General features: G+C 65.2%; 51 protein-coding genes, 1 pseudogene and 1 riboswitch (1 of these 53 cut by a window edge). Of the genes and pseudogenes, 22 read left to right on the forward strand and 30 right to left on the reverse strand.

Features of this window, described 5'->3' with window-relative positions:
- Positions 1-21: 21 nt before the first annotated feature.
- The 5 genes from ACQ4N9_RS15135 to ACQ4N9_RS15155 form a co-directional block, all read right to left on the reverse strand.
- Positions 22-339 carry a DUF2388 domain-containing protein gene (locus ACQ4N9_RS15135; RefSeq protein ID WP_125464391.1) on the reverse strand — a complete coding sequence of 106 codons (318 nt, stop codon included), beginning with the start codon at positions 337-339 and terminating at the stop codon, positions 22-24.
- A 78-nt stretch (positions 340-417) separates the two neighbouring features.
- Positions 418-1,392 carry a PDR/VanB family oxidoreductase gene (locus ACQ4N9_RS15140; protein ID WP_390969855.1) on the reverse strand — a complete coding sequence of 325 codons (975 nt, stop codon included), beginning with the start codon at positions 1,390-1,392 and terminating at the stop codon, positions 418-420.
- Between the two features lie 67 nt (positions 1,393-1,459).
- A complete protein-coding gene (locus ACQ4N9_RS15145) occupies positions 1,460-2,581 on the reverse strand; it encodes an aromatic ring-hydroxylating oxygenase subunit alpha (protein ID WP_390969857.1) in 1,122 nt (373 codons plus the stop codon).
- A gap of 194 nt (positions 2,582-2,775) precedes the next feature.
- Positions 2,776-4,374, reverse strand: coding sequence for a BCCT family transporter (locus tag ACQ4N9_RS15150; protein WP_258704496.1), 1,599 nt, complete (start codon positions 4,372-4,374; stop codon positions 2,776-2,778).
- 260 nt (positions 4,375-4,634) lie between these two features.
- Positions 4,635-5,726 carry a tartrate dehydrogenase gene (locus ACQ4N9_RS15155; protein WP_125464387.1) on the reverse strand — a complete coding sequence of 364 codons (1,092 nt, stop codon included), beginning with the start codon at positions 5,724-5,726 and terminating at the stop codon, positions 4,635-4,637.
- Positions 5,727-5,821: 95 nt separating this feature from the next.
- Here ACQ4N9_RS15155 and ACQ4N9_RS15160 point away from each other — a divergent pair, with 95 nt between their 5' ends.
- The 4 genes from ACQ4N9_RS15160 (at position 5,822) to ACQ4N9_RS15175 (ending at position 10,792) form a co-directional block, all read left to right on the forward strand.
- Positions 5,822-6,733, forward strand: a complete 912-nt coding sequence (locus ACQ4N9_RS15160; RefSeq protein ID WP_125464386.1) for a LysR substrate-binding domain-containing protein — start codon at positions 5,822-5,824, stop codon at positions 6,731-6,733.
- 127 nt (positions 6,734-6,860) lie between these two features.
- Complete coding sequence (locus tag ACQ4N9_RS15165) at positions 6,861-8,351, forward strand: aldehyde dehydrogenase (protein ID WP_110992885.1); 1,491 nt, start codon at positions 6,861-6,863, stop codon at positions 8,349-8,351.
- A gap of 442 nt (positions 8,352-8,793) precedes the next feature.
- The gene (locus ACQ4N9_RS15170) at positions 8,794-9,834 is read left to right on the forward strand and encodes an ABC transporter substrate-binding protein (protein ID WP_390969860.1); all 1,041 of its coding nucleotides are present in this window, start codon (positions 8,794-8,796) and stop codon (positions 9,832-9,834) included.
- Between the two features lie 106 nt (positions 9,835-9,940).
- Positions 9,941-10,792 carry a helix-turn-helix transcriptional regulator gene (locus ACQ4N9_RS15175; RefSeq protein WP_110992827.1) on the forward strand — a complete coding sequence of 284 codons (852 nt, stop codon included), beginning with the start codon at positions 9,941-9,943 and terminating at the stop codon, positions 10,790-10,792.
- Between the two features lie 365 nt (positions 10,793-11,157).
- On the opposite strand, the gene ACQ4N9_RS15180 is transcribed toward ACQ4N9_RS15175, so the two are convergent.
- The 6 genes from ACQ4N9_RS15180 to ACQ4N9_RS15205 form a co-directional block, all read right to left on the reverse strand.
- On the reverse strand, positions 11,158-12,495 hold the full coding sequence (locus tag ACQ4N9_RS15180) for an OprD family porin (RefSeq protein ID WP_390969862.1): 1,338 nt from the start codon (positions 12,493-12,495) through the stop codon (positions 11,158-11,160).
- The gene (locus ACQ4N9_RS15185; protein ID WP_390969864.1) at positions 12,492-12,926 is read right to left on the reverse strand and encodes a pseudoazurin; all 435 of its coding nucleotides are present in this window, start codon (positions 12,924-12,926) and stop codon (positions 12,492-12,494) included. Before ACQ4N9_RS15185 ends, ACQ4N9_RS15180 begins: the two co-directional genes overlap by 4 nt.
- 17 nt (positions 12,927-12,943) lie before the next feature.
- Positions 12,944-13,732 (reverse strand): ABC transporter ATP-binding protein, encoded by a 789-nt coding sequence (locus ACQ4N9_RS15190; RefSeq protein WP_390969866.1) that lies wholly within the window; start codon positions 13,730-13,732, stop codon positions 12,944-12,946.
- Positions 13,729-14,745, reverse strand: coding sequence for a FecCD family ABC transporter permease (locus tag ACQ4N9_RS15195; RefSeq protein WP_390969868.1), 1,017 nt, complete (start codon positions 14,743-14,745; stop codon positions 13,729-13,731). Before ACQ4N9_RS15195 ends, ACQ4N9_RS15190 begins: the two co-directional genes overlap by 4 nt.
- Complete coding sequence (locus ACQ4N9_RS15200; protein ID WP_390969870.1) at positions 14,742-15,755, reverse strand: ABC transporter substrate-binding protein; 1,014 nt, start codon at positions 15,753-15,755, stop codon at positions 14,742-14,744. Before ACQ4N9_RS15200 ends, ACQ4N9_RS15195 begins: the two co-directional genes overlap by 4 nt.
- Before the next feature lie 113 nt (positions 15,756-15,868).
- A riboswitch (cobalamin riboswitch) is annotated at positions 15,869-16,066 on the reverse strand.
- 26 nt (positions 16,067-16,092) lie between these two features.
- Positions 16,093-17,259, reverse strand: coding sequence for a DUF1624 domain-containing protein (locus tag ACQ4N9_RS15205; RefSeq protein WP_390969872.1), 1,167 nt, complete (start codon positions 17,257-17,259; stop codon positions 16,093-16,095).
- Between the two features lie 222 nt (positions 17,260-17,481).
- Here ACQ4N9_RS15205 and ACQ4N9_RS15210 point away from each other — a divergent pair, with 222 nt between their 5' ends.
- Positions 17,482-17,934, forward strand: a complete 453-nt coding sequence (locus ACQ4N9_RS15210; RefSeq protein WP_390969874.1) for a hypothetical protein — start codon at positions 17,482-17,484, stop codon at positions 17,932-17,934.
- A 341-nt stretch (positions 17,935-18,275) separates the two neighbouring features.
- Here the strand turns inward: ACQ4N9_RS15210 and ACQ4N9_RS15215 are convergent, their stop codons facing one another.
- The 6 genes from ACQ4N9_RS15215 to ACQ4N9_RS15240 all read right to left on the reverse strand — a co-directional run bounded on the left by ACQ4N9_RS15215 (position 18,276) and on the right by ACQ4N9_RS15240 (position 22,852).
- Complete coding sequence (locus tag ACQ4N9_RS15215) at positions 18,276-19,052, reverse strand: ParA family protein (RefSeq protein WP_390969876.1); 777 nt, start codon at positions 19,050-19,052, stop codon at positions 18,276-18,278.
- A 126-nt stretch (positions 19,053-19,178) separates the two neighbouring features.
- Entirely contained in the window at positions 19,179-19,658 is a 480-nt protein-coding gene (locus ACQ4N9_RS15220) for a hypothetical protein (protein WP_347151042.1), read from the reverse strand.
- Between the two features lie 84 nt (positions 19,659-19,742).
- A complete protein-coding gene (locus ACQ4N9_RS15225; protein ID WP_390969878.1) occupies positions 19,743-20,327 on the reverse strand; it encodes a LysE family translocator in 585 nt (194 codons plus the stop codon).
- Positions 20,328-20,376: 49 nt separating this feature from the next.
- Positions 20,377-21,207 (reverse strand): AraC family transcriptional regulator, encoded by an 831-nt coding sequence (locus tag ACQ4N9_RS15230; protein WP_390969880.1) that lies wholly within the window; start codon positions 21,205-21,207, stop codon positions 20,377-20,379.
- Positions 21,208-21,282: 75 nt separating this feature from the next.
- Positions 21,283-21,897, reverse strand: coding sequence for a LysE family translocator (locus tag ACQ4N9_RS15235; RefSeq protein ID WP_390969882.1), 615 nt, complete (start codon positions 21,895-21,897; stop codon positions 21,283-21,285).
- A gap of 34 nt (positions 21,898-21,931) precedes the next feature.
- A complete protein-coding gene (locus ACQ4N9_RS15240; RefSeq protein WP_390969884.1) occupies positions 21,932-22,852 on the reverse strand; it encodes a LysR family transcriptional regulator in 921 nt (306 codons plus the stop codon).
- A gap of 103 nt (positions 22,853-22,955) precedes the next feature.
- Here ACQ4N9_RS15240 and nfsB point away from each other — a divergent pair, with 103 nt between their 5' ends.
- Both nfsB and ACQ4N9_RS15250 read left to right on the forward strand, forming a co-directional pair.
- A complete protein-coding gene (gene nfsB / locus ACQ4N9_RS15245; protein WP_390969886.1) occupies positions 22,956-23,609 on the forward strand; it encodes an oxygen-insensitive NAD(P)H nitroreductase in 654 nt (217 codons plus the stop codon).
- A gap of 438 nt (positions 23,610-24,047) precedes the next feature.
- Entirely contained in the window at positions 24,048-24,443 is a 396-nt protein-coding gene (locus ACQ4N9_RS15250) for a DUF1801 domain-containing protein (protein WP_390969888.1), read from the forward strand.
- Between the two features lie 4 nt (positions 24,444-24,447).
- On the opposite strand, the gene ACQ4N9_RS15255 is transcribed toward ACQ4N9_RS15250, so the two are convergent.
- From ACQ4N9_RS15255 to ACQ4N9_RS15275, 5 genes are all read right to left on the reverse strand, one after another.
- Positions 24,448-24,684, reverse strand: a complete 237-nt coding sequence (locus tag ACQ4N9_RS15255; RefSeq protein ID WP_390969890.1) for a hypothetical protein — start codon at positions 24,682-24,684, stop codon at positions 24,448-24,450.
- Positions 24,685-24,687: 3 nt separating this feature from the next.
- Positions 24,688-25,842 carry a cysteine desulfurase family protein gene (locus ACQ4N9_RS15260; protein ID WP_390969891.1) on the reverse strand — a complete coding sequence of 385 codons (1,155 nt, stop codon included), beginning with the start codon at positions 25,840-25,842 and terminating at the stop codon, positions 24,688-24,690.
- Positions 25,843-26,015: 173 nt separating this feature from the next.
- Positions 26,016-26,495, reverse strand: coding sequence for a DUF2269 family protein (locus ACQ4N9_RS15265; protein ID WP_125858924.1), 480 nt, complete (start codon positions 26,493-26,495; stop codon positions 26,016-26,018).
- Position 26,496: 1 nt separating this feature from the next.
- A complete protein-coding gene (locus tag ACQ4N9_RS15270; protein WP_390969893.1) occupies positions 26,497-27,624 on the reverse strand; it encodes a saccharopine dehydrogenase family protein in 1,128 nt (375 codons plus the stop codon).
- A 105-nt stretch (positions 27,625-27,729) separates the two neighbouring features.
- Positions 27,730-28,656 carry a LysR family transcriptional regulator gene (locus ACQ4N9_RS15275; protein WP_125464364.1) on the reverse strand — a complete coding sequence of 309 codons (927 nt, stop codon included), beginning with the start codon at positions 28,654-28,656 and terminating at the stop codon, positions 27,730-27,732.
- Positions 28,657-28,794: 138 nt separating this feature from the next.
- Between ACQ4N9_RS15275 and ACQ4N9_RS15280 the strand changes: the two genes are divergently transcribed.
- On the forward strand, positions 28,795-30,024 hold the full coding sequence (locus tag ACQ4N9_RS15280; RefSeq protein WP_390969895.1) for an acyl-CoA dehydrogenase: 1,230 nt from the start codon (positions 28,795-28,797) through the stop codon (positions 30,022-30,024).
- 255 nt (positions 30,025-30,279) lie between these two features.
- Here ACQ4N9_RS15280 and ACQ4N9_RS15285 read toward each other — a convergent pair whose 3' ends face one another.
- Both ACQ4N9_RS15285 and ACQ4N9_RS15290 read right to left on the reverse strand, forming a co-directional pair.
- Positions 30,280-31,692 carry a purine-cytosine permease family protein gene (locus tag ACQ4N9_RS15285; protein ID WP_390969897.1) on the reverse strand — a complete coding sequence of 471 codons (1,413 nt, stop codon included), beginning with the start codon at positions 31,690-31,692 and terminating at the stop codon, positions 30,280-30,282.
- A 422-nt stretch (positions 31,693-32,114) separates the two neighbouring features.
- The gene (locus ACQ4N9_RS15290; protein ID WP_110992853.1) at positions 32,115-32,567 is read right to left on the reverse strand and encodes an Lrp/AsnC family transcriptional regulator; all 453 of its coding nucleotides are present in this window, start codon (positions 32,565-32,567) and stop codon (positions 32,115-32,117) included.
- Positions 32,568-32,680: 113 nt separating this feature from the next.
- Here ACQ4N9_RS15290 and ACQ4N9_RS15295 point away from each other — a divergent pair, with 113 nt between their 5' ends.
- Positions 32,681-33,295: a LysE family translocator gene (locus ACQ4N9_RS15295; protein ID WP_258704478.1), complete on the forward strand. Its 615-nt coding sequence runs from the start codon at positions 32,681-32,683 to the stop codon at positions 33,293-33,295.
- A gap of 93 nt (positions 33,296-33,388) precedes the next feature.
- Here ACQ4N9_RS15295 and alr read toward each other — a convergent pair whose 3' ends face one another.
- Both alr and ctlX read right to left on the reverse strand, forming a co-directional pair.
- Complete coding sequence (gene alr, locus ACQ4N9_RS15300; protein ID WP_430933187.1) at positions 33,389-34,627, reverse strand: alanine racemase; 1,239 nt, start codon at positions 34,625-34,627, stop codon at positions 33,389-33,391.
- 166 nt (positions 34,628-34,793) lie between these two features.
- Positions 34,794-35,732, reverse strand: coding sequence for a citrulline utilization hydrolase CtlX (gene ctlX, locus ACQ4N9_RS15305; RefSeq protein ID WP_430933189.1), 939 nt, complete (start codon positions 35,730-35,732; stop codon positions 34,794-34,796).
- Positions 35,733-36,015: 283 nt separating this feature from the next.
- Between ctlX and ACQ4N9_RS15310 the strand changes: the two genes are divergently transcribed.
- From ACQ4N9_RS15310 to ACQ4N9_RS15325, 4 genes and pseudogenes are all read left to right on the forward strand, one after another.
- The gene (locus ACQ4N9_RS15310; protein WP_110992856.1) at positions 36,016-36,438 is read left to right on the forward strand and encodes an Lrp/AsnC family transcriptional regulator; all 423 of its coding nucleotides are present in this window, start codon (positions 36,016-36,018) and stop codon (positions 36,436-36,438) included.
- A gap of 326 nt (positions 36,439-36,764) precedes the next feature.
- Positions 36,765-38,177, forward strand: coding sequence for an amino acid permease (locus ACQ4N9_RS15315; protein ID WP_322360505.1), 1,413 nt, complete (start codon positions 36,765-36,767; stop codon positions 38,175-38,177).
- Between the two features lie 202 nt (positions 38,178-38,379).
- Positions 38,380-39,309: pseudogene (locus ACQ4N9_RS15320) on the forward strand (cache domain-containing sensor histidine kinase); the annotation flags it as partial.
- Positions 39,310-39,438: 129 nt separating this feature from the next.
- Positions 39,439-40,167 (forward strand): methyl-accepting chemotaxis protein, encoded by a 729-nt coding sequence (locus ACQ4N9_RS15325; protein WP_390969980.1) that lies wholly within the window; start codon positions 39,439-39,441, stop codon positions 40,165-40,167.
- A 36-nt stretch (positions 40,168-40,203) separates the two neighbouring features.
- Here the strand turns inward: ACQ4N9_RS15325 and ACQ4N9_RS15330 are convergent, their stop codons facing one another.
- The 4 genes from ACQ4N9_RS15330 to ACQ4N9_RS15345 all read right to left on the reverse strand — a co-directional run bounded on the left by ACQ4N9_RS15330 (position 40,204) and on the right by ACQ4N9_RS15345 (position 45,798).
- On the reverse strand, positions 40,204-42,057 hold the full coding sequence (locus tag ACQ4N9_RS15330) for an ABC transporter ATP-binding protein (RefSeq protein WP_390969903.1): 1,854 nt from the start codon (positions 42,055-42,057) through the stop codon (positions 40,204-40,206).
- 357 nt (positions 42,058-42,414) lie between these two features.
- The gene (locus ACQ4N9_RS15335) at positions 42,415-43,161 is read right to left on the reverse strand and encodes an enoyl-CoA hydratase-related protein (RefSeq protein WP_258642000.1); all 747 of its coding nucleotides are present in this window, start codon (positions 43,159-43,161) and stop codon (positions 42,415-42,417) included.
- A 33-nt stretch (positions 43,162-43,194) separates the two neighbouring features.
- Positions 43,195-43,800 carry a cupin domain-containing protein gene (locus ACQ4N9_RS15340; RefSeq protein WP_110992860.1) on the reverse strand — a complete coding sequence of 202 codons (606 nt, stop codon included), beginning with the start codon at positions 43,798-43,800 and terminating at the stop codon, positions 43,195-43,197.
- 45 nt (positions 43,801-43,845) lie between these two features.
- Positions 43,846-45,798 (reverse strand): FAD-dependent oxidoreductase, encoded by a 1,953-nt coding sequence (locus ACQ4N9_RS15345; RefSeq protein ID WP_390969905.1) that lies wholly within the window; start codon positions 45,796-45,798, stop codon positions 43,846-43,848.
- 154 nt (positions 45,799-45,952) lie between these two features.
- Here ACQ4N9_RS15345 and ACQ4N9_RS15350 point away from each other — a divergent pair, with 154 nt between their 5' ends.
- The 9 genes from ACQ4N9_RS15350 to ACQ4N9_RS15390 form a co-directional block, all read left to right on the forward strand.
- Positions 45,953-46,999, forward strand: a complete 1,047-nt coding sequence (locus ACQ4N9_RS15350; RefSeq protein ID WP_390969907.1) for an ABC transporter substrate-binding protein — start codon at positions 45,953-45,955, stop codon at positions 46,997-46,999.
- Between the two features lie 63 nt (positions 47,000-47,062).
- Positions 47,063-47,815: a class II aldolase/adducin family protein gene (locus ACQ4N9_RS15355; protein ID WP_390969909.1), complete on the forward strand. Its 753-nt coding sequence runs from the start codon at positions 47,063-47,065 to the stop codon at positions 47,813-47,815.
- A gap of 229 nt (positions 47,816-48,044) precedes the next feature.
- Positions 48,045-48,692, forward strand: a complete 648-nt coding sequence (locus ACQ4N9_RS15360) for a TetR family transcriptional regulator C-terminal domain-containing protein (protein ID WP_390969911.1) — start codon at positions 48,045-48,047, stop codon at positions 48,690-48,692.
- 76 nt (positions 48,693-48,768) lie between these two features.
- Positions 48,769-49,485, forward strand: coding sequence for a response regulator (locus tag ACQ4N9_RS15365; protein ID WP_232884501.1), 717 nt, complete (start codon positions 48,769-48,771; stop codon positions 49,483-49,485).
- Complete coding sequence (locus tag ACQ4N9_RS15370) at positions 49,485-50,246, forward strand: substrate-binding periplasmic protein (RefSeq protein WP_390969981.1); 762 nt, start codon at positions 49,485-49,487, stop codon at positions 50,244-50,246. The genes ACQ4N9_RS15365 and ACQ4N9_RS15370 overlap by 1 nt, the downstream gene beginning before the upstream one ends.
- On the forward strand, positions 50,243-52,495 hold the full coding sequence (locus tag ACQ4N9_RS15375; RefSeq protein ID WP_390969913.1) for an ATP-binding protein: 2,253 nt from the start codon (positions 50,243-50,245) through the stop codon (positions 52,493-52,495). Before ACQ4N9_RS15370 ends, ACQ4N9_RS15375 begins: the two co-directional genes overlap by 4 nt.
- A gap of 125 nt (positions 52,496-52,620) precedes the next feature.
- Positions 52,621-54,027: an amino acid permease gene (locus tag ACQ4N9_RS15380; RefSeq protein WP_390969914.1), complete on the forward strand. Its 1,407-nt coding sequence runs from the start codon at positions 52,621-52,623 to the stop codon at positions 54,025-54,027.
- A gap of 521 nt (positions 54,028-54,548) precedes the next feature.
- Positions 54,549-55,340 (forward strand): enoyl-CoA hydratase/isomerase family protein, encoded by a 792-nt coding sequence (locus tag ACQ4N9_RS15385; RefSeq protein ID WP_390969916.1) that lies wholly within the window; start codon positions 54,549-54,551, stop codon positions 55,338-55,340.
- Positions 55,341-55,377: 37 nt separating this feature from the next.
- A protein-coding gene (locus tag ACQ4N9_RS15390) for an acyl-CoA dehydrogenase family protein (protein WP_390969917.1) crosses the window boundary here: on the forward strand, positions 55,378-56,029 show its 5' portion. The gene runs 509 nt beyond the window's last position; the window shows 652 of its 1,161 coding nt (coding positions 1-652); its start codon is at positions 55,378-55,380; its stop codon lies beyond the right edge, outside the window.

The raw sequence follows: 56,029 nt of genomic DNA on the forward strand, positions 1-56,029 counted from the left end.
CGACCCCTTTGCAGGTGCAGGTCAGTGATGCGCGACCGGGTCATCCTGCGACAGCAGCGCCCTGGCCAGTTCCTCGTCGCTGGCCTGCAGGCCAGGGTTGGCCTGGCGTGCTTGCGCCAACGCCGACTCCAGGTAGGCGCCACGGATGGCACCGCCGCTGGCGATGAAGGCGGTCAGTTCGTCCTGGGCGGGGATGATCCGTTTGTCGTCCTTGAAGGTCGAGTAGAGCGACGCGGAGATCCCCGCGGAGGTGGCGACATCACCGGCATCGACCTTGGCCAGGGCGGCACCGGCAGGCAGCAGAAGCAGCAGCGAGGGAACAAGCAGTAAGTGGCGCATGGTGAATCCTCCGCGAAGGTAAAGCCCAGGGGTATTACTGCATGATGTTAAGAGCGCCAAGGGTGGGAGGAGTTCCGTTCACAGATCCAGCACGATGCGCGCCGATTTCGCCCGCGACACACAGAGCATCATGCTCTGCTGCGCGGCCTTTTCCTCATCGCTCAGGTACTGGTCGAAGTGCTCGGCCTCGCCTTCGAGAATCGCCGTTTCACAGGTGCCGCACACGCCTTCGCGGCACAGGCACTCGACCTTGGCGGCCTTGGTTTTTTCGATGGCCTGGAGGATGGTCATGCCTTCCTCGACGTGCAGCTCGGTCCCGGAGCGGGCCAGCACCACGGTGAAGGCGGCGCCTGCGGCCGGTGCAGCTGCGGCAAACTGCTCCCAGTGCACCCGTGACTCGGCGATGCCGGCGGCGGCGGCGGTGGCGATCACTGCGTCGATCAGCGGCTTGGGCCCGCATACGTAAAGGTGGGCATCGTCGGCAAGGCCGGCGCACAGGGCGGCCAGGTCGAGCTTGCGGTCGAGGCTGTCGATGTAGAACCGCGTGTTGTCGGCATGCGGGCCGCTTTGCAGGTCAGCCTGGAAGGCGCCGTGCTCGGGCGCGCGGAAGGCATAGTGCAGCTCGTAGGGCGTACTGCTGCCTTCGAGCTCATGCAACTGCGCCAGGAACGGCGTGATGCCGATGCCGCCGGCGATCAGCACATGGCGGCCGGCGCCGGGGTCGAGGGCGAACAGGTTGTTGGGGGTGGAGATGGTCAGCTCGCTGCCCACCTCGACCTGCTGGTGCATGAACGCCGAGCCGCCCTTGGACTGCTCTTCCAGGCGCACGCCAATCTGGTAGCTGGACAGTGCGCGCGGGTCGCTCATCAGCGAATAGGCATTGCTGAACTGGCCGCCGCAGGCCGACTGCATCTGCACGATCACGTGGCTGCCGCCGGTGAAAGCGGGCAGGGCGGCACCGTCGCTGCGGGCCAGGGTGAAGCGCTTGATCTGCGGCGTGGCCTGTTCCACCTCGGTCACGCGCACCTTGAACATCTCGTATTGTTTGGCCATGGCATACCTCGACAACGAAGCCCCGCGCCAGGCCCTGGCGCGGGGCGGGACAGCTAACGGGGGTGGTTCAGTCGTCCAGGTGGGCGACGGCGATCAGGTTGTGGAAGTGGGCAATGCCGTGCTCGCTGACGCCGCTGCGCTGGGCATCGACCATGATCCGGCCCTGGCCACGGTAGCCGCGGGATTTCAGGCCCTTCTGCACGCTCTCGACCAGGCGCAGGTCTTCCGGGCGGAACACTTCGCGGTACCAGTCGATCAGCTTCTGCTGCTCTTCAGTGATGTCCTTGTTGAGGAAGTAGACGTCGTAGTGCTGCAGGGTGGTTTCGGCATCGACCGGGAACTCGTAGATCACGGTCATGAAGTTGGCCCCTGGCGGCACGTTGAACATGGTGCACGGCCAGGCCCAGAAGCCGGCGAAGGAGGGGTCTTTGACCGATTCATCGAACTTGAACGACTGCTCCGAAGGCTTGGCCAGGCCGTACTGCAGGGTCCAGTTGCCGTGCAGGCTGTGGCTGTACTGGCCAACGTCCACCGAGTCGGAGAAACCAGGGTGGGCCGGGGCGCAGTGGTAGCACTCCAGGTAGTTGTCGACGATCGACTTCCAGTTGGCCGGGGTGTCGCTGACGAAGCGTGCGGCCAGGTGCAGGTCGTCGATCACCGCGCAGGCTTCGCGCATGCGCGTTTGCAGGCCTGGCAGCTGGTCTTCGACGGGGGCTGCGTCGTTGTCCATGTTGATGAACAGGAAGCCTGCGTACTCTTCGACACGCAGCTGCACCAGGCTGGAGTTGTCCTTGTCGAAGCTGGCGACGTTCTCGCAGTTGCGGGCGTGGGCCAGCTCGCCGTCGAGCTTGAAGGCCCAGGCGTGGTACGGGCAGGTGATGACGTTCTTGGCCTTGCCGCTGCCTTCGAGCAGTTGGTGGCCGCGGTGCGGGCAGACGTTGTAGAACGCGCGCAGCACGTCGTCGCGGCCACGCACGATGATGATGCTTTCGCCGATCACCTGGCGGGTGATGTAGGCGTTCTTCTCGGCGACTTCGCTGCGGTGGCCGACGCAGATCCAGCTGCGGGCGAAGATCGCTTCCTTCTCGTGCTCGAACACCGCGGCCTGGGTGTAGAACTTGGCCGGCAAGGTGAAGGCCACTTCGGGGTTGGCACAGAAATCGGCGGGCAGGCGTTTGAAATCGTTCATGGCTCTATCTCGGTTCTTATTGGTTAACGCGTATCTATTGGTTAACAAGCTGGGCAAAAAAATTTGAATGGAGCTGAATTCAAGGTTGCTGATTGTGGCCCTATCGCCGGCAAGCCGGCTCCCACAGGGTCATGTAGCGCTGCGGACATTGTGGGAGCCGGCTTGCCGGCGATAGGGCGACACAGGTTTTCGTTTCAGTGCACCGCCGCTGCGCTGCGTGGCGCTTGCTGTTGCGGCTCCTCACCCGCCAGGCGGGTGGCTTCTTCCTCGATGCGGTACGCCGGCACCTGGCCGTAGTCGGCCGCGAGCCACTTGAAGAAGCCGTAGATCTTCACCAGCAGGATCACCATGAACGGGATCGCGGTGAGCACCACGGCGGTCTTCATGGTCGACAGCGACGCCTTGGCGAACAGCATGGCCAACGGCACCAGGGTCAGCACCACGCACCAGAACAGGCGCAGGGTGGGGCTCGGGTCCTCGCCTTCACGCAGGTTGCGGGTGCTGGTGGCGGCCACGGCGTAGGCGGCGGCGTCCATGTGCGAGGCGCAGAACACCGCCATGATGAACAGGTACGCCGCCAGGAACAGCGTGCCCCACGGCAGGGCCAGCAGCAGGTCGGTCACCGCCGCTTCGCCACCGGCGGTGCTGAGCAGCTTGGGCACGTCGATCTGGCCGTTGATGAACTGGTGCATGCTGTAGCTTTCCAGCGCGCCGAAGAAGAACCAGCAACCGAAACTGCCGCCCAGCAGCAGGGCGAACACCACTTCCTTGATCAACCGGCCGCGCGACACGCGGGCGACGAACATGGCCACTCCCGGTGCGTAGGACACCCACCACAGCCAGTAGAACACCGTCCAGTTGCGGGTAAAGGCACCGTCGCCGGCCGGGTCGGTGAACAGGCTCATCTGCACGTAGTGCTGCAGCATCAGGCCGATGGAGTTGGCCGTGTTGTTCAGGGTGAACTGGGTCGGGCCGACCAGCAGCACCACGGCGGCGAACAGCAGGGCGCCAACGCAGACCATCTTCGACAGGCGCTGCAGGCCGCCGTCGATGCCGATGTACGAGCTGAGCGAGAACAGCAGCGCCACCGCACCGATCACCAGCAGCTGCACGGTGAAGGTGTTGGGGGTGCCGGCCAGGTCCGCCAGGCCACGGGTCAGGGTCGAGGCGGTGAGCGCCAGGGATACGGTCAGCGCGCCCATCATGGTCAGCAGGAAGATGAGGTCGACAGCGCGGCCGACCGGGCCGGTGGCCTTGAAGCCGGTGACCGCTTCGATCACCGACGCCAGGTTAAGGCCGCTCTTCTTGCGCACATGGAAGTGGTAGGCCATGGCCAGCGAGGCCAGGGCGTAGATCGACCAGGCACTGATACCCCAGTGGAAGAACGAGTAGCTGACGCTGTATTCCAGCGCCTGGGCCGACATCGGCGCGATGTTCAGGCCGGGGGTCTGGTAGTAGTAGGCCCACTCCATCACGCCCCAGTACAGGGTCGAGGAACCCATGCCGGCGCAGATGAACATGAACACCCAAGTGGTGGTGGAGTATTCCGGCTTGCCGGCACCCAGGCGAATGTTGCCGTACTTGCTGAAGGCCAGATACAGCACCGCCAGCGAGCTGCCGAACACCAGGACCTGAACGCTGGTACCGAAGGTGCGGGTGGCCACTTCGAACAATTGGTTGGCGAGGCTTTCCGCTTGCGCGGGGAAGGCAGCAAGGCCGATCACGGTGAGCAGCACGGCAACCAGGCTCACGGCAATCAGGAACACATCAATCTTTTTATTGTTGGGGGACATCAATTGTCTCCAGGGGCATTTTTTTTGTAGTTGGAGTCAGGCGTTGGGAAGTCCGTATCGGGTCTTGGTTTTCCTTTCTGTTAACTGATAGATAACAAATATCTTTTGGTTAACAGATTCTGCATTGAATCTGGGCGAGTGGCAATAGAATCGTCGGACAATCCGGATGATTGGTTTCGCCTGTTTCGCGGCTAAACCCGCTCCCACAGGGCCTGCGCTAGACCTGTGGGAGCGGGTTTACCCGCGAAGGGGCCGAAAGGTCAGGCGCCGAGCAACTCGGCAATCGCCTTGCCCACGTCCTGGGTCGAGCGGCTGCCGCCCATGTCACGGGTGGTGTCGCCATTGGCAATCACGGTTTCGATGGCCTTGAGGATGTCGTCGTGGGCGGCCTGGTAGCGGGCGTCGTCGCCGTCCTTGCCGAGGAACTCGAGCATCAGTGCACCCGACCAGATCATCGCGATCGGGTTGGCGATGTTCTGCCCGTAGATGTCCGGCGCTGAGCCATGCACCGGTTCGAACAGCGACGGGAACTTGCGCTCAGGGTTGAGGTTGGCCGACGGCGCGATGCCGATGGTGCCGGCGCAGGCCGGGCCCAGGTCGGAGAGGATGTCGCCGAACAGGTTGGAAGCCACCACCACGTCGAAGCGCTCCGGCTGCAGCACGAAGCGCGCGCAGAGGATGTCGATGTGCTGCTTGTCCCAGCTGATCTCGGGGTAGTGCGCGGCCATGGCGGCGGTGCGCTCGTCCCAGTAGGGCATGCTCACGGCCATGCCGTTGGACTTGGTGGCCGAGGTGACATGCTTGCGCTCGCGGGTCTGGGCGACTTCGAAGGCGTACTTGAGGATGCGGTCGACGCCACGGCGGGTGAACACCGACTCCTGCAGGACGAATTCATTTTCGGTGTTCTCGAACATGCGCCCACCCAGCGACGAGTATTCGCCTTCGGTGTTCTCGCGGATCACCACGAAGTCGATGTCGCCTGGCTGCTTGTTGGCCAACGGGCAGGGCACGCCGGGGAACAGGCGCACCGGGCGGATGTTGACGTACTGGTCGAAGTCGCGGCGGAACTTGAGCAAGGAGCCCCACAGCGAGATGTGGTCCGGGACCTTGTCCGGCCAGCCGACGGCGCCGAAATACAGGGCATCGAAGCCCTTGAGCTGCTCGAACCAGTCGTCCGGCATCATCTTGCCGTGGGCCAGGTAGTAGTCGCAGCTGGCCCACTCGAAGAATTCGATCTCAAGGTTCAGGCCGTGCTTGCGGGCGGCGGCCTCGACCACGCGGATGCCTTCAGGGAGGACTTCGTTGCCGATGCCGTCACCGGGGATGGCGGCGATTTTGAAGGTCTTGGTCATGGGGGCGCATCTCGTGTTCAGGGAGGATGCACTCATGCTATAAGGGCACGCTGCGGAGATAATCCGCTATTCGATCAATTCTTGGTGCACGAATCGTGAATAATCTGCCGAACCTCGACGACCTCGATATCTTCCTCCAGGTAGCACGCCGCGCCAGCTTTGCCGCCGTGGCGGACGAGCGCGGTATGTCGGCGGCGTTCGTCAGCAAGCGCATCCGCCTGCTCGAAGAGAGCCTGGGGGTGCGCCTGCTGCACCGCACCACCCGGCGGGTGACGGTGAGCGAAGAGGGCGAGCGGGTCTACCAGTGGGCGCAGCAGATCTTCGAGACCCTGCAACGCATGGGCGACGACCTCAATGCCGGCCAGCGCGAGCCCGCCGGGCAACTGCGCATCGCCAGCAGCCTGGGCCTGGGCCGGCGCTTCGTGGCGCCGGCCTTGTCCGAGCTGGCGGCGCGCTACCCACGGCTGGACATCCGCCTGGACGTGCACGACCGCCTGGTGGACCTGATCGCCGAAGGGGTGGACCTGGACATCCGCGTCGGCAACGTCATCGCCCCGCACCTGATCGCCAAGCCGCTGGCACGCAACCGCCGGGTGCTGTGCGCAGCGCCCGGCTACCTGGCCGAGCGAGGGACGCCCAAAGTGTTGGCCGACCTGGCCAGCCATGACTGCCTGGTGATCAAGGAGCGCGACCACCCGTTCGGGCTGTGGCACCTGGAAGGCCCGCAAGGCGAGGAGAGCGTGCGGGTGACCGGCGCCCTGTCGAGCAACCATGGCGAGGTGGCGCACCAGTGGTGCCTGGACGGGCGGGGCATCCTGCTGCGCTCATGGTGGGATGTTCACGACAGCATCGAAGACGGGCGGCTGGTGCAGGTGCTGCCCGACTACCAGCAGGCGGCGGACATCTGGGCGGTGTACACCGCGCCGCTGGCCGGCTCGGCCAAGGTGCGGGTGGCGGTGGAGTTCTTCCGTCAGTACTTTGCCGAGCGCTATCAGTTGCCGGACTGAGCGCCTAGAGAGTTTTTTCATAGGTCTGGAGAATATTTTTACTAATTTTCCCGCCGTCCAGAGTGGCGCACCATCGGCTCACATCAATAACAACTGACCGCGAATGCGGTCGATGTGGGAGCGCAGCGTGTTCGACCTTTCCTTCTGGCAACAGCGGGCCAACCGCCAAACATTCATCGACACCGCCCTGATTGGCGGCCACTCGGTGAAGGCCTCCTCGGGGGCGACTTTCGACGCCATCAACCCGGCCACCAACCAGTTGCTCGCCCGAGTGGCGGCCTGCGCCGAAGACGAAGTCGACCTGGCCGTGCGCAGTGCCCGCCGCGCATTCGAGCAAGGGCCCTGGGCGCGCATGGCACCCACCCAGCGCAAGAAAATCCTCATCAAGCTGGCTGACCTGCTGCTAGCGCACCGCGAAGAACTGGCGCTGCTGGACTCGCTGAACATGGGCAAGCCGGTGATGGATGCCTACAACATCGACGTGCCCGGCGCGGCCGGGGTGTTCGCCTGGTACGGCGAGGCGCTGGACAAGGTCTACGACCAGGTCGCGCCCACTGCCGCCAATGCGCTGGCCACCATCACCCGCGAACCCCTGGGCGTGATTGCCGCCGTGGTGCCGTGGAACTTCCCGCTGGACATGGCCGCCTGGAAGCTGGCGCCGGCATTGGCCGCTGGCAACAGCGTGGTGCTCAAGCCCGCCGAGCAGTCGCCGTTCTCGGCCCTGCGCCTCGGCCAGCTGGCACTGGAGGCGGGCATCCCCGAGGGCGTGCTGAACGTGGTGCCGGGCTTGGGTGAGCAGGCCGGCAAGGCCCTGGGGCTGCACCCCGACGTCGATTGCCTGGTGTTCACCGGCTCTACCCAGGTGGGCAAGTACTTCATGCAGTACTCGGCCCAGTCGAACCTCAAGCAGGTGTGGCTGGAGTGCGGCGGCAAGAGCCCCAACCTGGTGTTCGCCGATTGCCAGAACCTTGACCTGGCCGCCGAGAAGGCCGCGTTCGGCATCTTCTTCAACCAGGGTGAAGTGTGCTCGGCCAACTCGCGGCTGTACGTGCAGCGCTCGATCCACGACGAGTTCGTCGAACGGGTGATCGCCAAGGCCCAGGCCTGGCTGCCGGGCGACCCGCTCGACCCGGCCAGTGCCGCTGGTGCGATCGTCGACAGCGAGCAGACTGCGCGTATTGTGCGGGCGATCGGCCAGGCGCGCGAGGAGGGCGCGACGTTGCTCAGCGGTGGCGAGCAACTGACCTTCAATGGTTCTTCCAACTTCATCACGCCGACGATTTTCGGCAACGTCGGCAGCGACAGCCGCCTTGCCCGCGATGAAATTTTCGGGCCGGTGCTGGCCATCAGCGCGTTCGACAGCGAAGAGCAGGCGGTGCAGTTGGCCAATGACAGCATCTATGGGTTGGCCGCGTCGGTGTGGAGCGACGACCTCAACCGCGCCCACCGTGTGGCCAAGGCGCTGAAGGCCGGTACGGTTTCGGTCAATACCATGGATGCGCTGGATACCACGGTGCCGTTCGGTGGCGGCAAGCAGTCCGGGTTCGGCCGCGATCTGTCGCTGCACTCATTCGACAAGTACACGCAGTTGAAGACCACCTGGTTCCAGTTGCGCTAGGGGGTTGGGGCTGGGAGGTGTTCGCCTTTGGATGTTCTGCGCCTGGAAGATCGAGCGCCGCCCGCGCGGCGCATCGCTGGCAAGCCAGCTCCCACATCTGTTTCGGGCCAATTATGTCTGCGAGGGTACCGCTGCCCGCCTTGACGCATGCCTCAAGGTGGGTGAGGCGCCAGTGGTGCCCACCTCAATATCGAGTCGCACCAACAAGGCGTATAGCGATGAAACAACAGGAGTAACTGGCCCGAAACAGATGTGGGAGCTGGCTTGCCAGCGATGCGCCGCGCGGGCGGCGCTCGATCTCATAGGCGCCACCGCTGTCTTGTCATGCACCAGGAACCACCCATAACAAAAAATCCCCCCGCATCCCCCCGGGCACTGCGGGCTCGGGCCGACTGGCCCAACTGCCTCGATACACACAACCATAAATCGTGAGGGAGTTTCCATGCGTACCATCACCGCGTCACTCAGCCTTGCAGTGCTCGCCGCTGCCAGTCTTCCCGCCCTTGCCGGCACTTCCAGCCTCACCGTCATCTCCTTTGGCGGCGCCACCAAGGCCGCGCAGCAGGCCGCCTACTTCCAGCCCTTCGAGCAGAGCGGGGCAGGCAAGGTAGTGGCCGGCGAATACAACGGCGAACTTTCCAAGGTCAAGGCCATGGTCGATGTCGGCCATGTGTCCTGGGACGTGGTGGAGGTCGAAAGCCCCGAGCTGATCCGCGGCTGCGAGGCGGGCCTGTTCGAACGCATCGACCCGGCCCTGCTGGGCGACCAGGCCAACTACCTGCCCGGTACCGTGAGCGAGTGCGGCGTGGCCAGTTATGTCTGGTCCATGGTGCTGGCCTACAACACCCAGAAGCTCGCCAACGGGCCGACCTCCTGGGCGGACTTCTGGGACACCCAGCGCTTCCCGGGCAAGCGCGGGCTGCGCAAGGGCGCCAAGTACACCCTCGAGGTCGCGCTGCTGGCCGATGGCGTTGCACGCCAGGACCTGTACACCGTGCTGGGCACTCCAGAGGGCGTCAATCGAGCCTTCAAAAAGCTCGACCAGATCAAGCAGAACATCCAGTGGTGGGAGGCCGGCGCGCAACCGCCGCAGTGGCTGGTGGCCGGTGACGTGGTGATGTCCGCCGCCTACAACGGGCGCATCGCCTCGGCGCAGAAGGACGGCTCCAAGCTTGGCATCGTCTGGCAAGGCAGCCTGTACGATCCGGACCACTGGGCCATCGTGCGCGGCTCCAAGAGCAAGGAACTGGCGCAGCAGTTCATCACCTTCGCAAGCCAGGCCGCCACGCAGAAAACCTTCTCCAGCCACATTCCCTACGGCCCGGTGCGGACCGATGCGGTCAATGCATTGCCGGCCGACATCCAGCAGCAACTGCCAACGGCCCCGGCCAACCTGGCCGAGGCCCAGCTGGTGAACGCCGAGTTCTGGGTCGACCACGGCGAAGAGCTGGAAGAGCGCTTCAATGCCTGGGCGGCACGCTGACCCCCGCGCTACTGCGCGCTGGTGAGCCCGCCCCGGGCATGGAAAGATGGGAAACGCCGTTGCAGCGATGCAACGGCTTTTTCCGATTCAAGAGGCAAGCAAGCAGATGAGCAGAGACCGCCTTCAATCCGCAGAGTGGTTCGAGCAGATCGCCCACGTGGTCGATTGCATCGGCACGTCGGCGTTCGTCGAGTCGCTGTTCGCCGCGCTGAACTACCTGGCGCCTTCCCACGCCATCACCGTGTTCCTGTTCCCCCATCAAGGGCTGCCGTCGGCCTTGTTCGAACGGGACGAGGAAGGGCCGTGGATGCCCGAGGGCAGCATCGGCAAGTACCTGGAAGGCTTCTACCTGCTGTGCCCGTTCTACCGGGCCTGCATCGAGGGCATTGCCCCAGGCTGCTACCGGCTGAGCGATGTGGCACCGGACCACTTCAAGCGCAGCGAATACTACGTGTCGTTCTACCAGCATGCGCGGCTCGAGGATGAGCTGAACTACATCGTGCCGCTGGGCCCCAAGCTGACCATCGCCGTGGCCTTGGCCAGTACCCGCCGTCTGGGCCGGCAGCAGGTCGACGAACTCAAGCGCATCGCCCCCTGGGTGCTGGCCGTGGTGCGCCGGCATTGGGGGGACCTGGATGCGGATGCGCTGGGAGGGCGCTTCGAAAGTGCGCTGGGGCGCCAGATCAATGCCGCGCTGACCCAGTTCGGCTCGTCGCTGTTGACCGAGCGCGAGTGCCTGGTGGCCCAGTACATGCTGCGCGGGCATTCCATCCGCTCGCTGGCCGAACGGCTGGGGATCAGCGAGGACACGGTCAAGACCCACCGCAAGCATGTGTACAGCAAGCTGGACATCGCCAAGCAGTCGGAGCTGTTCTCGCTGTTCATCGCCTCGGTGGCCCAGGCCCAGGAAGGGTTGAGTAAGGATCCGTTGGAGAGCTACCTGCGGCGCAGGCGGTGAGGTTCGCTGAGGTTCGCTGAGGTTCGCCGGTGTTTTTGCAGCGCCTATGAGATCGAGCGCCGCCCGCGCGGCGCTTCGCGGGTAAACCCGCTCCCACAGTTTGTTTCGGGCCAATTATTCCTGTGAAAGTACCGGCGCCTGCCTTGGTGCATGCCATGAGTCCTGTGGGGCGGCGGCAACGCCCACACTGAAACCGCGTCGTACCAACAAGGCGGACCAGGTAATGGCACAGGAAAGACTGGCCCGAAACAAACTGTGGGAGCGGGTTTACCCGCGAAGCGCCGCGCGGGCGGCGCTCGATCTTGAGGGCGCTGCACATCTGTCGCCCTGCACCTGGCGGCCCACATACGGTCTTCAGCGGGCCATCAGAACCCCCCGCTGATCGGCCACTCCACCGCCACCCTAATCTGATCCCCATCCAGCTCCGCCTGCGCCGTATCCCCCCGGTGCACGTTATGCCTTACCGAAACCGCCACCCCCTTGGCCGCCCCACTCTGCACCACATAGCGCGCCTCCAGGTCCCGCTCCCAGTGCTTGCCATCCTTGCCATACCCCAGATACGCATACCCCCCACGCGGATCCACATGGGTGCCATCGATATCAAACCCGCGCACATACAACGCCGTCAGGCTCAACCCCGGCACGCCATAGGCCCCCATGTTCAGGTCATACCTGGCCTGCCACGACTTCTCGTTCGGCGCATTGAAGTCCGACAGCTGCACGGCGTTACCCAGGTAGATCGCCCCGCGGCTGACGTAGTCGAACGGCGTGTTGCCGTCCACCTGCTGCCAGCCCAGGCTGAACGCGTGTGGCCCCTGGGCGTAGCGCGAGACCAGGCTCCAGGTGGTGTTGTCGATGCGCCCGGACAGGGCCTTGCCAGTGTCGGTGGTGCGGTACAGGTTGAGGTCAAGGCTCAGGCTGCGCCGGTCGTCGAAGGCGTGGCTGAGGGTGCTGCCGAGGTAGTGCTGGTTCCAGGTGTCTTCATAGCGGGAGCTGTACAGGCTGGCGCTGACGTTGGCGGTCGGGTTCCACACGGCGCCGGCCAGGTCGAAGCTGTTGCCCTGGCGGCCGTTGGAATAGTTCACCACGAAGCCTTGGTCGTGGCTGGAGGCATTGCGGTCGGTGCCTTCGTTGAAGTGCCCGGCCACCAGCTTGAGCCGGTCGATCTCGTTGCTGGTGAGGAACCAGCCGGTGAAGGTCTCGGGCAACAGGCGGCTGTCTGACGAGCTGAACACCGGGGTCTTGACCCGTTGCTCGCCGTAGGCCAGCACGGTGTTGGAGGCGCGCAGTTTCACCGCCGCGCCACCCCGGCTGTATTCGCGCTTGGGGTGGCCGTCGTTGTCGATGGCCAGCAGGCGCGCCTTGCCGGCGCGGCCGCCGCCGCTGTCGAGTTGCACGCCAAGGTAGGCATGAGCATCGACGCCCACGCCTATAAGGCCTTGGGTGAAGCCGGAACTGAAGGTACCCATCAGGCCATAGGCCCATTCCTCGGCCTTGCCGCTGCGTTCGGCGCGGGGCTTGTAGGCGTTGCGCGCGGCACTGTTGCGCCCGCCGTTGCGGTAGTCGCGCTGGTCGTAGACGGTGCGGTTGAGCAGGCTCCAGCTGCTGTCTTCGACGATGCCATTGGCCTTGGACTGGGCAGACTCGGCCAGGGCCAGTGGGCTGAGGCCAAGCAGCGGCAGAGCGATGAACAGCGGTTTCATTGCCCGGCCTCCAGCTTTTGCAGCTGCACGGCGAGGCGGCTGGCCGCGCGGGCGGGCAGGGCGCCCGGCAACTGCGCCGGCGTGGGCTCGCCCACCTGCACCAGCATCACCATGCCCATCGCCAGGTGCGGGATGCACTGGATGCCATACAGCCCGGGCTGGCTGAAGGTGTATTCGAACGGCTGGTTGAGCTTGCTCTTGAACGCTTCGGCGCCTGCCGGCAGCAGGCCAGGAATGCTCGCGGCGTTGTGCCCGGCCTGGGTCGGCAGAAAGCGCACGGTGTCGCCCGGGGCAATGCGCATGTGGTCCGGCTCGTAAACCATTGCCCCCTCGGCGCCGCGGTTGAGCATCTTCACTTCGAACACCTCGGCCTGGACGGCGTTGGTGGTCAGCAAGGCGGCAAGCAGCAGGGCGGCGGAGCGAGGCGGCATGGGCGGAACTTCCTGGTTCAGGGGGCGCGAAAACGCAGAATGCGTGCGCCGTCGAAGGGGTCGGTGAGGTAGTGGGCGTGTACGCCGAAGGTGCTCAGCAGGCGCTCTGGGGTGAGCACGGCTTCGGGCTTGCCGAGGGCGACCAAGCGGCCCTGGTCGAGCACGGCCAGGCGGTCGCAGGTGAGGGCCTGGTTGAGGTCGTGCAGGGCCACCAGGGTGGTCACCGGCAGCGCCTGGACCTGTTGCAGCAGGCTCAGCTGGTGCTGGATATCCAGGTGGTTGGTCGGCTCGTCGAGCAGCAGCAGTTGCGGGCGCTGGGCCAGGGCGCGGGCGATGTGCACGCGCTGGCGTTCGCCACCGGACAGCTCGCGCCAGATGCGCTGGCTGAGGTGGCTGGCGTGGACATCGGCCAGGGCCTGCTCGACGATGGCGCGGTCGGCCTTGCCGAAGGGCGCCAGTGCCGACAGCCAGGGTGTGCGGCCCAGTGCAACGGCTTCGAAGACACTGATGGCGTCCTGGGTGTCGGCTTGTTGCTCGACCAGTGCCAGCTGTTGGGCGATGCGCCGGCGTGGCAGTTTCGCCAAAGGTTCCCCGAGCAAGTGCACCTTGCCCGTGGTGGGCGTGCGCAGGCCAGCGAGCAGCTTGAGCAGGGTGGATTTGCCCGAGCCGTTGGGGCCGACGATGCCGAGGGTTTCACCGGGGCGCACGGCCAGGTCGATACCCTGCAGCACCTGGCGCTCACCCAGGCGCAGGCTCAAGCCTTGGCAGGCGAGCGGGGCGACTTGCAGCGCATTGATCACGGTCATGGGCGCCCCCGGCGGCTGACCAGAATCAGCGCAAACACCGGTGCGCCGATCAGCGCGGTGACCACGCCCACGGGGATCACCTGGCCGGCGATCAGGGTGCGCGAAAGGATGTCGGCGACGATCAGGAAAAGCGCACCGCCAAGGGCGCTGGCCGGCAGCAGGCGGCTGTGGCCGGGGCCGAGCAGCAGGCGCAGGGCGTGGGGGATGACCAGGCCGACGAAACCGATGGCGCCGACGATCGACACCATCACCGCGGTCACCAGCGCCGTGCAACTGATCAGCAGCAGCTGGGTGCGGCGTACCGGCACGCCCAGCGAGGCGGCGGAATCGACGCCGAAGGTGAAGGCGTCCAGGGCGCGGCGGTGCCACAGGCACACCGCAAGGCCAAGCACGGCCACCGGCAGTGCCAGCCACACCGACGGCCAGCGCACGCCGCTGAGGTTGCCCAGCAGCCAGAACAGGATGCCGCGCGCCTGCTCGGCGGTGGCCGACTTGGTGATCAGGAAGGCGGTCAGGGCGTTGAACAGTTGCGACCCGGCAATGCCTGCCAGGATCACCTGAGCATTGTTGTGGCTGCTGGCGCTGGCACGCGACAACAAAAGCACCAGGCCGAACGCCGCCAGCGCGCCGATGAAGGCGCCGCCGGACAGTGACAGCGCTGCGCCGCCGAGGCCAAGCAGGCCGACCGCCACGGCGCCGGTCGAGGCGCCTGCGGACAGGCCCAGCAAGTAGGGCTCGGCCAGCGGGTTGCGCAGCAGCGCCTGCAGCACCACGCCGCAGGTGGCCAGGCCCGCGCCGCAGGCGGCGGCGACCAGGGTGCGCGGCAGGCGGTAATTCCAGACGATGCCGGCGTCGATCGGGTCGAGGGCGTGGCCGGCCTGCCACAGCTGGTTGGCCAGCACCTGCCAGACCAGGTCGATGCTCAGGCGCGTTTCGCCGATGGCGATGCCGGCGAGCATGGCCAGCAGCAGGGCGGCCAGCGCGGCAATGGCGAGGGGCAGCAGGCGGCTCATGGTTGTGGCGCTTGGCCGCTGGCGAAGGCTGCGGACAACCGTTCAAGGCCGCGGAACAGGCGAATGCCGGCCTGCATGGCGTCGGCATCGAGAACGATAATGCGGCCGTTCTTCACGGCGTCCATGTTCTTGGTTACCGGGTCGCTGCGCAGGAATTCGAGCTTCTTCTGGAAGTCGTCGGCGGGGAAGCGGCGGCGGTCCATGCGGGCGATGATCAGCCAGGTGGGGTTGGCTTTGGCCAGGGTTTCCCAACCCACGGTGGGCCATTCTTCGCTGGACTCGACCACGTTGCGCACGCCCAGGGTCTGCAGCATGAAGTCGGCCACGCCCTGGCGGCCGGCGACGTAGGGGTCGATCTCAAGGTCGGCGCTGGAGAACCAGAACAGCGCGCTGGTGCCGGCAAGGTCCTTGCCGGCCAGTTGCTGTCTGGCATGCTCCAGCTGGCCCTTGAGTTGCGCGTTCAGCGCCGTGCCACGGTCCTGCACGTCGAAGATCTCGGCCAGCTGGCTGACGCTCTTGTAGATGGTCTCGACCTTGAACGGCTGCAGGCGGGTGCCGTCGGCGCCGACCAGGTTGTCCTTGCCTTCGCAGTCGGACGGCAGCAGGTAGGTGGGGATCTTCAGCTCGGCGAACTGCTCGCGGGTGCCGACCACGCCCTGGGCGCCGACCATCCACTCGAACTGTACGGCCACCAGCTGCGGGCGTTTGCCCACCACGGCTTCGAAGCTGGGGTCGTTGTCGGCCAGGCGTTCGACCTTGTCGTTCTGCGTCTTGAACTCGGGCAGCACGTTGTTGAACCACAGCGAGGTGCCGGCCAGTTTGTCGCCCAGGCCCAGCGCATAGAGCATCTCGGTGCCGGCCTGGCCGATGGTCACGGCGCGCTCGGGCGCCTGGGCGAAGGTTTGCGGCACGCCGCAGTTTTCGACGGTGAGCGGGTAGTGCGTGGCGGCGGCCTGGGCCAGGCCGGTCAGCGACATGGCGGCGAGCAGGGTGGCGATACGGGGCAGCATGGTCGGGCGATCTCCTGTCGAAGGGTGCACGGAATGAGCACGGACAGGCATCGCCAGGCTTCGGGCAGGGCGCCCGAGGCAACTAACGGATGGCCATCCCGGACACCCCGCCGGTTGGTGAACATGTGCCGGCAGGTCTCCTGACTGGTGCGTCCTGGCCCTGCGCCAGCCTTCCCGGACACACAGTCCAGTGGCATCGATGGCGCGGGCTCGGCACCTACAGTTGCGGGGGCAGTTCCCTTTGGCGCGCGGGTGGCGGCCTGGGGATTCCCTATTAATTCCGAGTGGAAACCGGCGGGCGGCATGGTAGACCATCACCCGCCGGGTGAAAACGCCTTTACAGGTATTTGAGCCAGGCGATGTCGCGCCGGCGTGCCTTCAGGCGGGCGAACCCACGCACCGGCAGGTACAGCGCCGCCGCCAGCAGCACGGCACTCAGCCACACAGCAGTGATGCCATCGAAGCCGAAATAGTCGCCGTGGTTGCGGCCCAGCAGCGCCACGCTGGCCAGGTACAGCAGCTTTAGCACGTACAGGTGCAGCAGGTAGAAGAACATCGGCGCGGCGCCGAACACCGCCAGCAGGCTGATCCAGCGGGCGGACCCTGCGCGCTCGAAGCCGCGCAGCAGCAACAGGCCGGTGCCCAGGGTCAGGGCGAGGAACAGCAGTGACGGCGGGTATTTGGTGATGTTGAAGAAGCTCATCAGGGTTTGCGTGACGCTCGGGTAGCTGCTCCATGGCGCTTCGCCGTAGCCGTTGAGCAGGCGCAGCACGACGAAACCGAGCAGTGCGGCGCTGCCGGCCAGCAGCAAGCGGTGCTGGCGCTCGGCGGCATTGCTGGTGCGGGCAAACCACGGGCCCAGGCCATAACCCAGGGCGATCACGCCAATCCACGGCAGCACCGGGTAGGAGGTGCGCAGGCGCAGGCTGTCGGTCGCTTGCAGCCAGCCACGGTCATGCAGGATCGCCCAAGGTACGTGCAGCGCCGACTCCGGGCCGAAATGCAGGCCATCGAGCAGGTTGTGCCCGGCCACGATCAGCGCACCCAGCGCCAGCAGTGCCGGGCGCGGCAGCCACACCAGCAGCGACAGGGCGATCATGCTGATACCGATGGCCCAGATCACCTGCAGGTAGATAACGCTCGGCGGCAGTTGGAAGGTCCAGGCGAAGTTGACCAGGGTGAACTCCAGCGCCACCAGGAACAGCCCGCGCTTGAACAGGAACGCCGAGACGTCGCTGCGGCCCTGGTACTTCTCGCCGTACAGCCAGGCCGACAGCCCGGTCAACAGCACGAACACCGGCGCGCACAGGTGGGCCAGGGTGCGGCTGGCGAACAGGCTGGGGTCGGTGGCGTCGATGCTCATCGGGTCGCTGACCTGGCGGTGCAGGAAGAAGGTTTCGCGCACGTGGTCGAGCAGCATGAACAGGATCACCAGGCCGCGCAGGGCATCGATGCTCTGCAGGCGCTGGGTGAGCAGGGTGGGGGAGGCGGTGGCGCTGGTCATCGGCAAGGGGTCGCAGGCAGGAATGAATGTCAAATGAAACGTTATCTTATAACTATTTGTCTTGTGCTGAACAGAGGCTCGGGTGGGTAAATCTGCATGCCCGCCAGCAGCGAGTGCCATCTAATGGCGATTGGCCTGCTCGGGCCACTTGTGCTTTGGCGAGCATTGGCGGATACAGGCAGGCCGCGTGACGATGAATGTTATTTGCCGACAAGGACTGCCATGAAACCCACCCATCTGCTGCTGGCCTCATTGCTGCTGGCGTTGCCGTGCGCCTCGGCCCTGGCCGACAGCTGCCGCAAGAACATCCAGGGCGGCGAGGATTGCCGCTATAGCGACGGCACTACCTCAACCAGTCGCGCCAATATCATGGGCGGCTTCGATACCACCTACAGCGACGGGCGCCGGTCCAGCAGCCGCTCGAATATTCAGGGTGGGCTGGATACCACCTACAGCGACGGCAGTTCTTCCAGCAGCCGCTCGAACATCCAGGGTGGGCAGGACACGCGCTACAGCGATGGCCGCTCTTCCAGCAGCCGGGCGAATATCCAGGGTGGGCAGGATACGCGCTACAGCGACGGTAGCTCTTCCAGTAGTCGGTCGAATATCCAGGGTGGGCAGGACACGCGTTACAGCGGTGGTAGCGGTGAGCGTGATCAGGGGCGGCGGTGGTAAAGGCTGCAGTGTGTTCGGCTGGACATCTTCAGCGCCTATCAGATCGAGCGCCGCCCGCGCGGCGCATCGCTGGCAAGCCAGCTCCCACATTTGTTTCGGGCCAATGATGCCTGTTAGGGTACCGCTGCCCGCCTTGGTGCATGTCTGAAGTCAGGCGCAGGGCCATCAGCGCCCACTTCGAAATCGAGTCGGGCCCACAAGGCGTACAGCGATGAAATCACAGGAGTGACTGGCCCGAAACAGATGTGGGAGCTGGCTTGCCAGCGATGCGCCGCGCGGGCGGCGCTCGATCTCAAGAGCGCTGCAAAGCTATCGCCTTGCACCTACCCGCCCACACCCCCTCACGCCGCCCGCTCCAGCACATCCAGCAACTCGACAAACTCCTGCGCCAGCCGGTGGCGCGGCGCCAGGTGCACCAAGGGCACCGCCGCTTCATGGGACTCGCGCATCTTGATCGAGTTGCTCAGGTACACCGGCAGCACCGGCAGCCCTTCGCCGCGCAACTGGTCGACCAGGGTCTGGTGCAGGGCGGTGCGCCCGGCGAACTGGTTGACCACCACACCTTCAACCTGCAACTCGGCATTGTGGTCCTGGCGCAGTTCGTCGACCTCGGCCATGACGTTGAGCAGCGCCTGGCGCGAGAAGCTGTCGCAGTCGTAGGGGATCAGCAGGCGCTCGGCGGCCACCAGGGCGCTGAAGGTGTAGAAGTTCAGCGCCGGTGGCGTGTCGATGTAGATCCGCTCGTAGTCCGCCGACAACTCCACCAGCAACTTGCGCAGCTTGTTGATCTTGAACTTGCTTTCCAGCTTGCCTTGCAGGTCGGCAAGGTCGGGGCTGGCGGTGATCAGGTGCAGGTTGGCGTAGCGGGTTTCGGTGATGGCCACGCGGTGCTTCTTGCCGGTGGCCGGCGCGGGGGCAAGGGTCTGGCGGAAGAAATCGGCGATGCCCGCCGGGATGTCGTGGTTGACCAGGCCGGTCAAGTAATAGGTGGCGTTGGCCTGGGGGTCGAGGTCCACCAGCAGGGTGCGATAACCTTCGGCGGCACTGGCGGCGGCCAGGTTACAGGCAATGCTGGACTTGCCTACACCGCCTTTCTGGTTGAACACGACACGACGCATGGCTGAATCATCCTTGAGGGAAAATGGCAGATCAGGGTCAATCCTATGACCGAAAGGTGACAGTTTTAAGACAAGGCTTGTTACATGTCCTGCCGGCGTCGTGCACCAGGGCGTAAAGCGCCACTGTCATGGAGCGGCTTGCTGCAACGCCTGGAGTTCATCCTCCACCTCTTGCATGCGCGCTTCGACCAAGGCCTGCACTTTCGGGTCCCTGGCGCTCTCGCGCATCAGCGCGGTCAGTTTTTCGCTCAGCCGCTTGCCTTCATCGGTCTCGCCCAGCGCCTTGGCCTTGGCCGGGTCGCGGGTGGCGGCGACGATGGTGTCGAATTCGCCATCGTCGAAGTTCTTTTCGCTGTAGAGCCGATACAGGTCCTGGCGCTGGTCCTCGACGGTCAGGTGCTTGCGCAGCACCGTCTTGATCTGCTCTTCGGGCAGCTTGGGGTGGGTCACGGCCAACAGCTGCGCCATGCGCCCGATGTTGTGCTCGTAGGCTTCCTGCAGGGGCAGGCTGGAGCGGATCTTTTCTTCGCGGCTGGGTGCCTGGTCGCAGGCGGCGAGGGCGGTGAGCAGCAGCAGGGGCAACAGCAGTCTTGGCAAGCGGGGCATGGGGCAGGGGCCTTGGGTACGGTCAGGCTGGCGAGTGTACTGCAAGCAGGCCCGCCGCCAGCAGGGGCCTGCATGAAATAGGCGTCAGACCAGCAGCGCCGACCAGGTCGACACCAGCAGCAACCCCGCCAGGCTCTGGTTGAACCGGCGCAATGCCCGGGGCGAATTCAGCCAGCGCGCGCTGCCAGCACCCAGCAGCGCCCAGGCGGTCATGCTCGGCAGGGCGATCAGCAGAAACACCAGGGTCAACCACCACAGCGGCAGGGCCGGGGTGGCGAACAGGCTGATCATCGCCAGCGCCATCAGCCAGACCTTGGGGTTGACCAGCTGCAGGGTGGCCGCCTGCCATGGGCCGAAACCTGCATTGCCACTGGCCTGCAGCGGCGCACCGGCGCTGCGCAGCATGCGCCAGGCCAGCCAGCTCAGCCACAGCGCGCCCGCCCAGCCGAGTAGCTGTTGCGCCAGCGGGTGATCAAGCAGCAGTTCGCCCAGGCCCAGGCCAACCAGCAGCACCACCGCAGCCGCCGCGCCACAGGCCGCCACGGTGGGCGCCAGGCTGGCGCGCACGCCGTGCTGGGCACCCTGGGCGAGGATCAGCAGGTTGGTCGGCCCCGGGCTGATGCTGGAGGCCAGGGCGAAGAGGACAAAGGGTAAAAGGCTGTGGGACATGATCGAGGCTCCGGTTGATCGTGGCCTCATGTTCGCAACCGCCCTGGCTTCAGTCTGGAAGGTTTGAGCAGCGTTTGCGGTAATCCGCTGGCGTGAGCCGGTAGGCGCGGCGGAACCAGCGGCCCAAGTGGCTCTGGTCGGCGAAACCGAGGGCCGTGGCGACCTCGGCCGGGTTCTGGCCACGGGCCAGCAGCTGCCGCGCCCGGGCCAGGCGCAGTTGGATCAGGTAGGCATGCGGGGCCAGGCCGTAGGCGGCCTTGAAGGCGCGGGTCAGGCGGAAGCGATCGACGCCGCAGACCCGCGCCAGGTCGTCCAGGCCGATGTCCTGGTCGAGGTGCGTATGCAAGTAGTCGCGGGCCACTTGCGCGGTCAGCGGCAGGCGCGGGTCAGGGTCGAGGCGCCGGCGCCACTGCAGGTGGCCGGTGAGGCAGGCCAGCAGGTCGTCGATGGCGGTCTGGCGGACGATGCGCAGGTCCTGCTGGTGCAAGGCGTTGAATGCGCGGCTGGTAGCGCCAGCCAGCCGCGTATCACAGTGCAGGGTGGCGGCGAAGCTGGGGAGGGCGTCGCTGGGTGCCTGCTCGAACAGCGTGCGCAGTTGGTTTTCCAGCCAGTGGCTGTCGAGGTACAGGGTGGAGTAGGTGAAGCCTTCGGCGGTGGGCGCCAGGCCGTCATGCAGGTCGCCGGGCTCGAGCAGGAACACCTGGCCGGGTGTGCTTTGGTGGCGCACCCGGCGGCAGTTGAACTGCTGCACGCCCTGTTCGGTGACGCCGACCAGGAAGCTGTCGTGCCAGTGCGGGTCGTAGGCATGGCCGGTGAAATGGGCGCGGACCGACTCGATGCCGGTGTCGGCGTCCTGTTTGAGTTCGATCCAGTGGCTCATGGCGAGGGCCGGTTGCGGTGGGTGCTCGACCATAACGCAGAACCGGCCCTGGGGTTTAGAACGATTGTGCAGCGCTTAACGCTGGGCGAATGCCAGGTTGATGCCCAGGCCGGCGAACGAGGCGGCAAAGCCCCGGCGCAGCCAGGCCTGCACCTTGGGCGAGTCGATCACCGCGCGGCGGAACAGGTGGGCGAGCAGGCCATAGAGCACGAACACGACGAAGGTCATCAGCATGAATACCGCGCTCAGGCCGAGCATCTGCACCACGGCGGAACCGGCGTGGGGGTCGATGAACTGCGGCAGGAAGGCGAGGAAGAACAGGGTCAGCTTGGGGTTGAGGATGTTCAGCAGGCAGGCCTTGAGCACCAGATGGGCGGCAGCGGCCGGCGGGGCCTTTTCATCCACGGCGAAGGCTGCGCGATCACGCCAGGTGGCGTAGGCCAGGTACAGCAGATACGCGACCCCGGCGAACTTCAGCCCCTGGAAGGCCAGGGCGCTGGCGTGCAGCAGCGCCGACAGGCCGAGCACCGAGGCCAGCAGGTGGGGCACGATCCCCAGGGTGCAGCCCAGGGCAGTCCACAAACAGGCGCGACGCCCGGCCACCAGGGCGCTGGAAACGGTGAGAATCACCCCGCTGCCAGGGATCAGCACGATGATCAGGGCGGTGAGCAGAAATTCCAGGCTCGGCATGGGTGACAGCTCCTTGCAGTCGGGGGAAGCGCCACTATACGCCGGGGCCGACAGGCTGCAATACACCCTCCGGGCGCAGCGTGGCGAAGCGTTCGCGCAGCCAGCCGTGCAGCTGCGCCACTGCGGGGGTGAGCTGCTTGCGGTGCGGGCATACCAGGGTGACCGGGGTCGGCTCGCCGGGGTGTTCGGGCAGCAGGATCTCCAGGGCGCCGGCGGCGATGTCGGCGCTGACGTCCAGCCACGACTTGTAGACGATGCCTTCGCCTTCCAGGGCCCAGCGCCGCACCACGTCGGCGTCGTCGCTGAACAGCGGCCCGCGCACCTGCACGGTGCGGTTGCCCAGGCGCCATTTGTCGTACACCCGGCTCTGTTGCGAGTACAAAAGGCAGTCGTGCTGTTGCAGTGCTTCGGGCGTTTGCGGCCGGCCGTGGCGGGCCAGGTAGTCGGGGGCGGCCACCACCACCCGGCGGTTCCACGGCGCCAGGGGCAGGGCGATGTAGTTGGCGTCTTCGTTGAGGCCGTAGCGGATGGCGACGTCCACCGGGTCGCGGTAGAAGTCGGCCATCTGGTCGGAGAGCAAAAAGCGCAGGCTCAAGCCCGGGTGCTCGCGGCGAAACGCACTGAGCCAGGGCCGTAGCAGGTTGCGCCCCAGGTCCGAGGGGGCGGCCACCTGCAGCACGCCACGCAGGCTGCTGTGGTTGCCGTGCAGGTCTTCGCGGCCCTGGCGCAGGGTGTCGAGCACGCGCTGGGCGGTGGGCAGGTACAGCTCGCCCTCGGCGGTGAGACGCAGGCTGCGGGTGGTGCGGGCGAACAGGCGCACATCGAGCTCGCGCTCCAGGCGCTTGATCGCCGCCGCCACCTGGCCGGGCAGCAAGTCGGCCTCGTGGGCGGCGGCGGTGAAGCTGCCCAGGGCGCTGGCACGGGCGAACAGTTCCAGGTCGGTGATGCGCAGCATTTTCACTCCAGGGATGAAAGTGTTGCTGCATTGTGCTGGTTTTTCTTTGCAGCCGGGAAGATAAGATGCGCCTCAATCCCGATCATCCAAGGAGTCACCGTAGATGGACACCGTTGCCCTGGCCAAGCGCCGCTACACCACCAAAGCCTACGATGCCAGCCGTCGAATCCCCCAGGCCACCATCGATGCGCTGCTCGAGCAATTGCGCCACAGCCCGTCCTCGGTCAACTCGCAGCCCTGGCACTTCATCGTTGCCGACACCGATGAAGGCAAGGCGCGCCTGGCCAAGAGCACCGAGGTGGGATTTGCCTACAACACGGCGAAGATCCTCAATGCCTCCCATGTGATCGTGTTCGCTACGCGCACCGACATGACCGAGGCGCACCTGCAGGCAGTGCTGGAGCAGGAAGGCAAGGACGGTCGTTTCCGCAGCGACGAGGTCAAGGCCGGGCAGGACCAGAGCCGCCGCTTCTACGTCAACCTGCACCGCCACGACAACAAGGACCTGCAGCACTGGATGGAGAAGCAGACCTACCTGGCCCTGGGCACCGCGCTGCTGGGCGCCGCCGCCTACGGGCTGGACGCCACGCCGATCGAAGGGTTCGACTTCAAGGTGATGGACGCCGAACTGGGGCTGCGTGAGCGCGGCTTTACCAGCGTGGTGGTGTTGAGCCTGGGGTACCACAGCGAGGAAGACTTCAATGCCGGGCTGGGCAAGTCGCGGTTGCCTGCTTCCGAGGTGTTCACTTTCCTCTGAAGTAGAGGCGCCGCCATGCGGCGCTTTCGCCGGCAAGCCGGCTCCCACGGGTTCAGCATCAGCCTTCAGGGCCGCGCGGTCATTGTGGGAGCCGGCTTGCCGGCGAATGGGCCGCATCGCGGCCCCAGTGGCGCCTATTCGATCCTCCTGTTCATTCCCCTCCATACCATAGATCAGCGCCTTGGCCAGGGCGCTGAAGGCGTCCGGGTCGCAGACGCCTGGACCTAATGCGATGACCCGGTGAAGCCATCCCTGAGGTTTTTCCCCGACAACGCAGTAACTTCCGGCAGGCGCGTGGGATCGTTCCTAGGCTGGCCGGGCTGAAGCAATTAGTTTCAAACTCGGAAATGTCTTACGGATGCGGGGCGTTCACTGGCAAGACGGTTCTGAAAAAGAGCGGCTGCGGGCCGAGAGAATTGCAGGGTATGGTAAATACTCATGCCCCCACTGTTGGAGGATCTTTCCTTGTCCAACCCCACCGCCTCGCAGCTGATCGATGCCCGTATCGCCGCCTTGACCGACTGGCGAGGTCCCCGTCTTGCGCAAGTGCGCGCCCTGATCCGCCGGGCCGATCCGATCGTGCGTGAGGAAGTGAAATGGCGTGGCACGCCCGTCTGGTTCCATGCCGGTGTCCTCTGTACCGGCGAATGCTACAAGGACAAGCTGAAGCTGACATTCCTCAAAGGCGCGGAACTTGCGGACCCGGCTGGTTTGTTCAATGCCAGCTTTGAAGGCGGCACGCGACGCGCCATCGATCTGTTCGAAGGCGACCGCCTCAATGAGCGGGCGTTCATGGCGCTGATTCGGGCAGCGGTGATCTTCAATCTGGGCTGAGTGTTCACAGGGTCTGGGCATGGCAAGGGTGTAGACGATCAGCGCCATGCTCAGGTACATCGCCGCGAACTGGCCGAAGATCGGCCACCCGACCCGAGGAACTGCGGCAGGACTGCGTCGCAGTATTGCGCGCCAGCAACTGACGCAGGCCAAGGTAGATCAGGTAGCTGGCATCGAGCAGCTTGAGCACCAGGAAGGCTGCGTGTGCCTGTTCGCCGGCTTGCCGGCGAACCGCGCTCACTGATTACCAGAGCGCCGCAGCGGCCGCGCCAATCACCCGCCCGAACACCGCGATCGCCTGGTCTACCTCGGCCTCGCTGGTGTAGCGGCCGATACTCAGGCGCACACTGTTGCGCGCCCGGCATTCATCCAGGCCGAGGGCCAGCAGCACATGGGAGGCCGCATTGCTCGCCGAGTTGCACGCCGAGGTTGTGGACAGCGCAAGTTCGTTGGCCAGCAGGCGGCTGTTGAAGCCGCTGGCGTCAATACACAGGTTGAGGGTATGGGGAATGCGTTGTACGGCGCAGCCATTGAGCGACACGCCCGGCAGCGCCAGCAGGCCGTCGCGCAGGCGCCGGGCCAGTTGCTCAAGGCGCTGGTGCTCGCTGTCCCCTGGCTGGCCGGCCAGGGCGAAGGCGCTGCCCATGCCGACGATCTGGTGGGTGGCCAGGGTACCGGAGCGCAGCCCGCGCTCATGGCCGCCGCCGTGCATCTGCGCACGCAGGCCGTTGCGGGCGCGGGGGCCGACATAAAGCGCGCCGATGCCCTTGGGGCCATACACCTTGTGCGCCGAGAACGACATCAAGTCGACCGCTTGGCTGGCCAGGTCGATCAGCACCTTGCCCACCGCCTGGGCCGCGTCCACATGCAGCAGGGCGCCGTGTGCGCGTACCCGCGCGCCGATGGCGGCGAAGTCGGTGAAGGTGCCCAGTTCGTTGTTCACCGCCATCAGCGACACCAGCCGGGTGTCCGCCCGCAGCGCTGCCTGCACGGCGTCGGGCTGGATCAGGCCCTGGGCGTCAGGTGCCAGGCGAGTTACCGCCCAACCCTGGCGTTCCAGCTCGGCCGCGGTGTCGAGCACGGCTTTGTGTTCCAGCTGGCTGGTGATCAGGTGCCCGGGCTGTAGGTAGCTTTGGGCGACACCCTTGAGGGCAAGGTTGTTGGATTCGGTGGCGCCGGAGGTCCACACCAGGTCCTCGGGCTGCGCGCCGACTCGCTCGGCCACCTGACGGCGGGCCTGCTCTACCACTTCGCGGGCGGCCTGGCCGAAGCTGTGGCCGCTGGAGGCGGGGTTGCCGAAGTTGGCGGCACGGCCCAGGCAACCGAGCATGGCCTCGATGACCCGGTCATCGACAGGGGTGGTGGCGGCGTAATCGAAATAGAGGGGGGCGTTGTGCATAGCGAGGGCTTGTCCGTGCGGGACGCCGTCAGTCGGCATCCATGTACGGCATGTTACGAGGCCTGATGGGCAAAGGTTTTTCCTATTGCTCGCCCGTCAGGTTGTTTCAGAATAATTTCTTCTATGATGCCCAAGGTTCGGAGAAATAAATTCTCCTCTTTCTGCCTATCAAGTCACAACCATTGCCACGGCGCCTGTTTTTTCACCATTACCAGCACCATCAGGAACATCCCGGCGAATCCGATCACACCCATCCACATCCAGTAACGGTAGAGCCGGTGGTAGCGCGGGCAAAGCGGGGAGTGCGCCTCGGCGGCCTGGGCGGCGAGGGCCTGCAGACGGGTTTGCAACAACAGCACCGGCAACCACAGCGCACCCACACCGAAGAAGATCGCCAGCGCGGCGCGCAGCCAATCCATCGACCAGTCCATACCTGCCATGCGCACCATGGCATAGCCGGTCAACAACTGCAGGACGCCGGCCGGGGTGGTGATCCAGGCGTCGAAGCGCACCACCATCCTGGCCACGGCGGCGATCACCCGCGCATCGCCCGTGCGGTGGGCGGCGATCAGGTACAGGTAGGAGCCCATGCCGAAACCGAACAGGAACACGGCGGCGATCACATGCAGGTATTTCAGCAGCAGGTAATCCATTTCAGCTGCGCCCCTGCTGGAAACTGACGCTATAGCGGATCTTGTCCGGCGCGTCGATGGCCGCCAGGTATTGCGCAACGCTGATCTCGCCCACGCAGGGGCGCGCACCTGCTGCTGGTTGATAGCCTTCGGTCAGCCTGGCCATCAGCGCGACTGCGGCGCAGCTGGGGATCTCGGGGCCTTTGTCATTGGTTGCGCTGACCTGGGCACGCAGGCGCAGGGGCTGGCCATTTTCGTCCAGGCCGCGCACGTCCAGGTACATCGCGCTCTTGCCATCGCCCCAGCGCTCGAAGCGCAGGCCCAGGCGGTGCAGGCGCCGCGCCCAGGGCAATGGGTCGCGTACCAGCCCGTACTTCACCAGCAGCGCCAGTGCCGCGTTGGCCAGGCCGCCGGCCATCAGCCCGGCACCGGCCTTGAACGCCAGGGTGCGCGCACCGTAACGGCTGGCGAAGATGTCCATGTCCGGCACGTCGACATTGCTCAGCAAGCGCCAGCCCAGGCCTGGCAGGTGGCGCAGTTGCAGGCCGAGCCAGCCGTCGACTTCACAGGGCTGGCCAGCGCGCCACTGGCGGATCGGCCGCCCGGCATAGGCGAGCACGCCTTCGATGGTGGACAAGCCGGGCATCTTGGCTGAGGAGGAAATGCCGTGCTCGATCGACTCGATGTGGCTGAAGCGCTGGCGTTGTTCGTCGAGGATTGCCGACGACAGGCTGGGTACCGAGCTGCAGCCACTGAGCAGCGCCACACCCGCCTGGCGGGCGCGGGCGTCGAGCTGGGCGATGCCGTTGACGAACAGCCGGCAGTCGGCCAGATCGCAATAGCTGGCGCCGGCCTCGATGCAGGCCTCGGCGACGCGGTAGGGCTGGCCCTGGAATGGCCCGCCGGTGTGGATCACCCAGTCGATGCCCAGTTCGCGCAGGGCCTCGGCGAAACCGGGGGCCATGGCATCACCGCACCAGCTGCCGTGCAGCGATGCGCCAGAGCTGCTGAGCTGTGCGCCGAGCTGGGCGAGCTGCCGAGCGTTGCGTCCGGCGATGACCAGTTGCACGCCCGGCATCTGGTTCAAGTGGCGGCTGATGATGCGCCCGAAGTTGCCGTAGGCGCCGATCACCAGGGTCCTGATAGCCATGCTGCGTTCCTTGTGCCGTGAATCTGGAATGCCCGGGGCAGGGCGGCGCAAGGTTTACCGAAAGGTCGGGGCATTGCAAGCGCGGCGGGGCCGGTGCCGCAGTGCTCAGGCGTTTTCCAGGGCCTTCTGTTCCTGGCTGGCGACCCGCTCGCACAGTTCGATGATCTGCTCGCGCATCCAGCGATTGGCCGGGTCCTGGTCGGTGCTCTCGTGCCAGTACAGGTGGGTTTCCAGGGCCGGCACTTCCACCGGCAGCGGCTGGTGGCGCAACTGGTGACGGCGGGCGAAGCGCTCGGGCACGGTCATGACCATGTCGGTCTGCTGCAGCACCTGCGAAGCCATCAGGTAGTGTTGCGAACGCAGTGCCACGCGGCGCTGCACGCCCATCTTGCCCAGGGCCAGGTCAACGTAGCCCAGGCCGTTGCGGCGGCTGGAAATATGGATGTGGGTCATGCCCAGGTAACTGTCGAGGGTCAGCGCGCTGTCAGCCAGCGGGTGGCCTGGGCGCATGGCGCAGACGTAGCGGTCCTGCATCAGCTTGACGTGGCGTACCTGCGGGTCGGTGTTAAGCGGTGCGTCCACGGCGAAGTCCAGGCGCCCGGCGGCCAGCTCCTTGGTGGTTTCGCGGCGCTTGCACGGGAAGCTCTCGATCACCAGCGCCGGGGCCAGGCGGCGCAGGCGCTGGAACAGCGGCGGCAAGATCACCGCCTCGGTGAGGTCGGTCATGCTTATGCGGAAGGTCTTGCTGGCCTGCAGCGGGTTGAAGATGCGGCTCTCTTGCACCGAAGTGCGCAGCAGCGACAGGGCGTTGCGCACCGGGCCGATGATGTTCTGCGCCATGGGCGTGGGCACCATGCCCTGGGCGGTGCGCACGAACAGCGGGTCGTTGAAGGTCTCGCGCAGGCGCGACAGGGCGTTGGACACCGCCGGCTGGGTGATGCCGACAATCTGCCCGGCGCGGGTCAGGTTGGCTTCGGTGTAGATGGCGTCGAAGACGATGAACAGGTTGAGGTCGACCTTGCTGAGGTTCATGGCGCCGCTCTTCATTGGAATTATCAGCCGATCATATATCGGTTATGAATGTTAATACACAGTGAAAATAGACTAGGTGGATGAAGGGTGGCTGTTCTAGGCTGCGTCCATGTTCTTCATTGACTGAAGGTAGCCCCGATGGATTTCGCCTATTCGCCCAAGGTCCAGGCACTGCGCGAGCGTGTCAGCGCATTCATGGACGCCTATGTGTACCCGGCCGAGCCGGTGTTCGAGCGCCAGGTTGCCGAAGGCGACCGCTGGCAGCCCACCGCGATCATGGAGGAACTCAAGGCCAAGGCCCGCGCCGAGGGCCTGTGGAACCTGTTCCTGCCCGAGTCGCAATACGGCGCGGGGCTGACCAACCTCGAATACGCGCCGCTGGCCGAGATCATGGGCCGCTCGCTGCTGGGGCCGGAGCCGTTCAACTGCTCGGCGCCGGACACCGGCAACATGGAAGTGCTGGTGCGCTACGCCAGCGAGGCGCAGAAGCGCCAGTGGCTGGAGCCGCTGCTGCGCGGCGAGATCCGCTCGGCGTTTGCCATGACCGAGCCGGACGTAGCCTCGTCGGATGCCACCAACATGGCTGCCACGGCCGTGCGCGACGGTGACGAATGGGTGATCAACGGCCGCAAGTGGTGGACTTCCGGCGCCTGCGATCCGCGCTGCAAGGTGATGATCTTCATGGGCCTGTCCAACCCCGACGGCCCGCGCCATCAGCAGCACTCGATGATCCTGGTGCCCACGGACGCGCCGGGGGTGAAGATCGTCCGCCCGCTGCCGGTGTTCGGCTACGACGACGCGCCCCACGGCCACGCCGAGGTGCTGTTCGAGAATGTGCGCGTGCCCTATGACAACGTGCTGCTCGGCGAGGGCCGTGGCTTCGAGATCGCCCAGGGCCGCCTTGGCCCAGGCCGTATCCACCACTGCATGCGCTCGATCGGCATGGCTGAGCGCGCCTTGGAGCTGATGTGCAAACGCTCGGTCGAGCGCACTGCCTTTGGCAAGCCACTGGCGCGGCTGGGCGGCAACATCGACAAGATCGCCGACTCGCGGATGGAGATCGACATGGCCCGGCTGCTGACGCTCAAGGCCGCGTACATGATGGACACCGTGGGCAACAAGGTGGCGCGCAGCGAGATCGCGCAGATCAAGGTGGTGGCGCCGAACGTGGCGTTGAAGGTGATCGACCGGGCCATCCAGATGCATGGTGGGGCAGGTGTGAGCGGTGATTTCCCGTTGGCCTACATGTATGCGATGCAGCGCACCCTGCGCCTGGCCGATGGGCCGGATGAGGTGCACCGGGCGGCGATCGGCAAGTATGAGGTTGGCAAGTACGTGCCCAAGGAGATGTTGCGTAGCGGGCATTGAGCCCGTACTGGCAGACCCCGGGGCCGCTGCGCGGCCCTTCGCGGGTAAACCCGCTCCCACAGGTGTTGCGCGACCACTGTAGGAGCGGCCTTGTGCCGCGAAAGGGCTGCGCAGCAGCCCCGGCAATCTATGTGGTAACGCTGAGGCCGCTTTGCGGCCCTTTCCGGCCGGTCCGGCGCCCCGGCAAGGCCGCTCCTACAAAGACAGTTGCTCCCTCATGTGTGGGAGCGGGCTTGCCCCGCGATTGCCATTGCCTCAGACAGCAGCCGCCATCTTCGCACTCACCTGGCGACGACGATAAGCGCTGTCGCGGCTGGCCAGCCACCAGTACAGCGGCGTGGTCACCGCCAGGCCCACCAGCCAGGACAGGTCGGCGCCGTTGATGTAGGCGGACACCTGGCCGACATACAGCGGGGTGTTCATGAACGGGATCTGCACCACGATGCCGATGGCATAGGCCAGCAATGCCTGCGGGTTGTAGCGGCCGTAGATGCCACCATCGACCTTGAAGATCGACTGGATGTCGTAGTCGCCTTTATGGATGACATAGAAGTCGATCAGGTTGATCGCGGTCCACGGCACCAGCACTACCAGCAACACCAGCACCATATCGACGAAGTGGCCGATGAAGTCCGCCGAGGCGAACACCGCCACCACGCAGCAGGCGGCCAGCACCAGCAGCGACAGCACGGCGCGGCTCTTGGCGGTGGGGATCCAGCGGTGGGCGAAGGTCTGCACCAGGGTGATGATCGACAGCACCGCGCCATACAGGTTGAGGGCGTTGTGGCTGATCACGCTGAGCAGGAACAACACCAGCATCACCGGGCCGAGGGTACCGGTGGCGAGCTTGACGGCGTCCATGGTGTCCATGCCCGCAGGGATCGCCAGCACCGCGACGGCGCCGAAGATGAACGACAGGCTCGAGCCCAGCGCCGAACCCAGGTAGGTGGTCCAGAAGGTCGACGACACTTTCACGTCGGCCGGTAGGTAGCGCGAGTAGTCCGACACGTAGGGGGCGAAGGCGATCTGCCACAGCGCCGCCAGCGACACGGTGGCCAGCCAGCCGGCCAGGTTGAAGCTGCCGCGGGTGAGGAAGTCGTCGCTCTGCACATGGCTGAAGATGTAGCCGAAGCCCACCACTATGCCGATGCCCAGCACCCAGGTGCCGATGCGGTTGAGCACGTGGATGAAGCGGTAGCCGATGATGCCGATGATGCCCGAGCCCAGCGCGCCGACGACGATGCCCACCGGTACCGGCACGCTGTCGACCACGCCGTGCAGCGACTTGCCGGCCAGGACGATGTTGGAGGCAAAGAAGCCGATGTACATCACCCCGGCGATCACCACCACTAGCAGCGCGCCGAGCGAGCCGAACTGGGCACGGCTCTGGATCATCTGCGGGATGCCCATCTGCGGGCCCTGGGCCGAATGCAGCGCCATCAGCACGCCGCCAAGCAGGTGGCCGACCAGGATGGCGACGATGCCCCAAACCAGGTTGAGGTGGAACAGCTGCACGCCCAAGGCGCCGGTGACGATCGGCAGCGGGGCGATGTTGCCGCCGAACCACAGTGTGAACAGATCCCTTACCTTTCCATGGCGGTCTTGCGGCGGCACGTAGCCGATCGTGTGTTTCTCGATGAGGGGTGCCGAATTGGCTGCACTGGTCATGAATGACTCCAAGGCAAGGAGGGCGCAACCGAAGTTGCCGGGCGCGTGCCGACAAGGGGCGACGCGTTCTTGTTGGAGCGATGATGGCGGCGGGGCAGGCAAGGGGAAATTAGTAAATTTGTGCTCATGAACCTTAAAAAAGCTAAGGCTGGCAAAAGGTTAAGCGGGGGACGGTAGCAAGGTGGGTGCCAAGTGGCGGGAGGCAGTGGGAGGCGGCGCGATAGGGTTGGTTACTGAGGCCGGCATGGCTGTTGTTGGTGCGGCATGCACTTGAATCGAGCATGAGTTTTGAGTGGCCATGCCGGCCTCTTCGCGGGTAAACCCGCTCCCACAGTGATGGCGGTGTACCTGTGGGAGCGGCGGTTCGCCGCTGCGATTTACCCGCGAAGAGGTCGGCACAGGCAAGCGAGAAGCCGAAATGCCTACATCGGCAACAACCGATCCTGGATCACCTCTTTCATCACCAGCGTCGAGCTCAAGCGCTTCACATTGGGAATGCTGGTCAGCTGCTCGTCATACAGCTTCTGGAACGCCGGCAGGTCCTTGGCCACCACATGCAGCAGGTAATCCGGGTCGCCAAACAGCCGCTGCGCCTCGACGATCTGCGGTATCTGCGAAACCGCCGCTTCGAAGTCCGCCACCGGCTGGCGGGTAACCTCGCGCAGGGTGACGAACACCAGCGCGGCGAAGTTCAGGCCCAGGGCGCTGGGGGCCAGGCGGGCGTGGTAGCCGAGGATGGCGCCGGACTCTTCCAGCGCCTTGAGCCGGCGGTGGCAGGGCGACAGGCTCAAGCCCACGCGTTCGGCCAGTTCGGTGACCGACAGGCGCCCGTCTTTTTGCAGTTCGGCAAGGATTTTTCGATCGGTTCGGTCCATGAGGGAAGAATCTTCCAGATTGATGGCTGGGATGGGGAATATACGAAAGAAAATCCCCGGGCGATATCCGTAATCTTGCTTCCAACGAAACCCCTGTGGAAGGAAGATTCAGAGTGGCCATGAGTGTATTAGCGGCGTTCTGGGCCGTGTCCTTGCTGTTCGTGATCACCCCCGGTGCCGACTGGGCCTATGCCATTTCCGCCGGGATGCGTGGGCGCTGGGTGATGCCGGCGGTGGCGGGGATGCTCTCGGGGCATTTTCTGGTGACGCTGATCGTCGCGGCCGGGGTCGGCAGCCTTATCGCCGGGCACCCGCTGGCGCTGACCCTGCTGACCCTGGCGGGCTGCGTTTACCTGCTGTGGCTGGGCGGCAACCTGCTGCTGCGCCCGGCAGTGCCCGAGGCCGGGGAGGGTGGCGTGACGGACTCCGGGTCGCGCTGGGCGTTCAAGGGTTTCTGCGTGAGCGGCCTCAACCCCAAGGTGTTCCTGCTGTTCCTGGCGCTGTTGCCGCAGTTCACCGACCCGCAGGCGAGCTGGCCGGTGTGGTTGCAGATCCTGCTGCTGGGGCTGGTGCACCTGGCCAGTTCGCTGGTGGTGTACCTGATGGTGGGGTATGGCGCCAAGGCGGTGCTGCGTACTCGGCCGGCGGCGGCGCAGGTGGTCGGGCGGGTGTCGGGGATGGTGATGATCGTGATCGCGCTGGGGTTGATTGCGGGGCAGGTGCGCTGAGCGCAGGGCGGTAGCCAGCGCTTGCCAGTCGAGCGCCGCCCGCGCGGCGTTCGATCTGGCAGGCACTGCAGCATCAGGCGATGTAGCGCGCCATCACTTGGCTTTCAACACCTTCGGGTTCGAATTGCCCCAAACCGTGTAGAGGTCGGCCAGCAACGCCCCGTTGATGGTTTCAAGTTCTGCCTGGGTGATCTCGTCAGCCCCTTGCTTGCCGTACAGCACAACCTCATCGCCCGCCTTGACCCCCGGGATGTCGGTGACGTCGACCATCAGGGTATTCATGGTGACCTTGCCAATCACCGGCGCGCGCTTGCCATTGATCAGCACCGAGGCCTTGTTGGAGAAAGCCCGACGATAGCCGTCCGAGTAGCCTGCGGGAATGTTGGCCACCCGCGAGTCACGGCTCAGGGTGTAGGTGTGGTCGTAGCTGATGCCACTGCCGGCCGGGTAGCTGTTGACCGCTGCCACCTGCGACTTGAACTGCATGACACGCTCGAACTCCTCGTGCCCGCCCACCGGGTAGCCGTACAGCGCAGCGCCCGGGCGCACCATGTCCAACCAGCCTTCAGGCACCTCCAGGGTGGTGAAGGTGTTGGCGCAGTGCAGCAGCAGTTTGCTGCGTTCGAGCTTGGCCTGCCGGATCAGCAGCGCCGACTGCTCCTTGAATCGGGCAAGGCCCTTGAGCACATCCTCACGTTCCTCCACTGGGAAGTGGGTCATGATGCCGACCACGTCCAGATGCCCGAGGGTAGCCATGGCAACGGCGTCCTTGAGCCCTTGGGGCATGCCCATTTCCACGCCGTTGCGGCCCATGCCGGCGGAGTTGAGTGCCAGGTGCACCTTCAGCCGCTGGCCGCTGCGCTTGGCCAGGGCATCCAGTTGCTGCGCCACTTCCAGGTTGCCGACCAACTCGTCCATGGCATAGGGCAGCGCATCCTGCACCTCGCCCAGGCTGGCGATGCGCAGCCGCATGAGCCGCCCCTTGAAGCCTTTTTCGCGGACTACGCGTGCCTCTTCGTTGCTGGTAACGCCAATGCAGCTGACGCCCATGCGCATGGCCGCTGGCACCAGTAGCGCAATGCCGTTGCCATAGGCGTCGGCCTTCATGACCGCGCAGACCTGGCTTTTGCCGGCGACGAGCTTCTGGATACGCGCGATGTTGTGCTCGAAGGCAAGCGGGTCGATTTCCAGCCATGCGTTGCTGTGTGCCAGGGTCGCAGCAGTGGGTGCGTCGCTGCGGCCGGTGTCGAGCAAGGGGGCGGCGTGGGCGAAACTTGCACCGCTGGCGAGCAGCAGGGCGATGGCGATGCGGCTAAGGGCGTGTCGGGTCATGTCGGGGTTTCCGTTCTTGTTGGTAGGGCGGGCTGGCGGCGCTCTTGGCACCGCAACCCGCCCTCGGAAGTGTCCCGGATAGGCCGCAATGAAACCTGTCGTGATGGGGCTGGGCGGCGACCGATCGAGTCGTTGCAGACGCAGTCACGACAGCTCGCGCTGGGCCCTATTGGCGAGGCGAAAGATGAATGCCCGCGATCATGCAGCGCACCGAGCCACCCGCCATTTCGATCGTCGGCACGTCCAGTGGTACCAGCCGCGCCGAGCGCTCTATGCGTTGCCGCTGCTCGGCCGTGAGGCTGTTGAGTGCTCGGCGTGACAGCGCAAGAAGCCGCCCATCCCGCCCGGACAGCTCGATGGCGTTGCCCGCGAACTCGTTGATCTGTTGGTTGGTCAGGTCAATCACGTCTCGGCCGGATTCGATCAAGCGCATGCGTACCTCTTCGGCCCGCGCCTTGTTGGTGAAGGTGTCGAACCCCACCAGGGCGAACTCGGTCGCCACGCACATCAGCACGTTGGTGTGGTAGATCGGCGAGCCTTTTTCATCCGCCGTATCGAACACCATCGGCTCGAAATTGAAGTGGGTGCTGAACCGCTCGAGGGCTATCGGGTCGGCGCGGTTCGAGCGCGCGGTGTAGGCGACCCTGGACAAGTGGTCGAACACCATCGCACCCGTACCCTCCAGGAACAGCTCGTCTTGCTCCAGGCCCGAGTAGTCGATCACGTCCTGCACCCGGTACTCGTGCTTGAGCATCTCGATGACATCGGCCCGGCGCTCGCTGCGACGGTTCTTCGAGTACATCGAGTAGATGGCGACATGGCCACCCGGGTGGGTGGAGAACCAGTTGTTGGGGAACACCGAGTCAGGGGTGTCGTGCTCGCCCAGGTCATCGAACAGGTGAACCCGCACACCCTCGGCCATGAGCCGCTGCGCCGCCTGGGTGACTTCGTCACGCGCCACTTCGGCGAGGGTTGCCGTGGCGATGTCAGGGTTGGCGCTCTGGAAGGCGTTGTCTGCTGCGGTTTCCGGGTTGGGGGTAAAGGCATGTGGCCGGACCATGACCACTGCCGCAGGTGCCTGAATCGAACGTATTGGAAATGCCATCTTGTTATTACCGGGGTTGAGTGCGTGCAGCAAGATCGGCTGCGCGTCGGGTTCGTTTTAATGGAAATGCACCCAAGGCACGAATCAAGTCCGAGCGTGTCGGGGGTGTCAATTAAACAGTGCACTTGGCAAGCGCGTTTTAATCGCCGGGTGTGCAATATCAACTGCCGGAAAATTGTGATGAAAGAAGGCGTCAATATGAAGCATGCAGGTTGCCAGTTTTGAAAGACTTCTACACAATCTGCGCCCCTCGAATGACAATCTGAACAGCCTGGTATTCAACATGGATAATATTGATCGGGCGCTGGTCGCGCTGCTGAGGGACAATGCGCGCACGCCAGTCCTGACGCTCGCGAAAAAACTGGGGGTCGCCAGGGCAACGGTGCAGAACAGGATCACCAAGCTGGAAGAACAGGGCGTGATTCTGGGTTACACCATCCGCCTGCGGTCGGATGCTCCCGAGCAAGGGGTAAGGGCAATCACCAGCATCGCCATCAGTGGCCACCATGCTGCCGAGGTCAAGCGTGCGCTGCGGGGGCACCCCAATGTGGTCGCCATCCACACCACCAACGGCCGCTGGGACCTGATGGCGGAACTGCGTGCCGACACGCTGGAAGGCTTTGACCGGGTGTTGAACTCCATTCGCTCGATCCCCCATATCGAGAACACTGAAACCAGCATTTTGCTGTCCACGTTCAAAATGTGATCACCCGGCCTGCAGGTTCCGGCCGTGCCACTGTGCACTCTGTCAGCCGAGGCTGGCACTCTGTATGAAGCGGGGTGCGGTGTGCGCAGTTTGTTATGTTCCGCTTGGCCAGGTCGACTGGCAGAATAAGTCGGATCAATAGTTACGAGTTTCAAAAAGCTAGCCAGTCCGGTGAAACAGTTCACTGGATTTTTATTGTCGTTTGTGTGGTTTTCCATCCCTGTCTTGCAACTTTCAAGTGCTCAAGAGAACTGTACGTGCGTGCCAGTTTTACACGGGTGTGGTTAAAGACCAGGTTTTACCTAAAAAAGAATAAGAGGTTAATGATGCAACACACCTGTGACGCGCCTGACGCGACAGCAGAAGATGGCCGTGTGCTCAAGCGGCGGCTGGAGAATCGCCACATCCAACTCATCTCGATCAGTGGCGCCATAGGCACCGGCCTGTTCATGGGCTCAGGCAAGATCATCGCGCTGTCGGGCACCTCGATCATCCTGGTGTACGCGATCATCGGCTTCTTCGTTTTCTGCATCATGCGGGCGATGGGCGAGATGCTCCTCGCCAACCTCGAAATGGGCTCGTTCGCCGACCTCGTGCACCACTATCTGGGGCCACGCGCCGGGTACATTCTCAGCTGGTCCTACTGGCTCAGCTGGGTGGTGGCGGCCGTGGGTGATGTGGTTGTGGTGGCGGGCTTCATGCAGTACTGGTACCCCGATCTGCCCACCTGGCTGCCGGCCTTTGCCACGATGTTCCTGCTGTTGGGCCTCAACATGCTCGCGGTCAAGGCGTTCGGCGAGGTCGAGTTCTGGTTCGGGCTGATCAAGGTCGTTGCCATCGTGCTGTTGGTGATCACCGGGCTGGTAATGGTTGCCACTGCCTACACATCGCCAGCGGGGGTGACGGCGTCCTTCAGCCACCTGGTCGCCCCGGGCGTGGTCATGCCCCACGGCATCCTGGGCTTCCTGGCGGGCTTTCAGATCGCGATTTTTTCGTTCGTCGGCACTGAACTGGTCGGCACTGCCGCCGCCGAGGCAAAGAACCCGGAGAAAACCCTGCCCAAGGCCATCAACACCATCCCGGTGCGTATCCTGCTTTTCTATGTCGCGGCGCTGGCGTGCATCATCAGTGTGGTGTCATGGGCCAACGTTCCCGCCAATCGCAGCCCGTTCGTCGAGCTGTTCCTGCTGGGCGGGCTTCCGGCCGCTGCCGGCATCATCAATTTTGTTGTGCTCACCTCGGCGGCGTCATCGGCCAACAGTGGCGTGTATTCGGGGTCGCGGATGCTCTACGGCCTGTCCCATCAGCGCCAGGCACCCTTGGCATTCGGGCGCTTGTCGGGCACGGGCACGCCCGTCCGTGCGCTGATGTTCTCGGGTGTGTGCATGGCCCTGGCCTTGACGCTGCTGTTCGTGATCCCGGAAGTCATGACGGTGTTCACCCTGGTGTCGACCATTTCGGCAGTGATGATCATCGTCACCTGGTCACTGATCCTGATGGCTTACTTTGCCTACCGCCGGCAGAACCCGCAGGCCCACCAGCGATCCACCTTCAAGCTCCCGGGCGGCAAGGCCTGCGCAGCGCTGTCGCAGGTCTTTTTGTTGTTCGTCCTGTGTTTGCTGGCCCTGGAGCCTGATACCCGCACTGCGCTTTACGTCATGCCGTTCTGGTACGCCGGCTTGCTGCTGGCCTACCAGCGTCGCGAAAAAACCAATGCTCGCCAGATGGCGACCCACTAACGACGGCCATTGCCGGGTGAACGTTGCGCGGGTTCAAGGGGGATGAATGAACATTAAGCACAAGCTGATGTGGTCCTTTGCCGGGATCGCAGTGATACCGATAAGCCTGGTTGCCATGCTGGTTGTCCTCAACCTGCGTGGTGAGGCGCGAGAGAATTTCGTCGACAACAGCACGCGGGAAATTCGCCAGGTAGGCAATGCGATGAGCCTGTTCTTCCAGGGCATCGAGCAGAACGTCAACTACCTGGCCGCGCAACCTTTGGTCACGGCCACGGGCAGTGAGGTCAACAAGTACCTGGGCGCCAGCACCGGCAATGAGCTTGGCGCCCGGGACCAGCAGATTTTCCAGTTCATGACCCATCTGGCGGACGCCCACCCCAGCTATGCCTACGTTTCCTATGGGCTGGCAGACGGTGGTTACGTGGGGTGGCCCGCCGTGAAGGACTTCGCCGACTACGATCCGCGCCAGCGCCCCTGGTATCAGCTGGCAATCGCCAACCCCGGCAAGACCTTGCGCACGGCGCCCTATTACTGGGCCGCCGATGACACCGTGCAGGTCAGCATCGTGCGCGCCGTCGCCAACCCGCTGGGCAACCCGGGCGGCGTGGTCAGCATCGACGTGTCGCTCAAAGGGCTGACCGAGATCCTCAAGCAGATCAAACTGGGCGACAGTGGCTACGTGATGCTGGTGGAGAACAACGGCAACGTGATGGTCGACCCCCGTGATGCCCGCCACAACTTCAAACAGCTTGCCAGTTTCGGCGATGGCTACGCCGACCTGGCCAAGGCCGGCAAAGGCCTGCGCGAGGTCGAGATCAATGGCGAGCGCTTCATGGCCAACATCTATCCTGACGAGCAGTTGGGCTGGACCTTCATCGGCCTGACCCGCCACGACGAAGTGATGCGCAGCACCTCGCGCCTGAGCTGGCTGATTGGCGCTATCGCGCTGCTGCTGGCTGCGGTATTCGCGGTTGTCGGTACCGCGTTCGCCAACCTGATCGTGCGCCCGATCAACAATGTCAGCCAAGGCCTGGAGGACATCGCCCAGGGCGAGGGCGACCTGACCCGCAACCTGGACATCCGTGGCCGTGACGAAACGGCGCAGTTGGCCAACTGGTTCAACCAGTTCCTCGGTGCCATCCGCAGCCTGATCCAGCACATCGGTGCGGCCGCCGGCAAGATCCTCAGCACCTCCAACAGCTCGACACGTGTTGCCCATGACATGGCCGAGGCTGCCGGGCGCCAGCGTGAAGCGGTGGACATGGTGTCCACCGCCTTCCATGAGATGGTCGCCACGGCCAATGAAGTTGCGCGTTCGTGCAGCCAGGCCGCGCAATCGGCCGACAGCGGCCAGCAGCAGGCCCGTGACGGCCAGCAGCAGATCGACGCCGCGGTGCACAGCGTCGATCGGCTGAGCCAGGAGATCGAGCAGTCGGCCCAGTCGATCCAGCAACTGGAGCGCGACAGCAATGCCATCCAGTCGATCCTCGGCACGATCCGTTCAATTGCCGAACAGACCAACCTGCTGGCCCTCAATGCGGCGATCGAAGCGGCCCGTGCCGGCGAGCAGGGCAGGGGTTTCGCGGTGGTTGCCGACGAGGTGCGGGCGCTGGCCAAGCGCACCGCCGACTCCACCGCAGAGATCGACGGCCTGCTGGGCAACCTGGCCAGCCGTACCGCGCAGGTCGCCGAGCAGATGCACGCCAGCCTGGAAGTCTCGCAGCAGTCGGTCAGCCGCATCGGCCTGGCCCGTGACAGCTTTGGCCAGATCCGCGAGTCGGTGGACGTCATCCGCGACATGAACACGCAAATCGCCACGGCGGCCGAAGAGCAGCACCAGGTGGCCGAGGACATCAACCGGCACATCAGCCAGATTCACGGCGATGCGCAATTGGTGGCCGAACTGGCCCAGGCGGCGCGGCAGGATTCGCAAAGCCTGGCGGGCTTGTCGAATGAGCTGGATACGCTGGTGCGACGGTTCCGCACCTGATTGGCCGGTGGGGGGCAACGCAGCCCCCCGCCAGGCCTACTCCACGCTCTCGACCACCCCTTGGTCCTCGCCCAGGAACCCGCCGCTCTGGTGCTGCCACAGCCGTGCATAGGTGCCGTTCTTGCCCAGCAGTTCGGCATGGGTGCCTTGCTCGACAATGCGCCCCTCGTCCATGACGATCAGCCGATCCATGGCCGCGATGGTGGACAGCCGATGGGCGATGGCGATGACGGTCTTGCCTTGCATCATCTCGTCGAGGCTTTCCTGGATGGCCACTTCGACCTCCGAATCCAGCGCGCTGGTGGCCTCGTCCAGCAGCAGGATCGGGGCGTTCTTGAGCATCACCCGGGCGATGGCCACGCGCTGGCGCTGGCCGCCGGACAGCTTGATGCCGCGCTCACCCACCAGGGTGTCGTAGCCGCTGTGGCCTTGCTTGTCGCTGAGCTGGCTGATGAAACCATCGGCCTGGGCATTGGCGGCGGCGCTGCGGATCTGTGCATCGGTCGCCTCGGGGCGGCCATAGGCGATGTTGTCGCGGATGGAGCGGTGCAGCAGCGAGGTGTCCTGGGTGACCATGCCGATGGCGCTGCGCAGGCTGTCCTGGGTGACCTCGGCGATGTCCTGCCCGTCGATGCGGATCGTGCCGCTGTTGACGTCGTAGAAGCGCAGCAGCAGGTTGATCAGCGTGGACTTGCCGGCACCCGAACGGCCCACCAGCCCGACTTTTTCGCCGGGGCGGATGTGCAGGGTGAGGTCGTCGAGCACCTGGCGTTCGCCGCCATAGTTGAAGCTCACCTTGTCGAAGCTCACCGCACCGCCGCGGGTCTCAAGCACGCCAGCGTTCGGCGCATCCTGCACCTTGGGGCCGCGGGTGAGGGTAGCCATGCCGTCCTGCACGGTGCCGATGTTCTCGAACAGCGAGGTCATCTGCCACATGATCCAGTGCGACATGCCATTGATGCGCAGCGCCATGGCGGTGATCGCCGCCACGGCGCCGGCGCCGACCTGGCCCTGGTGCCACAGCCACAGGGCGTAGCCGCCGGCACCGAGAATCAGGGCGACCACCAGCGCCTGGTTGACGATCTCGAACTGGCTGACCAGGCGCATCTGGCGAAAGCCGGTGAGCTTGAAGTCTTCCATGGCCGCGCGGGCGAAGTGCGCTTCGCGCTTGGAGTGCGAGAACAGCTTCACGGTGGTGATGTTGGTGTAGGCATCGGAGATACGCCCGGTCATCGACGAGCGCGCATGGGCCTGCTCCTGGCCGACTTGGCCCAGGCGCGGCACGAAGTACAGCATCGCCAGCCCGAACAGCACCAGCCAGGCCATGAACGGCAGCATCAGCTGCAGGGCGAAACCGCCGGCCAGGGCGATGATCGCGATGAAGTACACGCCGATGCCGGGAATGATCTCGATGAAGGTGAACAGCACCTCGCGCACCGCCAGCGCGGTCTGCATCACCTTGGTGGTGACCCGGCCGGAGAATTCATCGGAGAAGAAGGACAGGCTCTGGCGCAGCATCAGGCGGTGGAAGTCCCAACGCAGACGCAGCGGCAGGTTGATCGCCAGCACCTGGTGCTGCATCAGGGTGCGCAGCGCCACCAGCCCGATACTGGCCAGCAGCACCAGGCCGATGCCCCACAGCACGCGGCTTTCTTCACCGCTTGCGGCGGTGCCCGCCTGCCAGGCCGGGAGCAGGTCGACCACCTGGCCGAGGAAGGAGAACAACCAGGCTTCGTAGATCGATACGCCGGCACTGAACAGCGCAAGGGCGAGGATGTAGCCGCGGGCGCCGCGGGTGCAGGCCCACAGGAAACGCAGCAGGCCTACCGGTGGCGGTGGGACTTCATCGGGTGGGAAGGGGTCTAGCCATCGCTCGAACACACGCAGCATTCAGGTCTCCGTAAAGGTACGTCTGGTTTGTTTTTGACACGGGGCTGCCATGCCGCCCTTGCTTGCATTGCTTGAGGTCAGCGTGGCCAGATGGCGGCAACTGTCTTGCTCGCCATTCCAACAACTGCGCGATCCCTGTGGGAGCGGGTTCACCCGCGAACACGGGCGTAGCCCGTGCCAGGCACCGAGGTGTCATCTTCGCGGGTAAATCGCAGCGGCGAACCGCCGCTCCCACAGGCAGAGTGCAGGTCTTGAGCCCCGCGATTTCTGTTTTTACGCTGAAATCCTGGGGCCGCGCTGCAGCCCTTTCGCGACACAAGGCCGCTCCTACAGGGGAGGTGCAAATTCATTGTGTGGTCATCCTTTGACCATCGCCCGCAACGCCGCTTTCGCCTCGGGCGTCTGCAGGCGGGCGATGAACGCCAGGCCTTCACGCTCAACCGTCGCCGCCAGCTCCTGGCGATGGGCATCCTTGAGCAATTGCTTGCTGATGCGCAGGGCATCGCTGGGCAGGCGCTGCAGGCGTCGGGCCAGTTTCACGGCGGCGGCCTGGCATTGTGCGCCATCCTCCAGCAGCTCGGTCGCCAGCCCCCATTGCACGGCCTGCTCGCCACTGAGCAACTGGCTGCACAGCAACACCTGCGCGGCCCGCGCGTGCCCCAGCAGGCGTGGCAGCAACAGGCTGGCGCCGAACTCCGGGCATACGCCCAACGGCACGAACGGCGTGCGCAGCTTGGTATCGCGGGTGACCAACACCTGGTCGCAATGCAGCAGCAGGGTGGTACCGATACCGATCGCCGGGCCCGCAACCGCCGCGATCAGCGGCTTGTCCAGCGCCAGCACCGCCCACATCATGCGGAACACCGGGCTGTTCAGGTCGGTGGGCGGCTGGTCGAGAAAGTCCGGCAGGTCGTTGCCGGCGGTGAAGCACTCGGCGCTGCCGGTCAACACGATCACCTCGACCTGCGGGTCGTCGTTGGCCGCCTCGAACAACTCGGCCAGCCGGGTGTACATGGCGTTGGTCAGCGCATTGAGCTTGTCCGGGCGGTTCAGGCGCAGGGTCAGCAGGCCTTCGTCGAGTTCGTGCAGGATCAGGTCGGTCATGGGGCGGCACCTTGTGTTGTTCTTGTGCTGGGCTCAGAAAGTCGGTGGGGTGATCACCCAGATCACCACCGCATCGACGTCGCCGGGGTTGCCGTAACGGTGCGGCTCCTGGCTGGAAAAACTGAAGCTGTCGCCTTCGCTCAGCTGGAAGTGACGCTCGCCTACCCACAGCTCGAAGGTCCCGCACAGCAGGTAGCCGGCCTCTTCGCCGTCATGGCTGTAGCTTTGCTCGCTGTAGGTGCCCGGCGGGAAGCGCGAATGCAGCATTTCCAGCTCGCGGCTGGGCTGCGGGGTGAGCAGCTGGTCGACGATGCCGTCTTCGTAATGCACGCTCAGCCGGCTGTTCCTGCGCACCACATAGCCCTCATCTTCCGGGGCAGTGACCGCTTCGCTGGCAAAGAACCATTGGATGGTCACGCCCAGGGTGCGGGCGATGTTGAACAGCGCCGGGATCGACGGGTAGGACAGGTTGCGCTCCAGCTGGCTGATGTAGCCGGCGGTCAGCCCGCTCTGTTCGGCCAGCTCGGCCAGGGTCATGCCGCGGCGCTTGCGCAGGCCGCGGATGCGGGTGCCGAGAAACTGCGGCGCGGGGCTGCCGTCCTCGGCAGGTGGCGGCGCTTTGGCAATATGGCGATTCATGGCGGTTTCCAGTCGGCCCTGCAAAGTCCCGGAGTATAAACAGGCTCACAAGGCGGCGGCGACCTTCAACCCTTCATGGATTGCTTCCTCGGCAGTGCGCGGGGCCAGGCAGTCGCCGATGCGCTGCACCTGGGTGAGGTCCTTGATCTGCTCGGCCAGGGTGTCGACCGGCTGATGGCCCTGGCACAGTACCAGGGTGTCGATGCCTTCGAAGATCATCGCCTCGCCGCTGGCGGTGTGCTGCAGGTAGACGCTGTTGTCGTCGCAGCCATACAAGCGGGCATAGGGCGTGATTGGGATGCCCAGCTTGTGCAGCTCGCCGGCCAGTTGGTCGCGCACGTACAGCGGCAGGCTCTCGCCGCAATGGGTGCCGTTGACCGCCAGCTGCACCTGGTGCCCGGCGCGCACCAGGCGCTCGGCGATGCCGGGGCCGATCCAGTCGCAGCGCCAGTCCACCACCAGTACCGAACGGCCGAGCTTCACCTGGTCGCGCAGCACTTGCCAGGCATCGACCACCTGCAGCTCGCCGCCACGCTCGAACGCCGGCCAGTACGGCTCGGCACCGGTGGCGACGATCACCGCGTCCGGGCGTTCGCGTTCGACCAGGGCGCGGTCGACGCGGGTATTGCGCACCACCTCAACCCCGGCCAGTTGCATCTCCCGTTGCAGGTTGGTGCTGGCGCCGCCGAACTCGCTGCGCCGGGGCAGCAGCTGCGCCAGCAGCACCTGGCCGCCCAGTTGCGCGCTGGCCTCATACAGCGTCACCTGGTGCCCGCGTGCCGCCGCCACGGCGGCGGCCTTCATGCCGGCGGGGCCGCCACCCACCACCATGACCCGCTTGCGCACGCTGGCCGGGGGCAAGTTGCCGTACTGCTGTTCGCGCCCGGTTTCCGGGTGCTGGATGCAGGAGATCGGCAGCCCGCGATGGAAGTGGCCGATGCAGGCCTGGTTGCAGGCGATGCAGGCGCGCACATCCTCGGCGCGGCCGCTGTCGGTCTTGTTCGGCATCTGCGGGTCGCAGATCAGCGCGCGGGTCATGCCGCATACATCGGCCTGGCCACGGGCGAGGATCAGTTCGGCTTCCTGGGGCTGGTTGATCCGGCCAGTGACGAACAGCGGTATCTGCAGGCGCGACTTGAAGGTGCCGGCTTCGCGGGCCAGGTACGCCGCCTCGATGGCCATCGGCGGGACGATATGGATTGCGCCGCCCAGCGACGCGGAGCTGCCGGCGACGATATGCACGTAGTCCAGGCTCGCTTGCAGGGCCTGCACGGCGGCCAGCGATTCGTCCTCGGTAAGGCCCTCGGCATCGCGTTCGTCGGCGCTGATGCGCAGGCCGACGATGAACTGCTCGTCAGTGGCGGCGCGTACGGCGGCAAGGATCTCGCGTAAAAAGCGCAGGCGCTGTTCCAGGCCGCCGTTGTAACCGTCGCTGCGGCGGTTGACCCGCGGGTTGATGAACTGCGCGGGCAGGTAGCCGTGGCTGGCGACCACTTCGACCCCGTCGATGCCGGCCTGGTGCAGGCGCCGCGCCGCAGCCGCGTAGCCGGCGACGATCTCGTCGATCATCAGTTGGTCGAGCTCGCGCGGCATCACCCGGAAGCGCTCGTTGGGCACGGCGGAGGCGCTATAGGCGACCGCCAGCAGGCCGTCGGCGGACTCCATGATTTCGCGGCCCGGGTGGAAGATCTGCGACAGCACCACGGTGCCCTGGGCGTGGCACACCTCGGCCAGGCGCCGGTAGCCGTCGATGCAGGCATCGTCGGTGGCCATCAGCACATGGGAGGTGTAGCGGGCGCTGTCATGCACCCCGGCCACCTGCAGCACGATCAGCCCGACACCGCCCTCGGCACGGGCCTTGTGATAGGCGATCAGCCGCTCGTTGACCAGGTTGTCGGTGGGCATTGAGGTGTCGTGGCCGCTGGACATGATGCGGTTTTTCAGGCGCTTGCCACGGAGCTGCAGCGGTTCGAACAGGTGCGTGAAGGCGGTCGACATACGGGCAGGCTCCAGCGGGGTGTAGTTGTTTTTTTCTTATAAAAGTGTACCAACAGTAAAAAATCAACTTGTTTTTTTACTGGCCGTTGTCTAGTTTCGACAGCACCCCCGCCTCAGGGGCGAACCTCACAAAAACAACAAAGAGGGTCCATCGATGAGCGCTTTTGCACGAAAACCCGGGTTGTACGCGGTGCTGTTGTGGCTTGGCCTGGGCAGCGCCCAGGCGGGGTCGGACATGGTCGTGGTGGGCTATGGCGGTGCCGGGCAGAAGGCCCAGGACGTGGCGTTGTTCCAGCCGTTCAGCGCCCAGGACAAGAGCAAGCTGATCCAGACCGAGTACAACGGCGAGATGGCGCGGATCAAGGTCATGGTCGACACCGGCAGTGTCGACTGGGACGTGGTGCAGATCGAAGGGCCCGACCTGCTGCGCGGTTGTGATGAAGGCATGTACGAGCGGCTGGACTGGAACAAGCTGGGCCACAAGGACCAGCTGATCGCCGACGCCGCGCAGGAATGCGGTTCGGCGGCGCTGGTGTGGAGCGTGGCGATCGCCTACGACCGCGACAAGCTGGCCCAGGCGCCGACTTCCTGGGCCGACTTCTGGGATGTGAAGAAGTACCCGGGCAAGCGCGGCCTGCGCAAACGCGCGGTGTACAACCTGGAGTTCGCCCTGCTGGCTGACGGGGTCAAGGTAGAGGACGTGTACAAGGTGCTGGCCACCCCGGCAGGCGTTGATCGTGCGTTCGCCAAGCTGAGCCAGCTCAAGCCCAGCATCCAGTGGTGGGAGGCGGGCGCCCAGCCGCCGCAATGGCTGACCGCCGGCGACGTGGTGATGACCTCGACCTACAGCGGCCGCATCGCCGCCGCCGCACAGAACGGCAGCCCGCTGGCGCTGGTGTGGCCCGGCAGTCTATACGGCATGGACTATTGGGCGATCATCAAGGGCTCGCAACATGTGCAGCAGGCCGAGCGGCTGATCGCCTACACCAACCAGCCCGAGGCACAGGTGCGTTACGTCGAACAGATTCCCTACGGCCCGACCAACACCCAGGCAGCTGCCGCGCTGGCGCCGGAGCTGGCCAAGTGGGTACCGACCTCGAAGCAGAACCTCGAAGGCGCCCTGGCTATGAACGTCGAGTTCTGGGTCGACCATGGCGAAGAGCTGGAAGAACGCTTCAACGCCTGGGCGGCGAGCAAGTAACCCATCGCGGCTGGACAGTCTTCTACTCTCCAGCCACCCCTCATAAACCTGGAACCCGTGACCATGCCTACCGAACAACACCTGCGCGAGGAGCTGGCGGCCTGCTACCGGCTGATCGCGCACTTTCGCATGACCGACCTGATCTTCACCCATATCTCGGTGCGCCTGCCGGGCCCCGAGCATCATTTCCTGATCAACCCCTACGGCTTGATGTTCGATGAAATCACCGCTTCCAACCTGGTGAAGATCGACCTGCACGGCCATGCCGTCGAGCCTTCGCCTTATCCGGTGAACCCGGCGGGTTTCGTGATCCACAGCGCCATCCATGGCGCCCGGGAAGATGCGCAGTGCGTGCTGCACACCCATACCCGCGCCGGTTGCGCGGTGGCGGCGCTGGAATGCGGGTTGCTGCCGGTGAACCAGATCTCGATGGAGTTCTACGGCAAGGTCGCCTACCACGACTATGAAGGCGTGGCGCTGGACCTGAGCGAGCAGCAGCGGCTGGTGGCCGACCTGGGGCAGCAGCCGGTGATGATCCTGCGTAACCATGGGCTGCTGACCGTAGGGCGCAGCGTGAGCGAGGCGTTCATGCGCATGTACTACCTGGAGAAAGCCTGCGAGATCCAGCTCGCCGCCCAGGCCAGCGGCAAGCTGGTGTTGCCGCCCCATGCGGTGTGCGCGCACACCGAACGGCAGTTCAATGACCCCGGGCGGCCGTTGCAGGAGGGGCAGTTGGCCGATCCGGACGCGATGCAGTTGGCCTGGGCGGCATTGTTGCGCTTGCTGGGCAAGGTGGCGCCTGGCTATCGCGATTGAACAACTGTCTTGCAGTGCTTGTGCTGGCCTCATCGCTGGCAAGCCAGCTCCCACAGGGGATGCGCATGGCTTGAAGTCAACGCGGTCGAGGTGGGAGCTGGCTTGCCAGCGATGAGGCCAGGATACGCAGCACAAAACATTGGCTCTTAATGGCTTTTGTACACGGGGTATCGCCAGTTGTCGGACTTGCTATACAGTCGTTCAACTGCACCCGCCACGAGACCCACCCATGTCCCAGGAAGCCCGCTTCAGCCGCATGCTGCCCGAACTGCGCAAGGCCAATCTGGTCGAGGCCACCCTGGCCTGCCTGAAACGCCATGGCTTCCAGGGCGCCTCGATCCGCAAGATCTCCGCCGAGGCCGGCGTGTCGGTCGGCCTGATCAGCCATCACTATTCCGGCAAGGACGAACTGGTCGCCGAAGCCTACATGGCCGTCACTGGCCGGGTGATGCAGCTGCTGCGCGAGGCCATGGACCAGGTCGCGCCCAACGCCCGCGAGCGCCTGTCGGCGTTCTTTCGTGGCTCGTTCAGCGCCGAACTGCTCGACCCGCAACTGCTCGACGCCTGGCTGGCCTTCTGGGGCGCGGTGAAAACCGCCGAGGCGATCAACCAGGTGCACGACCACTCCTACGGCGAATACCGCCGCGAACTGCGCAGCCTGCTCAGCGAACTGGCACGGGAGGAGGGGTGGGAGCGCTTCGACGCCGACCTCGCCGCCATCAGCCTGAGCGCGTTGCTCGACGGCCTGTGGCTGGAGTCGGGCCTGAACCCCGGCACCTTCACCCCGGCCCAGGGCGTGCAGATCTGCGAAGCCTGGGTCGACGGCCTGCAAGCCGGCGGTCGGCAACGCTTCACCCTGCCGGTCGAGGGCTGTTGATCGACCGTTCAGCAATCGCTAGTCTTGGCCCACTCTAATAAGAAACACGCCCACGGGCGACTCAGGACCAAACGCAATGACCTCTCGGGTACTGATCGTCGACGACGATCCGCTGATTCGTGATTTGCTCCAGGCCTACCTGTCCCAGGAAGGCTATACCGTCCACTGCGCCGCCACCGCGGAACAGGCCGAGGCGCTGCTGGCCGAGCAGCCGGTGGAGCTGGTGATGCTGGATATCCGCCTGCCCGGCAAGGACGGCCTGACCCTGACCCGCGAGCTGCGGGTGCGTTCGGAGGTGGGAATCATCCTGATCACCGGCCGCAACGACGACATCGACCGCATTGTCGGCCTGGAATGCGGCGCCGACGACTACGTGAGCAAGCCGCTTAACCCCCGCGAGCTGGTGTCGCGGGCCAAGAACCTGATCCGCCGTGTGCGCCACGCCCAGGGCACCCGGCCCGCCACCCAGGCATCTGCCGCCCTCAAGCAGTTCGGGGAATGGGCGCTGGACTGCGACCGCCGCCGCCTGATCGATGCGCAAGGTGGCGAAACCCTGCTGACCCACGGTGAGTTCCAGCTGCTCAGCGTGTTCCTGCGCAACAGCGGCCACACCTTGAGCCGCGACCAGTTGATGGACCAGATCCGCAACCGCGAGTGGGTGCCCAACGACCGTTCCATCGACGTGCTGGTCGGGCGCCTGCGGCGCAAGCTGCACGACGACCCCGCCGAACCCGAGCTGATCATCACCATCCACGGCGCCGGCTACCTGTTCACCGCCAGCGTGGCCGCGTGATCCGGCGCCTGTTCGGCCTGCTGTTGGTGCTGCTGAGCGGCGCATTGCAGGCTGCCGAGGTCGTCCGTTACTGCGATTACCCGGTCTACCCGCCGGTGTCCTGGAGCGATGGCAAGCAACCGCGCGGCCTGGCGCCGACGGTGGTGCGCGAGCTGTTCGGGCGGCTGGGCTACCGGGTCGAGATGGTGGTGCTGGGCAACTGGCAGCGGTGCCTGCTGGACGCCGCCGAAGGGCGGGTGGATGTGGTGCTGGCTTACGCCTCGGAGCAACGCGCCCAGGCCATGCGCTTTTCCACGGTGCCGGTGCTGCGCGAAGAGGTGGCGGTGTTTGCCAATCGTCAGCGGCCGCTGAAGTTTGCAACCCTCGAAGACCTGGCCCAGTACCGTGGCGGGCTGTTGTTCGGCGAAAGTTACGGCGCCGACTTCGACCGTTTCGTGGCGCGGCACCAGAACATCGAGTGGGTGTCGGACAGCGGGCAGAACTTCGGCAAGCTGATGCGCGGGCGCATCGATTTCGTGATCCAGGAGCGGCGCACCGGCCAGCTGTTCGTCGAGCACCTGCCCGGTGCCCGGGACATCGTCGCGCTGGGGCCTGCGCTGAGTGTCGACTACCTGCGCGTGGCGGTGTCGCGCCACTCGCCCTTGAGTGAGCACATGAACGAGATCGACGAGCAGTTGCAGAAAATGACCGATGCTGGCGAGCTGGAACGCTGGCTGCATGAAAGCGAGGTCACCTACCGCGACATGGTCAGGCAGCCATGACCCGCCTGCAACCGGGTGGCCTGCTGCGTCGGCTGCTGCTGTTCATCCTGTTGTTCAGCCTGTGCTTCACGGTGCTGGCCAGCAGTGTGCAGCTGTATTTCGAGTACCGCCGCGAAATGCGCGACATCGATGGGCGCATGGAGCTGATTCGTGCCGGTTACCTGGCCAGCCTCGAGCGCAGCCTGTGGGACCTGAACCAGGAGCAGCTGAACGTGCAGTTGCGTGGGCTGGTGGACTTCTCCGATGTGGCGCGGGTGCGCCTGAACAGCGACGATTTTACCTTGCAGCAAGGGGATCCGGCGCCAACGGGGCCGCTGCGGGTCGAGCGCTTTGCCCTGGATTTCCAGCCGCCTTCCGGGCCGGTGCGCCATCTGGGCGAGCTTGAGGTGAGCATCGACCTTGGCGCGGTGCACCGCCGCCTGTTCACCACCGGCCTGACCAGCCTGCTGTGGATGAGCGTGTTCCTCTGCGGGCTGGCGCTGGCGCTGTCGGGGCTGTTCTATCGGCTGGTGACCCGCCACTTGCAGGTGATGGCCGACTTCGCCCGCCGCATCGGTGCCGGGCAGTGGCATGAACCGCTGCGCCTGAACAAGCGCCGCTCAGCGTACCCGGACGAGATCGACAGCGTGGCACTGGCGCTGGACGATATGCGCCGGGCGATCCTCAGCGATATCGAGCGCCGCGAGACCGATCGCCTGGCCCTGCAGGACAACCGCGACGAGCTGCAGAAGCAGGTCGAGCGCCGCACCGCCAGCCTGCTACGCGCCAAGGACGACGCCGAGGCGGCCAACCTGGCCAAGTCGCGCTTCCTCGCCACCATGAGCCACGAACTGCGCACGCCGCTCAACGGCATCCTCGGCATGGCCGAACTGCTGCGCGACGCCGGGTTGGCGGCGCAGGATCGCAAGCGCCTGGAGGCGCTGTACAAGGCCGGCGAAGGGCTGCTGGGCATCCTCAACGAAGTGCTGTATTTCGCCAGGCTCGAAGAAGGCGAAAGCCACCCGGAAACCGTCGGCTTCGCCCTGCGCCAGTTGTGCGACGAAGTGCTGACGCTGCTCGAACCCCGGGCCCTGGCCAACGACAGCCTGGTGCTGTGCCGCATCGACCCACGATTGGCCACGCACCAGCGCGGTGCCGAGCAGTATCTGCGCCAGGTGCTGAGCAACCTGCTGGCCAATGCGATCAAGTTCACCGAGGGCGGCGAGATCCTGGTCGAGGTAGAGGTGCTGCGGGAGCAGGCCGGGCGCCAGTACCTGCGGTTGAGTGTCAGCGACGATGGCATCGGTATCTGCGAAGCGATGCAGCCGAAGATCTTCGACCGCTTCGTCCAGGCCAGCGAGGCGGTGGCGCGGCGTTATGGCGGCACGGGCCTGGGGCTGGCGATCAGCAAGCACCTGGTCGAACAGATGGGCGGGCAGATCGGCGTGCGTAGCCGCGAGGGGGAGGGCAGTTGCTTCTGGTTCGAGCTCGACCTTGAGGCCGTGCAGCAGGCCGAGGCGCTGCCGGCTGGCGTTGCAAGCACGGCGCCGCTGGACATTCTGGTGGTGGAGGACGTGGCGCTTAACCGTGAGGTGGTGCGCGGGTTGCTGGAGCGCGACGGCCACCGGGTGTGGCTGGCCGAGGATGCCGAGCAGGGGCTTGAACTGTGCGCACAGCGGCGCTTCGACCTGCTGCTGCTGGATGTGCACCTGCCGGGCATCAGCGGCGTGGCGCTGTGCCGACAGGTGCGTGCGGGCGATACTCCCAACCGAGGCACGCGGATCCTGGCGCTGACCGCCAGTGTCCAACCGGGGCTGGTGCGCGCTTACCTGGATGCCGGCATGCAGGGCGTGCTGGGCAAGCCGCTCAAGCTTGCCAACCTGCGCCAGGCGCTGGCAGGTCAGGACCAGCAACAGCAACCGGCAACGGCTACCTGGCTGGACCACGACTTGCTGGATACCCACCGCACCCTGCTCGGCGCGCAAAAGTTGCAAGGCCTGCTGGCCGGCCTGCGTGACGCGCTGCACCAGCAGCGCCAGGCACTGCTTGAAGCGGTCGCGGCAGGTGACTGTACCGAGGTGACGCACCTGGCCCATCGGCTGGCTGGCAGCAGCGATTCCATGGGCTTTTGCGGTCTGGCCGCCACGTTGCGCTGCCTGGAAGCGCACGCCCTGGCGCGGGATAAAACCGCGGTGCAGGCCATGGCTGCGTCGCTGACTGAGCGACTGCTGCGCGCCGAACACAGCCTGGTTGAACTGTTGGCCGCCTGAGCGACAAAAAACTTACGACTTTTTACATCTTCGATCTTTACGGTCAATCGGGCCTTACATCGCTTTCCAATAATCGGGGCAGCCGCTGCACACGCGGCCCTAAAGGCTTATTGGAGATAACAATAATGAAAGGCCGTAAAGCTGAAGGTATCCAACTCACACGGGCATTGAAGAGCCGGCACATCTTCATGCTCTCGCTCGGTGGCGTGATCGGCACCGGGTTGTTCATGGGCTCGGGCGTGACCATCAACCAGGGCGGGCCGGTGGGCGCGATCCTGGCTTACCTGGTGGCCGGTTTCCTGATGTACCTGGTGATGGTCTGCCTGGGCGAGCTGTCGGTACAGATGCCGGTGTCCGGCTCGTTCCAGGCCCATGCGACGAAATTCATCGGCCCCGCCACCGGCTTCATGATCGGCTGGGTGTACTGGATGAGCTGGGCCACCACCGTGGGCCTGGAGTTCACCGCCGCCGGCATGCTGATGGAACGCTGGTTCCCAGGGGTGCCGATCTGGTACTGGTCGGCGCTGTTCGTGGCGGTGCTGTTCGGCATCAACGCCCTGGCGACCCGTGCCTTCGGCGAGGCGGAATACTGGTTTGCCGGCATCAAGGTGGCGGCGATTCTCGGCTTCATCATCGTCGGGGTGCTGGTGATCTTCGGCGCCATCCCGCTGACCAGCGGGGCACCGGCGCCAATGATGAGCAACCTGATCGGTGAATCGCTGTTCCCCAACGGCCTGTCGGCGGTGTTCGCAGTGATGATGACCGTGGTCTACGCCTTCCAGGGCTGCGAGATCATGGGCGTGGCGGCGGGTGAAACCGACCAGCCGGAAAAGAGCATTCCGCGGGCGGTGCGCAACGTGGTGTTCCGCGTGCTGATCTTCTATGTGCTGGCCATCGTGGTGCTGTCGGCGATCGTGCCCTGGCAGCAGGCCGGGCTGATGGAAAGCCCGTTCGTGCAGGTGTTCGACATGGTCGGCATCCCTTATGCGGCGGACTTGATGAACTTCGTGATCCTCACCGCGATCCTGTCGGTGGGCAACTCGGGGCTGTATGCCTCCACCCGTATCCTCTGGGCGATGTCCAAGACCGGCATGGCGCCCAAGAGCCTGTCGCCGCTGAGCAGCCGTGGCGTGCCGCTGCGCGCGCTGTTCATCACCCTGTGCTTCGCGCTGATCTCGCTGATGACCAGCTTCGTCGCGGCGGACACCTTGTTCATGGTGCTGATGGCGGTGAGCGGCATGTCGGGGACGGTGACCTGGATCGTGATTGCCCTGGCGCAGTACCGCTTCCGCCAGCAGTTCCTGCGCGAGGGCGGGCAGGTCAGCGACCTCAAGTACCGTGCGCCGCTGTACCCGCTGGTGCCGTTGCTGTGCATCACCCTGTGCAGTTCGCTGTTTGTGTTTTTGGCGATGGATGAGACCCAGCGGCCTTCGTTGTATTGGGGCTTTGGGTTTATTGCGCTGTGTTATGCGGCGTATTTCGTGGTGCAGCGCAGGCGCCAGGGGGTGGTGGTGGAGGTGCCGGTGGTTTGAGAGGGGGGGTAGGTGTTCGCCGGCGAATTAGGTGAGGGCCACCAGGTGCCCGCCGGTGATTTTGCAGCGCCTGGCAGATCGAGCGCCGCCCGCGCGGCGCATCGCTGGCAAGCCAGCTCCCACATTTGTTTCGGGCCAATTATGCCTGTGAAGGTACCGCTGCCCGCCTTGGTGCATGTCTCAAGTCAAGCGCAGGGCCTTCAGCGCCCACTTCAAAATCGAGTCGGGCCAACAAGGCGTACAGCGATGAAGTCACAGGAGTAACTGGCCCGAAACAGATGTGGGAGCTGGCTTGCCAGCGATGCGCCGCGCGGGCGGCGCATCGATCTGATAGGCGCTGCAACCCTGTCGCCATGCACCTTGCAGCCCAAACGCGATCCTGCTTTTCCCCTGATGTCCCCCCCACTTGTTCGAAGTTGTAACACCACCTTCTCCCCCAATTGCCTCCTTGTTGAACACTCGTTTAGCATGAGCCTCAAGTCACCCACCCTCAGCACAATCACAACAATCCGAGGCCCGTCATGACTGCTCCGTCGTCCCTACTCATCCAGGTTGAAGCCGGCGTCGCCTGGATCACCCTGAACCGCCCCGACCAGCGCAACGCCCTGGATATCCCAACCCTCAAACACCTGCACGCCACCCTGGATGCCTGCAACAGCGACCCGGCCGTGCGCGTGGTGGTGCTGACCGGCACCGGCCGCAGCTTCTGCGCCGGGGCCGACCTGGCCGAATGGGCCGAGGCCGAAGCCCGCGGCGCACTGGAAACCTACGGCTGGACCGAAACCGCCCACGCCCTGATGCAGTGCCTGCACAGCCTCGACAAACCCACCATCGCCGCCATCAACGGCACCGCCGTCGGCGCCGGCATGGACCTGTCGCTGTGCTGCGACCTGCGCCTGGCCGCGCAATCGGCCCGCTTCAAGGCCGGCTACACCAGCATGGCCTACTCGCCGGACGCCGGCGCCAGCTGGCACCTGCCACGGCTGATCGGCAGTGAACAGGCCAAGCGCCTGCTGTTCCTCGACGAACTGTGGGGCGCTGAACGTGCCCTGGCCGCCGGCCTGGTGGGTGAAGTGGTCGCCGACGAGCAACTGGCCACGGCCGCCGCCGAACTGGCTGCGCGCCTGGCCCAGGGCCCGACCTTCGCCCATGCCCAGACCAAGCGCCTGATCCGTGACGGCGCCCAGCGCAGCCTGGCCGAACAGCTCAGCGCAGAACTGGCCGCCGGCCTGCTCTGCGGGCGCAGCGAAGACGGCGCCGAGGCCCTGCGCGCCGCCAGCGAAAAACGCGCGCCACGCTTCATCGGCAAATAAGCACTCCCTCTTTCCCCCGGTTACCCAGGAACAGGCCATGAATTTCCAACTGACCCAAGAACAAGAAATGTTGGTGGATGCCGTACGCAGCTTCGTCGCCAAGGAACTGCTGCCCCATGAAGAGGTCGTGGACCGAGCCGATGAGGTCTCTCCCGAACTTGCAGCACAGATCCGCGGCAAAGCCATCGCCGCCGGTTTCTACGCCTTCAACATGCCCGAGGAAGTGGGCGGCGGCGGCCTCGACTACCTATCTCAAGCGCTGATCGAGCGCGAGCTGTCGAAAGTCTCCTGGGCGCTGCACGTGTTCGTCGCCCGGCCCTCGAAGATCCTCATGGCCTGCACCGGCCAGCAGATCGACGACTACCTGCTGCCGTGCATCCAGGGCGAGAAGATCGACTGCTTCGCCCTCACCGAACCGGGCGCCGGCTCCGACGCCAATGCCATCAAGACCCGCGCCCTGCGCGAGGGCGACGACTTCGTGCTCAACGGCAGCAAGCACTTCATCAGCCATGCCGGGCACGCCGACTTCGCCATCGTCTTCGCCGTCACCGACACCTATGAGCACAACGGCCGCAAGCGCAACGCGGTGACCGCCTTCCTGGTCGACCGCGACACCCCGGGCATGACCATCCGCCGTGGCCCGAAATGCGTGAGCAACCGCGGCTACCACACCTACGAGATGTTCTTCG

It is taken from the genome of Pseudomonas sp. ES1 (assembly GCF_050586605.1).
In the GTDB taxonomy this organism is placed as follows: domain Bacteria; phylum Pseudomonadota; class Gammaproteobacteria; order Pseudomonadales; family Pseudomonadaceae; genus Aquipseudomonas; species Aquipseudomonas sichuanensis.

Coding starts and splice junctions, on each gene's coding strand:
- ACQ4N9_RS15315 (WP_322360505.1), top strand. CDS start 36,765: ATGCAACACACCTGTGACGCGCCTGACGCGACAGCAGAAGATGGCCGT.
- ACQ4N9_RS15340 (WP_110992860.1), bottom strand. CDS start 43,800: ATGAATCGCCATATTGCCAAAGCGCCGCCACCTGCCGAGGACGGCAGC.
- ACQ4N9_RS15385 (WP_390969916.1), top strand. CDS start 54,549: ATGACTGCTCCGTCGTCCCTACTCATCCAGGTTGAAGCCGGCGTCGCC.
- ACQ4N9_RS15195 (WP_390969868.1), bottom strand. CDS start 14,745: ATGAGCCGCCTGCTGCCCCTCGCCATTGCCGCGCTGGCCGCCCTGCTG.
- nfsB (WP_390969886.1), top strand. CDS start 22,956: ATGGACACCGTTGCCCTGGCCAAGCGCCGCTACACCACCAAAGCCTAC.
- ACQ4N9_RS15355 (WP_390969909.1), top strand. CDS start 47,063: ATGCCTACCGAACAACACCTGCGCGAGGAGCTGGCGGCCTGCTACCGG.
- ACQ4N9_RS15330 (WP_390969903.1), bottom strand. CDS start 42,057: ATGCTGCGTGTGTTCGAGCGATGGCTAGACCCCTTCCCACCCGATGAA.
- ACQ4N9_RS15380 (WP_390969914.1), top strand. CDS start 52,621: ATGAAAGGCCGTAAAGCTGAAGGTATCCAACTCACACGGGCATTGAAG.
- ACQ4N9_RS15150 (WP_258704496.1), bottom strand. CDS start 4,374: ATGTCCCCCAACAATAAAAAGATTGATGTGTTCCTGATTGCCGTGAGC.
- ACQ4N9_RS15360 (WP_390969911.1), top strand. CDS start 48,045: ATGTCCCAGGAAGCCCGCTTCAGCCGCATGCTGCCCGAACTGCGCAAG.
- ACQ4N9_RS15135 (WP_125464391.1), bottom strand. CDS start 339: ATGCGCCACTTACTGCTTGTTCCCTCGCTGCTGCTTCTGCTGCCTGCC.
- ACQ4N9_RS15235 (WP_390969882.1), bottom strand. CDS start 21,897: ATGCCGAGCCTGGAATTTCTGCTCACCGCCCTGATCATCGTGCTGATC.
- ACQ4N9_RS15285 (WP_390969897.1), bottom strand. CDS start 31,692: ATGACCAGTGCAGCCAATTCGGCACCCCTCATCGAGAAACACACGATC.
- ACQ4N9_RS15270 (WP_390969893.1), bottom strand. CDS start 27,624: ATGGCTATCAGGACCCTGGTGATCGGCGCCTACGGCAACTTCGGGCGC.
- ACQ4N9_RS15225 (WP_390969878.1), bottom strand. CDS start 20,327: ATGTCCCACAGCCTTTTACCCTTTGTCCTCTTCGCCCTGGCCTCCAGC.
- ACQ4N9_RS15275 (WP_125464364.1), bottom strand. CDS start 28,656: ATGAACCTCAGCAAGGTCGACCTCAACCTGTTCATCGTCTTCGACGCC.
- ACQ4N9_RS15260 (WP_390969891.1), bottom strand. CDS start 25,842: ATGCACAACGCCCCCCTCTATTTCGATTACGCCGCCACCACCCCTGTC.
- ACQ4N9_RS15210 (WP_390969874.1), top strand. CDS start 17,482: ATGAAACCCACCCATCTGCTGCTGGCCTCATTGCTGCTGGCGTTGCCG.
- ACQ4N9_RS15345 (WP_390969905.1), bottom strand. CDS start 45,798: ATGTCGACCGCCTTCACGCACCTGTTCGAACCGCTGCAGCTCCGTGGC.
- ACQ4N9_RS15265 (WP_125858924.1), bottom strand. CDS start 26,495: ATGGATTACCTGCTGCTGAAATACCTGCATGTGATCGCCGCCGTGTTC.
- ACQ4N9_RS15325 (WP_390969980.1), top strand. CDS start 39,439: ATGGTGTCCACCGCCTTCCATGAGATGGTCGCCACGGCCAATGAAGTT.
- ACQ4N9_RS15220 (WP_347151042.1), bottom strand. CDS start 19,658: ATGCCCCGCTTGCCAAGACTGCTGTTGCCCCTGCTGCTGCTCACCGCC.
- ACQ4N9_RS15240 (WP_390969884.1), bottom strand. CDS start 22,852: ATGCTGCGCATCACCGACCTGGAACTGTTCGCCCGTGCCAGCGCCCTG.
- ACQ4N9_RS15155 (WP_125464387.1), bottom strand. CDS start 5,726: ATGACCAAGACCTTCAAAATCGCCGCCATCCCCGGTGACGGCATCGGC.
- alr (WP_430933187.1), bottom strand. CDS start 34,627: ATGACCCGACACGCCCTTAGCCGCATCGCCATCGCCCTGCTGCTCGCC.
- ACQ4N9_RS15205 (WP_390969872.1), bottom strand. CDS start 17,259: ATGACCAGCGCCACCGCCTCCCCCACCCTGCTCACCCAGCGCCTGCAG.
- ACQ4N9_RS15230 (WP_390969880.1), bottom strand. CDS start 21,207: ATGAGCCACTGGATCGAACTCAAACAGGACGCCGACACCGGCATCGAG.
- ACQ4N9_RS15215 (WP_390969876.1), bottom strand. CDS start 19,052: ATGCGTCGTGTCGTGTTCAACCAGAAAGGCGGTGTAGGCAAGTCCAGC.
- ctlX (WP_430933189.1), bottom strand. CDS start 35,732: ATGGCATTTCCAATACGTTCGATTCAGGCACCTGCGGCAGTGGTCATG.
- ACQ4N9_RS15250 (WP_390969888.1), top strand. CDS start 24,048: ATGCCCCCACTGTTGGAGGATCTTTCCTTGTCCAACCCCACCGCCTCG.
- ACQ4N9_RS15185 (WP_390969864.1), bottom strand. CDS start 12,926: ATGCCGCCTCGCTCCGCCGCCCTGCTGCTTGCCGCCTTGCTGACCACC.
- ACQ4N9_RS15170 (WP_390969860.1), top strand. CDS start 8,794: ATGCGTACCATCACCGCGTCACTCAGCCTTGCAGTGCTCGCCGCTGCC.
- ACQ4N9_RS15175 (WP_110992827.1), top strand. CDS start 9,941: ATGAGCAGAGACCGCCTTCAATCCGCAGAGTGGTTCGAGCAGATCGCC.
- ACQ4N9_RS15290 (WP_110992853.1), bottom strand. CDS start 32,567: ATGGACCGAACCGATCGAAAAATCCTTGCCGAACTGCAAAAAGACGGG.
- ACQ4N9_RS15310 (WP_110992856.1), top strand. CDS start 36,016: ATGGATAATATTGATCGGGCGCTGGTCGCGCTGCTGAGGGACAATGCG.
- ACQ4N9_RS15145 (WP_390969857.1), bottom strand. CDS start 2,581: ATGAACGATTTCAAACGCCTGCCCGCCGATTTCTGTGCCAACCCCGAA.
- ACQ4N9_RS15350 (WP_390969907.1), top strand. CDS start 45,953: ATGAGCGCTTTTGCACGAAAACCCGGGTTGTACGCGGTGCTGTTGTGG.
- ACQ4N9_RS15180 (WP_390969862.1), bottom strand. CDS start 12,495: ATGAAACCGCTGTTCATCGCTCTGCCGCTGCTTGGCCTCAGCCCACTG.
- ACQ4N9_RS15365 (WP_232884501.1), top strand. CDS start 48,769: ATGACCTCTCGGGTACTGATCGTCGACGACGATCCGCTGATTCGTGAT.
- ACQ4N9_RS15280 (WP_390969895.1), top strand. CDS start 28,795: ATGGATTTCGCCTATTCGCCCAAGGTCCAGGCACTGCGCGAGCGTGTC.
- ACQ4N9_RS15140 (WP_390969855.1), bottom strand. CDS start 1,392: ATGGCCAAACAATACGAGATGTTCAAGGTGCGCGTGACCGAGGTGGAA.
- ACQ4N9_RS15335 (WP_258642000.1), bottom strand. CDS start 43,161: ATGACCGACCTGATCCTGCACGAACTCGACGAAGGCCTGCTGACCCTG.
- ACQ4N9_RS15375 (WP_390969913.1), top strand. CDS start 50,243: ATGACCCGCCTGCAACCGGGTGGCCTGCTGCGTCGGCTGCTGCTGTTC.
- ACQ4N9_RS15200 (WP_390969870.1), bottom strand. CDS start 15,755: ATGCTGCCCCGTATCGCCACCCTGCTCGCCGCCATGTCGCTGACCGGC.
- ACQ4N9_RS15190 (WP_390969866.1), bottom strand. CDS start 13,732: ATGACCGTGATCAATGCGCTGCAAGTCGCCCCGCTCGCCTGCCAAGGC.